The following is a 42,474-nucleotide window of genomic DNA, read 5'->3' as shown; positions in this document are numbered from 1 at the left end:
CGGTTACATTTCGAACCCGGAAGCTAAGCCTTTCAGCGCCGATGGTACTGCAGGGGGGACCCTGTGGGAGAGTAGGACACCGCCGAACAATCTTTCAAGGACCCTTGGTCCCAGCGTTCATGCTGGGACCAAGGGTCCTTTTGTTTTTCCCGAATTGCCGGTGTCGTGAGTGAGCCGGCGCTGAAGCAACTCTCATGGCGCGTCGGTTCGCCGACTGCGCGAGAATGAATGAGTTAGACCCCGAAGACAGGAGCCATCTCAATGTCCACCAACTCCTCCGACGACCGTCCGGAGCGCGAGCCGCGTCGTAGGGACGGTGGCGAGCGGGGCGGTTTCCGGCGGGACGACCGCGGGCCGCGCCGTGACGACAACCGTCGTGACGACAACCGCGGAGGCGGCGGTTACGGTCGCCGCGACGACCGTCCGTCCTTCCGTCGTGATGACCGCGATAGGGACCGTGACCGTGATGGCGGCGGCCGTGGATCCCGCGGCGGCGACGACCGCGGCGGTTACGGTCGCCGGGACGATCGCGACCGTGGTGGTCGCTTCGGTGGCGGCGGTGGTGGTGGCTTCCGCCGCGACGACCGCCCCCGTGATGACCGGCGTGATGACCGGCGTGACGATCGCCGGGATGACCGCCGTGATGGGCGAGGCGACGATCGGGGCGGCTTCCGCCGGGAGCCGCGTCGGGATGAGCGGCCCTATGAGCGTCGTGATGACCGCGGGCGTGATGACCGCCGTGATGACCGGCGGGATGACCGGGACCGCGGTGGGTTCCGCCGTGATGACAGCCGGAGTGGTGGCGGTGGCTTCCGTCGTGATGACAGCCGGGGCGGTGGCGGCGGGTTCCGTCGTGACGACAACCGCGGCGGTGGCGGCGGGTTCCGGCGGGATGACAACCGGGGCGGTGGCGGGTTCCGTCGCGATGACAACCGGGGCGGTGGCGGGTTCCGCCGGGACGACAACCGGAGTGGTGGCGGCGGTTTCCGTCGGGACGACAACCAGGGTGGCGGCGGTGGCTTCCGGCGTGACGAGCGCCGGGATGACCGCCGCGACGACCGTGGTGGCTTCCGTCGGGATGACCGGCCGTACGAGCGCCGGGACGACCGCCGGGACGACCGTCGGGACGACCGGCGGGATGACCGTCCGGGGTTCCGTCGTGATGACCGGGACCGTGGCGGCTTCCGCCGTGACGACAACCGCGGCGGTGGCGGCGGGTTCCGGCGCGGAGGCGAGCGGCCTTCGTTCCCCCGGGACGACCGGGCCCCGCGCAGGGACGACCGCCGGGATGAGCGTCCCCGTGACGACCGCCGGGATGACCGTTCGTTCGAGCGGCGCGACGACCGTCGTGACGACCGGCGGGGCGGCTTCCCGCGGGACGACCGGATGCAGCGGCGTGACGACCGCGACCGCGGTGGCTACCGGGGCCGGGACGACCGTCCGCGTGGGCCGCGTCGGGATGACCGGCGTGACGACCGGGGTGGCGGCTTCCGCCGGGACGACAACCGGGGCGGTGGCGGCGGCTTCCGCCGGGACGACCGCGACCGGGACCGGGAGCCGATCAGGCGGCTGCCCATCCCCGAGGACGTCACCGGGAACGAGATCGACCAGGATGTGCGGCAGGAGCTGCTGAGCCTGCCCAAGACATTGGCCGAGGACGTGGCGAGGAACCTCGTCATGGTGGCCCGGCTCATCGACGAGGACCCCGAGCAGGCGTACGCGTACTCGCGGATCGCGCTGCGGCTCGCCTCGCGCGTGGCCGCCGTGCGGGAGGCGGCCGGCTTCGCCGCGTACGCGACGCAGAAGTACTCCGAGGCGCTGGCCGAGTTCCGGGCGGCCCGCCGGATGACCGGCAGCGTCGAGCTGTGGCCGGTGATGGCCGACTGCGAGCGCGGTCTCGGCCGACCCGAGCGGGCGCTGGCGATGGCCGGCGAGCCCGAGGTGCAGAAGCTGGACAAGGCCGGCCAGGTCGAGATGCGGCTGGTCGCCGCCGGTGCCCGCCGGGACATGGGGCAGCTGGACGCCGCCATCGTGACCCTGCAGAGCCCGGAGCTGGCCTCCCACTCGGTCCAGTCCTGGACGGCGCGGCTGCGGTACGCGTACGCCGACGCGCTGCTGGAGGCGGACCGCGAGAGCGAGGCGCGCGAGTGGTTCGCCAAGGCGCTGGAGGCGGACAAGGACGGCTCGACCAACGCCTCCGACCGGCTGGCCGAGCTGGACGGTGTCGAGTTCCTGGACGCCGAGGACCAGAACGCCGCGGATGAGGACGTGACGGCGGATGAGGACGTGACGGACGAGGACGTCGCGGACGAGGACGCGGAGGACGGTGCCGACGACCGGGAGGCGCTGGAGGCGGCGGAGAGCGGCGCCGGGGACTCCGACGCGGTGGCTGCCGACGGCGAGCGGGTCGAAGAGCCGGACGTGGAGCAGGTCGAAGAGCAGGATGAGGATCGGCGGGACGAGGACGGCGCGGTGACCGGGACCGACCGGGCCGACCGTGACTGATCGGGCTGACCACCGGGAGTGATCTCGGGTCCGGAGTGTGAGGGGAGGGGCGGTGCCTGCGGGCGCCGCCCCTTTCTCATGCGGTGTCGAGGCTGCGCAGGACCAGGCCGGTGGCCGGCTTGGGGCCGAACGAGGTCGACTTGCGGGGCATCGTGACACCCTGGCGGGCCAGGTCGCGCACGACCTCCTCGCGTACCGGATGCATCAGCACGGCCGTACCGCCGCGCCGTTCGGCCTGTTCCACCGCGGCGGCCGCGTCGTGGATATAGGTGATGTCCTCGGGGGTGTCCGGGATCTTCCAGATGTGCTCCAGCAGCGTGGCGTGGAGCACGGTGGCGTCCAGGGCGCGCCAGGCCGGCGGGTACTCCTGCGGGACGGTGCGGGTCAGCAGTCCGGGGGCGGGGCGGTCCAGGAGGTGGAAGCGGTCGGCGCCGCCGGCGAGGAGATAGGCGTTGCCCGGTGCGGCGGCCTCGGCCAGGGCGTCCAGCGCGGCCGGGAGCGGGGCGTCGACCGTCCGGACGCGGAAGGCCCCGTCCAGGGCGGGGGCGGTCAGCGCGTCCAGGGCGTCGTCGAGGGGCAGCCGGTTCAGCAGGCGGTGGATGGCGCGGACCCGGAGGGGGTAGCGGGCGGTGTCGATGAGGAGCACCAGGCCGTAGTCCCAGGGGCTGGGGGAGGGGTGCTCGGCGCGCAGCCGGAGGTAGGTCGCCCAGCGATGGTGGCCGTCGGCGATGAGCGCCTGGTGGCGGGCCAGGTCGGTGGCGACCTCGGTGAGCTGGGCGGGGTCGGTGACCGCCCACAGGCGGTGGTCGATGCCGTCCTCGGTGGTGGTGGCGAGCAGCGGGGCGCCCCGTACCGTGCGTTCGATGACGGCGGTCGCGCCGGTGTCGGCGCCGTCGCCGCGGTAGGTGAGCAGCAGCGGGTCGAGGTTGGCGGCGGTGGTGCGCATCAGGGCGGCGCGGTCCTCGACGATCGGGGCCATCACGTCCTCGTGCGGCAGGACGACGCCCTCTTCGGGAGGGGTGAGGGCGAGCGCCCCGATGAGGCCGCGTTGCAGCAGCTCGCCGTCGCGCTGCTCGTATACATAGAGCGCGGGTCGGTCGTCGGGGGCGAGCACGCCTTCGGCGATCCAGTCGCGCAGGGTGGAGGCGGCCTGGCGGTGGCGGGCCTCGGGGGTGGCGGCCTGCGGGAGGATCAGCCGGACGATGTTGTGGGGGTCGGCGGACTGGAGATGGTGGACACCGTCGGGCCGTACGACGACGTCGTACGGGGGTGAGGTCACCGCGGCCAGGCTGCCGACCCGTTCCGGGACGTAGCGCAGTCCGCGGAAAGGCTTCAGGTTGAGCCCGCCGTTCGCCGCAAGACCTGTGGTGTTCATCCCTGCATCGTATGTGCGTGCGGGGTATGCGTGATGATCGGGGGGAGAGCATGCGGATGCGAGGAGTGACGGTTGTGACGGATGCGGCGAATGCGGCGGACGCGGCGGAAGTGAGGGGCCAGGATCGTGCGGGGCGGCGGGAGGCTCACCGGCCGCGGGGGAGCGCCACCGCGTTGAGCGAGACGTATGACACCGCGCTGCTGGATCTGGACGGGGTGGTGTACGCCGGCGGGGAGGCCATCGCGCACGCGGTGGACGCGCTGGCGGCCGCCCGGGACGGCGGGATGCACCTGGCGTATGTCACCAACAACGCGCTGCGGACGCCGGACGCGGTCGCCGGGCATCTGACGGAGCTGGGGGTGCCGGCCGCCGCCGATGATGTGATCACCTCGGCGCAGGCGGTGGCCCGGCTGGTCGCGGAGCAGGTGCCGGCCGGGGCGCGGGTGCTGGTGATCGGCGGCGAGGGGCTGCGGGTGGCACTGCGGGAGCGCGGGCTGACGCCGGTGGACTCGGCGGACGACGATCCGGCGGCGGTGGTGCAGGGGTACGGCGGGCCGGACATGCCGTGGTCGCGGCTGGCGGAAGGTTCGTACGCGGTGGCGCGGGGCGTGCCGTGGTTCGCGTCCAACACCGATCTGACCATTCCCAGCGGCCGGGGCATCGCGCCGGGCAACGGGGCGGCCGTGGAGGTCGTGCGGATCGCCACCGGCAAGGAGCCGCGGGTGGCGGGCAAGCCGCTGCCGCCGATGCACCGGGAGACCATTCTGCGGACCGGGGCGAAGCGGCCGCTGGTGGTGGGGGACCGGCTGGACACGGATATCGAGGGCGCGGTGGCCGGTGGGGTCGACTCGCTGCTGGTGCTGACCGGGGTGACCGACGCGGCCGCGCTGCTGGCGGCCGTACCGAAGCACCGGCCGACCTATGTGGACGCCGATCTGCGCGGGCTGCTGACCGGGCAGCCGGAGGTGACCGGTTCGGCGGACGAGGGGTTCGGCTGCGGGGGCTGGACCGCCCGGGCGGCCGGGGACGCGCTGGAGCTGTCGGGCGACGGGGACCGGCTGGACGGGCTGCGGGCGCTCTGCGCGGCGGCCTGGACGCAGGGCGGCGACGAGGCGTGCGCGCTGGACACGGGGAAGGCGCTGTCCCGGTGGGAGGGGTGACCCTCCTTCGCGCCTGTGCTGGGGTCGGCGCGCCTGTGCTGGGGTCGGCTGGAGGACGTGCTCGGAGGGCGGGCGCTCTGCGGTCCGTAGCGGGGCCCTGCCCCGGCCTTTCGGGCAGGGACAAAAGGTAGGCTAACCTTACCGCCGTGTTGGTCGACAGTCCCTCCAAGCGGAGCGCGGACGCCGCCGACTCCGCGACCCGGCCACGCGGGCGCCACTCGGCGCGCGCGGCCGGGCTCGTGGTGTCCCTGGGCGTCCTGCTGCTGATATGCGTCGCGAGCATCGTGGTGGGCGCCAAACCGGTGCCACTGGCCGATGTGTGGCACGGCCTCTTCCACTACTCCGGCACCGGGAACGACGTCCTCATCCAGGACCTCCGGGTGCCGCGCACCCTGCTCGGACTACTCGTCGGCATCGCGCTGGGACTCTCCGGCGCGGTGATGCAGGCGCTCACCCGCAACCCGCTGGCCGAGCCCGGGCTGATGGGGGTGAACGCCGGTGCCTCCGCGGCCGTGGTCACCGCGATCAGCTTCCTGGGCGTCACCTCGCTGAGCGGCTATGTCTGGTTCGCTCTGCTGGGGGCGGCGGTCGTCTCCGTCGTCGTGTACGTGCTCGGCGGCAGCAGGGCCGCGACCCCGGTACGGCTGGCGCTCGCCGGCACCGCCGCGACGGCCGCGCTGTACGGATACGTCAACGCCGTGCAGCTGCTGGACGCGGTGGCGCTGGACCGGCTGCGCTTCTGGATCGTCGGCTCGCTCTCCCACGCCGATATGACGACCATCCGCAGTGTGGCGCCGTTCCTCGCCGTCGGGGTCGTCCTCGCCTTGCTGATCGCCCGCCCGCTCAACGCCATGGAGATGGGCGACGACACCGCCCGGGCGCTCGGCGCCAACCTCAACCGCACCCGGCTGCTCGGCATGGTCGCGGTGACCCTGCTGTGCGGGGCGGCCACCGCCGCCTGCGGCCCGATCGTCTTCGTCGGACTGATGGTCCCCTATATGGTGCGCGCGCTGACCGGGCCCGACCTGCGCTGGATCCTGCCGTACTCGGCGGTGCTCTCCCCGGTGCTGCTGCTCGGCTCCGATGTGCTCGGCCGGCTGCTGGTGCGCCCCTCCGAGCTCCAGGTCGGTATCGTCACCGCCTTCATCGGGGGACCCGTCTTCATCCACCTCGTACGCCGCAAGAGGATGGCCCAGCTGTGATCACGCGGACCAGCAAAGCACTGCGCACCCCCGGCGGTCTGTCGATCCGCTACCAGCCGAGGGCGACCGGGGCGGTCCTGCTACTGGTCGCCGCGACCGTGGCGGCCGGGATCGTGCTCATCGGCAGCGGGGACTACCCCATCACCCCGGCCGAGGTCGTCGCCACGCTGATGGGCGACGGCACCATGGCCCAGGAGTTCGTCGTCCAGGACCTGCGGCTGCCCCGGGTGCTGGTGGCCGTCCTGGTCGGGGCGTGCCTGGCGCTCGGCGGCGCCGTCTTCCAGTCGATCTCCCGCAACCCGCTGGGCAGCCCCGATGTCATCGGCTTCGGACAGGGCTCCGCCGTCGGGGCGCTCGCGGTGATCGTGCTCTTCCACGGCAGCCAGGCGGCCGTCGCGGGCGGCGCGGTCGTCGGCGGACTGGTCACCGGGGTCGGCATCTATCTGCTCGCCTGGAAGCGCGGGGTGCACGGCTTCCGGCTGGTGCTGGTCGGCATCGGCGTCGCCGCCATGCTGACGGCGGCCACCCACTACATGATCACCAAGGCCGACCTGGTCGACGCCACCCGCGCGGTGCTGTGGATGACCGGCACCCTCGACGGCCGGGACTGGGTGCAGTTCTGGCCGCTGCTCGCCATGTGCGCGGTGCTGATCCCGCTGGTGCTGGCCTTCGGGCGCCCGCTGCGGATGCTGGAGATGGGCGACGACTCGGCGTACGCGCTGGGCGTCCGGGTCGAACGAGTACGGGTGACGCTGATGTGCGCCGCCGTGCTGCTGGTGTCGGCCGCCACCGCCGCCGCCGGGCCGATCGTCTTCGTCTCGCTGAGCGCCCCCCAGCTGGCCCGCCGGCTCACCCGAGCCCCGGGCCCCAACCTGGCGGCCTCCGCCTGTATGGGCGCCGCGCTGCTGCTGGCCGCCGACTGGACCGCCACCAACGCCTTCGGCGACCGCGAGCTGCCGGTAGGGGTGGTCACCAGCGTGGTCGGCGGGGTCTATCTGCTGTGGCTGCTGGTCACCGAACGCCGGGCGGGCCGGATTTGAGCCCCGTTCCTGAGCCCGCCCACGAGAACGCGCCCGCCGCCGGCTCCGCCGCCGCGCACCACGACAACGCCAGGAGCACGACCATGCAGCGCCAGCAGCGTCCAGACCGCAGCTCCGCCGACCAAGGCGGCCGGCAGCGGCTCAGCGCCGAGTCGGTGACCCTCGCCTACGAGCAGCGGGTCATCGCCCGCGACCTTTCGGTCGAGATACCCGACCACTCCTTCACCGTGATCGTCGGCCCCAACGCCTGCGGCAAGTCCACCCTGCTGCGGGCGCTGTCGCGGATGCTGAAGCCCACCGAGGGCCGGGTGCTGCTCGACGGGCAGGCGATCCACTCCATGCCGGCGAAGAAGGTCGCCAGGACCCTCGGGCTGCTGCCGCAGTCCTCGATCGCGCCGGACGGCATCACCGTCGCCGACCTGGTCGCCCGGGGCCGCTACCCGCACCAGAGCCTGCTGCGCCAGTGGTCGCCGGAGGACGAGGCGATCGTGCAGGAGTCGATGGAGGCCACCGGGGTCGCCGAACTGGGGGAGCGGTACGTCGACGAGCTGTCCGGGGGCCAGCGCCAGCGGGTCTGGATCGCCATGGCCCTGGCCCAGCAGACACCGCTGCTGCTGCTGGACGAGCCGACCACCTACCTCGACATCCAGCACCAGATCGATGTGCTCGACCTCTGCGCCGAACTGCACGAGCAGCAGGGCCGCACCCTGGTCGCCGTGCTGCACGACCTCAACCACGCGGCCCGGTACGCCACCCATCTGATCGCCGTACGCGGCGGGGAGATCGTCGCCGAGGGGCCGCCGAGCGAGGTGGTCACCGCGGAACTCGTGGAACGGGTCTTCGGACTGCGCTGCCAGGTGATCGAGGACCCGGAGACCGGCACCCCGCTGGTGGTGCCCGCCGCCCGCCAGGCCCGCGCCGCCGATCGCGCCTCGGCCGCGGCCCGCGCCGCCCGGATCGGCGACATCGGCGGCACTGGCGACATCGGGGGCACCGGGGGTACCGAACGGCCGGAGGCCGGTACCGGGGTGGCGCTGAAGAAGTGAGGCGGCGCGGCGGCGGGCGTGCTGCCGTGAGCCCGGCGGATCCGCCACCCGGCGGCAGCGGGACTGCTCCCCGGTGGGGCCGACGCTGCCCCAAGGGGCGGGGCCCCTTGGGGGTGTTAGAGCAGTGAGCGCAGTCGCAGCAGGTCGCGGAAGCCGGCCTCCAGCCTGACCCGGCCGGAACCCCAGGCGCGGGCGAAGTGGAGCTGCCCGTCGACCAGGGCCACCAGGTCGTCACCCGTCATGGCGAGCCGGATCTCCGCCTTCGCGGGCGGTGGTCCGGCCACCCGGTCCTCGACCAGGATCCGGCCGTTCACCAGACGGCCGGTGAAGGTGGTGTCCAGGTCGGTGAGGTGGCAGCTGAGCGTGCGGTCCATCGCGGCCGCGGAGCGCACCTCGCCATCCGCGCGCCGCAGCGAGTCGGAGAGCTTGTCCAGTGCGCTGCGGCACTCCTCGATCGTGGCCATCGGACCGACGGTACCGCAGGGCCACGCGGTAGCGTCGGGGCATGGAGGACGATCTGACGCCCCGGCCCGCCCCGGCCCAGGCCACCGGGGAGCGGCCCGTATGGCGCGAAGGGCCTGCCGGGCCCGAGGAGTCCATGGCGGCCGGGGAGGCCGAGGCGGCCGTGGAGCGGCTCGTAGGACGCCCGGCGGAGCCCGCCCCCTGGCCCCCGGCGCCTGAGGAAGGACCGGTGGCCTTCGGGGGACTCGGGGAAGGGCTGGTGGCGCCCGGGGCCGGGCCTGCGGCGCCCGAGGCCGGGCCCGAGGGGCGCGCGGAGGAGCTTGTGCCGTCGGCGGCGGAGTCCGCTGGGTCCGCCGGGTCCGCCGGGTCCGCCGGGCCCGTGGCGGCGGGGGAGGGGCCTGCGGGACGCCCGGCGGAGCCTGCCCCCCGGCTCCTGGCACCCGGGGCTGGGCCTGCGGCGCCCGGGGCCGGGTCCGAGGGGCGCGCGGAGGAGCTTGTGCCGTCGGCCGTGGAGCCCGCCGGGTCCGCTGGGCCCATGGCGGCCGGGGAGCGGCCCACGGGAACTGGCGTGTCCGGCGTGTCCGGCGAGCCCATGGCGGCCGGGGAGCGGCCTGCGGGAGCCGCCGAGCCCATGGTGGCGGGGGAGTGGCCCGCCGGAGCCGCCGAGTCCGCCGAGTCCGTGGAGTCCGTGGAGTCCGTGGAGACTGACGGGCCCGCGGTGCTCGGGGAGGGGGCCGGGGGCGGCGCGGAGGCCCTGGTGCCCGCTGCGGCCGCGCCGCTCGGGGTGGGGCGGACGCCTACCGGCCACCCCGCGGTGGACTCGGCCCTGGAGCGGCTGGCGGACGCCGACCACCTCCCCGCCGATGGGCATCTGGAGGTGTACGAGGATGTACACCGGGAACTGCGGGAAGCGCTCGCCGCGCTGGACGCCCGTCCGCCCGCGCCCCCGGCGCCGTCCGCACCGACCGGACCGCCGTCCTCTTCTTCGTACGACCACAGGAGCTGAACCGAACGTGGCAGGAGTGGCACGCCGCCGTCTCGACGCCGAGCTGGTACGCCGGAAGCTCGCCCGCTCGCGGGAGCACGCGGGCCAGCTCATCGCGGCCGGGCGGGTGACCGTCGGCGGTGCCGTCGCCGCCAAGTCCGCCACCCAGGTCGAGACCGCCGCCGCCATCGTCGTGGCGACCGACGACGCCGACCCCGACTACGTCTCCCGGGGCGGGCACAAGCTGGCCGGGGCGCTGGCCGCGTTCGTGCCGCGGGGACTGGTGGTCGAGGGGCGGCGGGCGCTGGACGCCGGGGCCTCCACCGGCGGCTTCACCGATGTGCTGCTGCGCTCCGGGGCCGCTCATGTGGTGGCCGTCGACGTCGGATACGGGCAGCTGGCCTGGTCGTTGCAGAGCGATGAACGCGTCACCGTCAAGGACCGTACGAATGTGCGTGAACTGACCCTCGACGCGATCGGCGGTGCACCGGTGGACCTGGTGGTGGGCGACCTGTCCTTCATCCCGCTCGGTCTGGTGCTGCCGGCGCTGGCCCGGGTGAGCGCCCCGGACGCCGATCTGGTGCTGATGGTGAAGCCGCAGTTCGAGGTGGGCCGGGAACGGCTCGGCAGCGGGGGCGTCGTCCGCAGCCCCGAACTGCGCGCCGAGGCCGTGCGCACCGTCGCCGGCCAGGCCTGGGGACTGGGGCTCGGCGTCCAGGGCGTCACCGCCAGTCCGCTGCCCGGCCCGTCGGGGAACGTGGAGTACTTTCTGTGGGTGCGGGCCGGGGCGCCCGCGCTCGATCCGGCCGATGTGGACCGCGCCGTGGCGGAGGGACCCCGTTGAGCTCGTCCAAAGCATTGTCGATGACCGCCGCACCCGCGCTCACCCCCGAGTCCTCGACCGCACCGCGGACCGTCTTCCTGCTCGCCCACACCGGCCGCCCGGCGGCGGTACGCAGCGCCGAACTGGTCGCGCTGGGACTGCTCCGCAGCGGCCTGGACGTGCGGGTCCTCGCCGCCGAGGCGGCCGACCTGCCGCTGCCCGACACCTCGGCCGTGCAGATCGTGCCCGAGGCCTCCTCCGACGTCCTGGACGGCTGCGAGCTGCTGATCGTGCTCGGCGGTGACGGGACGCTGCTGCGGGGCGCCGAGTTCGCCCGGGCCTCCGGGGTGCCGATGCTCGGGGTCAACCTGGGCCGGGTCGGCTTCCTCGCCGAGGCCGAGCGGGACGATCTGGACCAGGTGGTCGACCGGGTGGTCACCCGCGCCTACGAGGTCGAGGAGCGGATGACCCTCGATGTGACGGTCCACGACGACGGGGACGTCATCCACTCCGACTGGGCGCTCAACGAGGCGGCCGTGCAGAAGGTGTCGCCGGAGCGGATGCTGGAGGTGGTCGTCGCCATCGACGGGCGGCCGGTGACCGGCTTCGGCTGCGACGGGGTGATCTGCGCGACTCCGACCGGCTCCACCGCGTACGCCTTCTCGGCCGGCGGGCCGGTGGTCTGGCCGGAGGTGGAGGCGCTGCTGATGGTGCCGATCGGCGCCCACGCGCTGTTCGCCAAGCCGCTGGTGACCACCCCGGACTCGGTGCTGGCGGTGGAGGTCGAACCGCACACCCCCGACGGGGTGTTGTGGTGCGACGGGCGGCGCACCGCCGAACTGCCCGCGGGCGCGCGGGTGGAGGTGCGCCGGGGGGCCGTGCCCGTACGGCTGGCGCGGCTGCACCACGCCTCCTTCACGGACCGGCTGGTCGCGAAGTTCGCCCTGCCGGTGTCCGGTTGGCGGGGCGCGCCGCACTGAGGCAAGAGCGGAGAGGGCGGACACGGCGGCTGTGAGGGCTGCGGCTGCGGAGACGGCGGATTCGGTGAATTCGGTGGATTCGACGGGGGCTGTGGTGGGGTGATTACTCATGGTGACTAGCTTGCCCGTGGGCGCGGGCGGATTGCCATCTGGCTGCCACCCCTCTTCTCCGGGGGTTGTCCCCCCACTCCGGTGGGTGACAGGCCGTCCCGGCCGGGCGGCCGCGACCTGCCCGTTCGGCGGCGCGCGGCGGGGGCCGTCGCACAGGGGCCCCCGGACCTCGTAAGGTCTTCTCTCGTGTTGGAGGAGATGCGGATACGGTCGCTCGGAGTCATCGACGACGCGGTGGTGGAGCTGTCACCCGGGTTCACCGCGGTGACCGGCGAGACCGGCGCGGGCAAGACCATGGTGGTGACCAGCCTCGGGCTGCTGCTCGGCGGGCGGGCCGACGCCGCGCTGGTACGGATCGGGTCGCCGTCCGCCGTCGTGGAGGGCCGCGTCAGCGTGGCACCCGGCGGGGCGGCCGCCACCCGCGCCGAGGAGGCGGGCGCCGAACTCGACGACGGCGCCCTGCTCATCAGCCGTACCGTCTCCGCCGAGGGCCGCTCCCGGGCCCACCTCGGCGGCCGGTCCGTACCGGTCGGGGTCCTCGCCGAACTCGCCGACGACCTCGTCGCGGTGCACGGCCAGACCGACCAGCAGGGGCTGCTCAAGCCGGCCCGCCAGCGCGGCGCCCTGGACCGGTACGCGGGTGAGGCGGTCGCCGGGCCGCTGGGCCGGTACGCCGGCGCGTACCGCCGGCTGCGGGCGATCGCCGCGCAACTGGACGAGCTGACCACCCGGGCCCGGGAGCGGGCCCAGGAGGCCGATCTGCTGCGCTTCGGGCTCGGCGAGATCGAGGCCGTCGAACCGCGGGCCGGGGAGGACGTCGAACTGGCCGCGGAGGCGGAGCGGCTGGGCCACGCCGAGGCGCTGGCCTCCGCCGCCGCGCTCGCCCACGGGGCGCTCGCCGGGGACGTGGAGGACCCGGAGGGGGTGGACGCCACCACGCTCGTCGCGGGCGCTCAGCGCGCTCTGGAGGCCGTCCGGGCGCACGACCCGGCGCTGGCCGCGCTCGCCGACCGGACGGGCGAGATCTCCATCCTGCTCGCCGATGTCGCGGGCGAGCTCGCCGGGTACGCCGACAACCTGGACGCCGACCCGCTGCGGCTGGCGGCCGTGGAGGAGCGCCGGGCCGCGCTGACCGGGCTCACCCGTAAGTACGGCGGGCAGGGCGACGGGATCGACGCGGTCCTGGTCTGGGCGGAGGAGGGCGCGAACCGGCTCACCGAGCTGGACGGCGACGACGACCGGATCGGCGAGCTGACGGAGGAGCGCGACGTGCTGCGGGCCGAACTGTCGCAGCTTGCCCAGGAGCTCACCGACGCCCGTACGGAGGCCGCCGCGCGGTTCGCCGAAGCGGTCACCACCGAGCTGGCGTCGCTGGCCATGCCGCACGCCCGGGTCTCGTTCGCCATTCGGCAGACCGAGGACCCGGACGGGGTCGAGGTGGGCGGGCGCACGGTGGCGTACGGGCCGCATGGCGCGGACGAGGTGGAGCTGCTGCTCGCCCCGCACCCGGGCGCGCCGCCCCGGCCGATCGCCAAGGGCGCCTCGGGCGGTGAACTGTCGCGGGTGATGCTCGCGGTGGAGGTGGTGTTCGCCGGTACGGACCCGGTGCCGACATATCTCTTCGACGAGGTGGACGCGGGCGTCGGCGGCAAGGCGGCGGTGGAGATCGGCCGCCGGCTCGCCAAGCTGGCCAGGACGGCGCAGGTGGTGGTGGTCACCCATCTGCCGCAGGTGGCGGCCTTCGCCGACCGGCAGCTGCTGGTGGAGAAGACCAACGACGGCTCCGTCACCCGATCGGGTGTCACCGTGCTGGAGGGCGAGGACCGGGTGCGTGAGCTGTCCCGGATGCTCGCCGGGCAGGAGGACTCCGAGACGGCCCGGGCACACGCCGAGGAACTGCTCGCGGCGGCCCGCGCCGACGCGTAGGGCGGCTTGCGCCGCGTGGGGCGGCTTGCGCCGCCGGATGTCGGGGTCACCTGTGCTGGGGACGCCGCCCCGGGGGCAGGGGACGCGCGGGTCGGGCGAGCCCCCGGGTGGGTGTCGGGGCCGCACGGGGGCGGTGTGAACCGCATATGGGGCGAGTCCCGGGGGCTGTCGGTGCCGTGCCGGTCGGGAGCGGCGCGGGGCGTGTGCTCTGAGCGGGGCCGGGGGCTCGGGGGCCAGGTGCCGTTGGCGTCGGTGAAGAGCGGTGTGGGCGGCTCCGAGGCCGCCCTGGTGCGGCCTCGGCCTTGGCCATCGTCGCCGGGGTGCGGCGTGGCCGCTTTGGAGCGTGGCGCCGTACCCGGGGGTGGGGGGGAAGGCCTGGGGCACCGCCGTGCCCGGAGGCGCCAGGGCGTCTTGCGGTGGTGCTGGGTCTGTGGCGGCGGGGGCGCCCTGGGATGGCGCGGGGCTCCGTGGTTGCGGGGGCGTCTCGGTGGGCGCGGCGCCCCGGGTGCCGGGGCGGGGCAGTCGGCGCCCCCGTGGTGGCCGGTGTCTTCCGGTCGACCGGTGGTCGGCTTCGTGGCCGTACCGTGAGGTGACGGCTGGTTGAGCGGCGGGCGTGTCGGCGTGGGGCCATCGTGCCAGGGGGGCGTGGGGGCCGGGTGCCGGGGCGGTACGAGGCGGGGCCCGTGGGGCCGGTCGCCGGGGCGGCACGGGAGAGGGCTCGGGCCGCCGTGGGAAGGGGAGCGTCACTCGTGTGGGTGAAGCATGGTGGCAATTGGGCCGGTTCGGCAACGCGGTCGGCTTCCGGCGGTGACGCGGAGGGCTTCCGCGCTGGCATCCTTGGCGGGTGACACAGCTGCGTACGGTCCAGGTGCTCGGCGGTGGAAGCGCGGGCAGCAGCGCGCATGTCAGATCACTGGCCGCCGGGCTGGTGGCCCGGGGTGTGCGGGTGACCGTGTGCGCACCCGCCGTGCTGGACCGCGAATTCGACTTCCTGGGCGTCGGCGCGGACTTCACCGCCGTGCCGCGCCGCAGCGATCCGCTCACCCTCGCCGCTCTGCGCGCCGCCTGCGCCGACGCGGACGTGGTGCATGCCCACGGGCTGCACGCCGCCCTGCGCGCCGGGCGGGTGCTCGGTACCGCGCCCCGCGCCCCGTTGGTGGTCACCTGGCACGCCTTCGCGCCCGAGAGCGGTGCCCGGGGGCAGTGGCTCCGGTTGCGGGAGCGCCGGGCGGTACGGGACGCCGCGGTGGTGTTCGGCACCTCCTCCGTGATCGTGGACCGGGCCCGGCTGCGCGGCGCCCGGGACGCGCGGCTCGGCGCGGTCACCATCCCCGCCCCACGGCCGGGCACCGAACTCCACTCCGGCAAGGTCAGGGCCGAACTGGGCGCCATGGACCGGGCCCTGGTCGTCGCGGTCGGCGCGCTGGAGCCGCACCACGGGTACGGAACCCTGCTGGACGCCTCACGCCACTGGCTGGACCGCGACCCGCCGCCGCTCGTCGCGGTCGCGGGGGAGGGGCCCGGCCGTGCCGCGCTCCAGCGCCGTATCGACGCCGAGGGCCTGCCGGTCCGGCTGCTCGGGCGGCGCGACGATGTCACCGCGCTGCTCGCCGCGGCGGACGTGGCGGTCCTGCCGAGCCGTTGGGAGGCGCGCCCGCCGCTCGGCCAGGAGGCCCTGCGGCTCGGCGTACCGCTGGTCGCCACGGCCGCCGGCGGGGTGCCCGAACTGGTCGGCGACGCGGCCGAGCTGGTGACCCCCGGGGACGCCCCGGCGCTGGCCGCCGCGGTCACCGCGCTGCTGGACGACCCGGAGCGGCGGGCCGCGCTGGCGGCGGCGGGCCGGGTCCAGGCCGCCGGCTGGCCGACCGAGGACGACACGGTGGCACAGGTGCTGAGCGTCTACGACGAGCTGCGCGCGAGTCGCTGACGCTCCGTCAGGGGGTCCGGTACCGGCCCCGAGGCGGTCGGAGGGCTCCACCCGGGCCCGTCCGGCGGCCCCGAGCGGTCTCAGGGCCTAAGCGGGCGGTCGGACGGCCCTATCCGGGACCGGGCCGTCCGGCGAAGAAGTCGGCCAGGGCGGAGGCGAGCGCCTCCGGTGCCTCCTCGGCCATATGGTGCCCGGAGTCGATGCCATGGCCCCGGACGTCCGGCGCCCACTGCCGCCAGATCCTCAGCGGGTCCCCGTACAGGTCCTCCAGGTCGTCCCGGAGCGACCAGAGGGCCAGTGCCGGGCACCGGATCCGTACCCCGGCGGCCCGGTCGTCCTCCTCGTGCCGTCGGTCGACGGTGAGGCCGGCCCGGTAGTCCTCCAGCATCGCGCGCACCACGTCCGGGTTCCGCACGGCCGCGCGCCACTCGTCGTGGTTCTCCTGGCCCATGGTCCGCGGATCGCCGCGGTACCAGCGGTCCGGGTCGGCGGTGATGACCCGCTCGGGGATCTCCGGCTGGGCGAAGAAGAACCAGTGCCACCACTGGGTGGCGAACGTCGCCGTGATACGGGACAGATGCTCGCTGATCGGCAGGCAGTCGAGCAGCGCCACCCGCGTAACCGCGTCGGGGTGGTCGAGCACGAGACGCAGGGCCACGGCGCCCCCGCGGTCGTGCCCGGCGAGGGCGAACCGCTCGTGCCCGAGGGAGCGCATCACCTCGACCACGTCACCGGCCACGGCCCGCTTGCAGTGGGCGGTGTGGTCGGGGGTGGGCGCCGGGCCGGTGGACCGGCCGTACCCCCGTAGATCGGGGCAGACCACGGTGAAGCCGCGCCGGACGAGGAGCGGGGCGACCCGGTGCCAGGTCGCCGAGGTGCGGGGGTGGCCGTGCAGCAGCACCACGGGCGGCCCCTCCCCACCGTGGCGTACCAGGATCGACGCCCCGTCGACCTGGATTCGCTCGGTCGTGAAGCCCTCGAACAAGGACCGGACCTCCCTCCTTGACGGCCCGCCTCTCCGCCGGCGGCGGAATCCTTCTGCCCCCGGAGGAGCCGAGGACACCGCTACGGGGTGTGGCGGCGGGCGTGGAGGGCGAGGGAGAGGCCGAGGACGGTCTGCGGGTCGTCCAGGTCGGTGCCGAGCAGCTCGCCGATCCGGGCCAGCCGGTTGTAGAGGGTCTGGCGGTTGAGGTGCAGCTCGCGGGCGGTCTCCGCCTTCCGGCCGGCGTGCGCGAGATAGGTCTCCAGGGTGGGCAGGAGAGGCGGGCGGGAGGTGCGGTCGTGGTCGCGCAGCGGGCCGATCGCCCGGTCCACGAAGGCCGCCAGGTCGGGGTGGTCGCGCAGCCGCCACAGCAGCAGGTCGATGTCGAGCCGCCGGGCGTCGAACCACGGCCGCTCCGGGAGCCCCTGGGCCGCCGCCGAGGTCTCCGCGGCGTGCCGCAGCCCCGCCGAGGCCGCCGCCCAGCCGCCGCCCGCGCCCACCACGACCACCGGGGCGGGCGCGCCCAGGCGCTCCAGCCCGGCCCGGGCCGCGCCCGCGCGCAGCGCCGCCGCCACCCGGTCGGCCACCGCGGCCCGTTCGGTGTCCGCGCGCAACCCCAGCAGCAGGAGGACCCGCCCTTCCACCGGCCGTACGCCCAGCAGCACCGGCACCCCCAGGGTGCCCAGCTCCTCCGGCACCGTGCGGGCCAACACCGACCAGTTGCCGGCCGGGGCGCCCTCGGCCACCAGCCGCATCACCACGGGCAGCAGCGGGCCGTCGCCGGGCTTGAAGCCCAGGACCCGGGCCTGGGCCGGGGCCTCCTCGGGCGGGACGCGGCCCTCGGCGAGGTCGGTCAGGAAGTCGCCCCGGCCCCGGGCCGCGAGCTCCTCCTCCTGGCGGGCCTGCATCAGCACCACGGCCAGGATCCCGGCCGTCCGCTCCGCCGCCATCCGGTGCACCGGGGACAGCGCCCCCGACACCGCGAGCAGCACCAGCCGGGCCCGTACCGCCCCGGTCCCGGGGCCGCCGCCGCCCGGTACGTCCACCAGCACCGCCCCGGCCGGCGGCCCCGCCTCCCGGGCCGCCCGCTGGCCGCGCAGCCCCTCCCAGACCTGGAGCGGGTCGGCGGCGGACGTTCCGGTGCCCGTGCCGGCCGCGTAGAGCAGTCCGCCGTCCACGGTCTCCAGGAAGACCGGGTTGGCGGCGAAGTCGGCCAGGATGCGCAGCACCTGCGGCACCCCGCCGCCGCCGAGCAGCGCCTCGGTGCACCGGCGGTGCACGTCCTCGGCCTGCCGCAGCATCGCGTAGTGGCCGTTGACGATCTCGGTGTGCACCTCCTCGGTGACCGAGACGAAGGCGACCTCCCGGTGCAGCTGCACCAGCGGCAGCCCGGCCGCCCGGGCGGTCTCCACGATCACCGAGGGCAGCCGGGAGAAGCGCGGGCCCAGCTCCACCACCAGCGCGGCGATCCCGCGATCCGCCAGCCGGCGGACGAACGCCCGCTGCTCGGCCGGCCGGGTGCCCAGCCCCAGCCCGGTGGTCAGCAGCAGCTCGCCGCCCTTGAGCAGCGAGGCGATGTTGGGCACCTCCCCGGCGTGCACCCAGCGCACCGTGCGGTGCAGCCGGTCCGCCCCGGCCACCACCTCGGGCAGCCCACCGCGCAGCCCGGGCAGCTCCAGCGCCCGCCGTACCGTGATGCCGCCGCCCTGTCCGTCCATGGTGCTCATACGGTCGGACGCTACCCGGCCCGGGCGGGTGGGGGGTATGGCCGCCGTGTCCGGTGCCGGGCCGGTCTTCCGCCGACTCGTCGGGCCCGGTCCGACCGGGTGCGCCGAAGGCCCCGGGCAGGGGGAGGGCCGGTCCGACCGGGTACGGGAGAGGGCCCCGGCGCGGTTGGCGGTCGGGGCCCCTTCCGGGCGGCGTGCCCCGAGGGGCGGGTGCGGGCGGGTCAGCCGCCGTAGGCGCCCGAGGCGGTGAGCCGCAGGGCGGTGTCGATCAGCGGGACGTGGCTGAAGGCCTGCGGGAAGTTGCCCACCTGGCGCTGGTGCTTGCTGTCCCACTCCTCGGCCAGCAGGCCCAGGTCGTTGCGGAGCGCGAGCAGCTTCTCGAACAGCTTGCGGGCCTCGTCGACCCGGCCGATCATCGCCAGGTCGTCCGCCAGCCAGAACGAGCAGGCCAGGAACGCGCCCTCGTCGCCCTCCAGGCCGTCCACGCCCGCGTCCTCGCCCTCGGTGGGGTAGCGCAGGATGAAGCCGTCCTCGGTGGACAGCTCCCGCTGGATCGCCTCGATGGTGCCGATGACCCGCTTGTCGTCCGGCGGCAGGAAGCCCATCTGCGGGATCAGCAGCAGCGAGGCGTCCAGCTCCTTGGAGCCGTACGACTGGGTGAAGGTGTTGCGCTCCGGGTCGTAGCCCTTCTCGCAGACGTCCCGGTGGATGTCGTCGCGCAGCTCGCGCCAGCGCTCCAGCGGGCCGTCCGCGTCACCGGACTCGATCAGCTTGATGGTGCGGTCCACCGCCACCCAGGCCATCACCTTGGAGTGGGTGAAGTGGCGACGCGGGCCGCGCACCTCCCAGATGCCCTCGTCCGGCTCCATCCAGTGGTCCTCCAGGTACCGGATGAGCTTCAGCTGGAGGACGGAGGCATAGTCGTTGCGGGCCAGACCGGTCATATGGGCCAGGTGCAGGGCCTCGGTGACCTCGCCGTAGACGTCCAGCTGGAGCTGGGCCGCGGCGCCGTTGCCGACCCGCACCGGGGTGGAGCCCTCGTACCCCGGAAGCCAGTCCAGCTCCGCCTCTCCGAGCTCCCGCTCGCCGGCGATGCCGTACATGATCTGGAGGTTCTCCGGGTCGCCGGCCACCGCGCGCAGCAGCCACTCGCGCCAGGCGCGGGCCTCCTCGCGGTAGCCGGTGCGCAGGAGGGAGGAGAGGGTGATGGCGGCGTCCCGCAGCCAGGTGTAGCGGTAGTCCCAGTTCCGTACCCCGCCGATCTCCTCCGGCAGGGAGGTGGTCGGCGCGGCGACGATCCCGCCGGTGGGCGCGTAGGTCAGCGCCTTCAGGGTGATCAGGGAGCGGATCACCGCCTCCCGGTACGGGCCGCGGTAGGTGCACTGCTCCACCCAGTCGCGCCAGAACTCGGCGGTCGCCTCCAGGGCGCCCTCCGGGTCCGGCAGATGCGGCGGGTGGTGGTGCGAGGGCTGCCAGCTGATGGTGAACGCGATCCGCTCGCCCGCCGAGACGGTGAAGTCCGAGTAGGTGGTGAGGTCCTTGCCGTGTGTCTCGGCCTCGGTGTCCAGCCAGACCGAGTCCGGCCCGGCGACGGCGACCGTACGGCCGTCCACCTTGTGCACCCAGGGCGTGATCCGCCCGTAGGAGAACCGCATCCGCAGCGCCGAGCGCATCTTCACCCGGCCCTTGACGCCCTCCACGATCCGCACCAGCTGCGGGGCACCGTCACGGGGCGGCATGAAGTCGGTGACCCGTACGGTGCCGCGTCCCGGCTGGTCCCATTCGGACTCCAAGACCAGCGAGTCGCCGGCATAGCGGCGGCGGTCGGCGGTCGGCGGTTCGGCGCCCTCGGCGTGCGCCGGGCCGATCCGCCAGAATCCGTGCTCCTCGGTCCCGAGGAGGCCTGCGAAGACGGCGTGCGAATCGAAGCGGGGCAGGCACAGCCAGTCGACCGTGCCGTTCCGGCAGACCAGGGCGGCGGTCTGCATGTCTCCGATGAGTGCGTAGTCCTCGATGCGCCCGGCCACGTGCAATCTCCAGTCGAACGGCAACGTTCGCCCCGCGGGGCGCTTTCAGGGTTGGGGTCAAGGTCGCCGACGAGCGCGGTGGCAGTCCGCTTCGGGGTGTGCGGATGGTGCCGGTGGGGGTCGTCGCTCGCGGCGGATGTCCGAGCAGGATACGACGATGCCCCGGCCCTCTGTGTGATCGTCCCGATTCCGCTGTCCGGCCGGACGAGTGACCTCCGACACCTTGTGCGAAACCCATCAGCCGGGTGTGTTCGGCCGTGTGCCGGGTGTGTTCGGGAGGGCGCCGGAGGGCTGCCGGAGGGACCGCGGAGCCGTCGTCGGCGGCCGCCCCGGACGCGGCGGCCGGAGCGGGGGCGTCCGGGCGCTGATACCCTGGTAGCCCGTGGACCGGTTGGCGCCGCACCTCACCCGGCGGCCCCCGAACCGCAGCGACGGCACCACCCCCCGGAACCCCTGGGCCGGACGGACGCCGGTACGCACCTGACCCACCGCGACCACGGGAGCCCCCTCTTGGCCATGCCGTCGAAATCCACGACGACCAAGCACATCTTCGTCACCGGGGGCGTCGCCTCCTCCCTCGGCAAGGGGCTCACCGCCTCCAGCCTCGGCGCGCTGCTCAAGGCGCGCGGGCTGCGGGTGACGATGCAGAAGCTCGACCCGTACCTCAACGTCGACCCGGGCACCATGAACCCGTTCCAGCACGGCGAGGTGTTCGTCACCAACGACGGCGCCGAGACCGACCTGGACATCGGGCACTACGAGCGGTTCCTCGACGTCGACCTGGACGGCTCGGCCAACGTCACCACCGGTCAGGTGTACTCGCAGGTCATCGCCAAGGAGCGGCGCGGCGAGTACCTGGGCGACACGGTGCAGGTCATCCCGCACATCACCAACGAGATCAAGTCCCGCATCCGCCGGATGGCCACCGACGACGTGGACGTGGTGATCACCGAGGTCGGCGGGACCGTCGGCGACATCGAGTCGCTGCCGTTCCTGGAGACCGTCCGCCAGGTCCGCCACGAGGTCGGCCGGGACAACGTCTTCGTGGTGCACATCTCGCTGCTGCCCTACATCGGCCCGTCCGGTGAGCTGAAGACCAAGCCCACCCAGCACTCGGTGGCCGCGCTGCGCAACATCGGCATCCAGCCGGACGCCATCGTGCTGCGCGCCGACCGGGACGTGCCCACCGCCATCAAGCGCAAGATCTCGCTGATGTGCGACGTGGACGAGGCGGCCGTGGTCGCGGCCATCGACGCCAAGTCGATCTACGACATCCCCAAGGTGCTGCACACCGAGGGCCTGGACGCGTATGTGGTGCGCAAGCTGGACCTGCCGTTCCGGGACGTGGACTGGACGGTCTGGGACGACCTGCTGGACCGGGTGCACAACCCCGACCACGAGGTCACGGTCGCCCTGGTCGGCAAGTACATCGACCTGCCTGACGCCTATCTGTCGGTGACCGAGGCCATGCGGGCCGGCGGCTTCGCCAACAAGGCCCGGGTCACGGTCAAGTGGGTCACCTCCGACGACTGCAAGACCCCGGCCGGCGCCGAGAAGCAGCTCGGTGACGTGGACGCCATCCTGATCCCCGGCGGCTTCGGCGAGCGCGGCGTCAACGGCAAGGTCGGCGCGATCCGCTACGCCCGCGAGAACAAGGTGCCGCTGCTCGGCATCTGCCTGGGCCTGCAGTGCATCGTGGTCGAGGCGGCCCGCAACCTCGCCGGTATCGCCGACGCCAACTCCACCGAGTTCGACGCGGCCACCGCCCACCCGGTGATCTCCACCATGGAGGAGCAGCTCGCCTATGTGGAGGGCGCCGGGGACCTCGGCGGCACCATGCGGCTGGGCATGTACCCGGCGAAGCTGGCCGAGGGCTCCATCGTCCGCGAGGTCTACGGCGACCAGCCGTACGTGGAGGAGCGCCACCGCCACCGCTACGAGGTGAACAACGCCTACCGCGCGGAGCTGGAGAAGAAGGCCGGGATCCTGTTCTCCGGCACCTCCCCGGACAACAAGCTGGTGGAGTACGTGGAGTACCCGCGCGAGGTCCACCCCTACCTGGTCGCCACCCAGGCCCACCCGGAGCTGCGCTCCCGCCCGACCCGTCCGCACCCGCTCTTCGCCGGGCTGGTCAAGGCGGCGGTGGAGCGCAAGACCGGGAAGTGAGCGGCACGCCGGCCGGGGGTTGATCCACTGGCGTTACGGTGGACCGGGGTACGCGGCCCGTCACGGGACCGCGCGCCCCGGTCCACCGTTTTTCCGTTCACCCAGGAGGACGTCAGCCATGACCGCGATCAAGGACACTCCCGAGGAGTGGCGGGTCACCGCGACCTCCACGCCGTTCCGGGGAGCGAAGACCAGTGTCCGCACCGAGGACGTGGTCATGCCGGACGGCTCGGTGCACACCCGGGACTACCAGGTCCACCCCGGTTCGGTCGCCGTCCTGGCCCTCGGTGAGGACGACCAGGTGGTGGTGCTGCGCCAGTACCGCCACCCGGTGCGCCACAAGCTGTGGGAGATCCCGGCCGGGCTGCTCGACGTACCCGGCGAGAACCCGCTGAACGCGGCGGTGCGCGAGCTGTACGAGGAGGCGCACATCAAGGCCGACGACTGGCGGGTGCTCTCCGACGTCTACACCACGCCGGGCGGCTGCGACGAGGCCGTGCGGATCTTCCTGGCCCGGGGGCTGTCCGACGTGGAGGGCGAGAGGTTCGCCGCCGCGGAGGAGGAGGCCGACATGGAGCTGGCCCGGGTCCCGCTGGACGAGCTGGCCCGCCGGGTCCTGGCCGGCGACCTGCACAACAACTGCCTGGTGGTCGGCGTGCTGTCGGTCCTCGCCGCGCGCGCCGCCGCCGGCGGCCTGGACGCCCTGCGCCCCGGCGACGCCCCCTGGCCGGCCCGCCCCTTCGAGGCGTAGGGCCGGGACGGCGGGGACGGAGACGGGGAGGGGTACGGGACGGAGGCGGGGACGGGGCCGCGGACCTGTACGGGCCCAGGCGCCGACTGCCGGTCCCGCCCGGTCACTGCGGCCCGTCCGGGTCCCCTCTGACCCCGCCCGTACGGTCGCTGTGCTTGTGTACGGGCCCCGGGCGACTGGCCGTCCGGTCCGGTCGCTGCGGCCCGTCCGGGTCCCCTCTGACCCCCGCCCGTCTGGTCGCTGCTGGACCCGTACGGGCCCCGCTGCCCCCCCGTCCGGTCGCTGCGGCCCCGTACGGGCTTCCGGCCGACCGCCCTTCCCGGCCGGGCGCTGCTCCTCTCGGGTGACCGGTATGACGATCGGCTGATCCGATTGGGCGATGCGGGGGCCCCGCTCCGCCGGAGTGGTCCTTGTCACTGAACTACGCTCGGTGCGGGAGATCACCCGCCCGCGGAACCGCCGGCGGGATCGGCGTGTGCGCAGCGGACGGGAGCGTGGCCCGTGACGGATCAGGCGGTGGACATCGACGGGGACGGGCCGGGGCGCGAAGCCGTGCGTCCCGGTGCGCAGCCCGGGCGCCGCGCCTTCCACGGGCGGGCGCGGGAGCTGAAGGAGCTGCGGGCCGACATCGCCCGGGCGGGGCTGGACACCCTCGCCGGGCGGCCCTCGCCGCGGGCGCGGGTGCTGCTGATCGCCGGGCGCCCCGGCAGCGGGCGGACCGCGCTGGCCGAGGAGCTGGTCGGCGACCTGGCCCGGGGGTACCGGGACGGGGTGCTGCGGGCCCGGCTGACCGAGCCCGGGGGCGAGCCGGTGCCGGTCGAGCGGACCGCCCGGGACCTGCTCACGGCGGTGGGCGTGGCCGCGCCCGCGGGAGCCGGCGCCGAGGAGCTGAGCGAGCGGTTGCGCGGCGCCTTCGCCGACCGCCGGGCCCTGATGCTGCTGGACGACGCCGCCGACGCGGAGCAGGTGGACGCCCTCCTTCCGGACAACCCCGCCTGCCTGGTCGTGGCGGTGGCCAAGGGGCCGCTCACCGGGATCCCGGACGTACGGCCGTGCACGGTGGGCGGGCTGGACGCCAAATCCGCCATCGGGTTGCTGGAGGGGTACGCCGGGTCGGTGCGGATCACCGTGGATCCGCAGGCCGCCGAGACGCTGACCGAGCTGTGCGGCGGCCAGCCCGCGGCCCTGGTGCTGGCCGGCGGCTGGCTGGCCGCCCACCCCATGTCCTCCGTCGCCGACCTGGACAAGCGGCTGCGCGCGCTGCCCGACGACCCCGAACGGCCCGCCGCCGACCGGGCGCTGGCCCGCGCCTTCGCCCTCGCCTACGAGGCCCTGCCCGGCCCGGCCGCGCGCACCCTGCGGCTGCTGTCGCTCGCCCCGGTCGGGCTGGCCGACGGCCACACCGCCTCCGCGCTGGCCGGCTGCTCGGTGTCGGCCGCGGAGAGTGTCCTGGAGCGGCTCGCCGCGGCGGGCTTCCTGCACCGCGAGCGGCCCGAGAGCGACGGGCAGTACCGGGTGCCGGGGTGCCTGCTGCCGCTGCTGAGGGAGGAGCTGGAGCGGGACCGCCCGGCCGAGACCCAGCTGGCCCAGGCCCGGATGCTGGAGCGGACCGTACGGCTGCTCCAGTCCTGCCACGCGGTCACCGAGCCCGAGGGCTCCCCGGCCCGCCGCCGGCTCGCCGGACTGCCCCGGGCGCTGCGCTTCGACGGGCCCGAGGCCGCCGGGCGCTGGCTCGCCACCCGGCAGCCCGCGCTGCTGGCCGCCGCCCGGATCGCGGTCGCCGACGGGGACCTGGACACCCTCGCCCGCCGGCTGGTCGCCGCAGTGGTCAGGGCGCTCGCCGCGCACCGCGGGGCCGAGGCCGCCGCGCCCGAGCTGTACGGGCTGCACCAGCTGGTGCTGGGCGTGGCCGAGCGGCGTGGACTGCCCCGGGAGCGCGCCGCCGCCCTGCTGAACCTGGGCGATCTGGACGCCCGCACCGGCCGCACCCGGGAGGCGCTGGCCCGCTACCGGGCCGCGCTGGACGCCGGGCGGCAGGCGAACGACCCGTACGCGGTCGGCCGGGCGATGGAATCCGTAGGCGGCGCCCACCAGGAGCTGGGGGACTGGGCGCGGGCCGCCGACTGGTACGGCAGGGCGCTGGCCCAGCGGCTGGCCCGCGACGAGCGGGCGGACCAGGCGCGGCTGTACGGGCGGCTGGGCGCCGTGCACACCTACGAGGGCCGCTACGGGGAGGCGCTGCGGAACTGGCGGGCCGCCGCGGCCGGCTACCGGCGCCTGGGCGATGTCTCCGGCCACGCGCGGGCGTTGAGCGAGGCGGCCCGGGTGCAGGAGTACGCGGGGCGCCCCGAGGAGTCGCTGCGCACCTGCGAGGAGGCGGTGGAGTGCGCCCGCACCGCCAGGGACGTGCGGCTGCTGGCCGCGCTCCAGCTCCGGCTGGCCGACACCCTGGACCGGCTCGGCGACCCGGCGGCGGCCCGGTTGCACCGGGCCGCGGCTGATCGTCTGCTGGAAACGGAGGATCGTCAGGGAGGAACCCCCGCCTCCGCCTACGAAATCCGCAGTGCCTCGGCGAAAGATTAGGCATTCGCAAGGCTAGACAACCGAAGACCCTTCAATAGACTGGGTGGGCCGCAAATCAGTGCGGTCTCTCCCGGTGCGTCCAGTGCATCCGGGTATGTATTGCCTTGCCCCCCGTACCCCCCAAGCCAAGGACCGTGATCGACGTGAAGGTCGGCATCCCCCGCGAGGTCAAGAACAACGAGTTCCGGGTGGCCATCACCCCCGCCGGCGTGCACGAGCTGGTGCGCTACGGCCACCAGGTCTTCATCGAGCAGAACGCCGGCGTCGGCTCCTCGATCACGGACGCCGAGTTCGTCGCGGCCGGCGCGCAGATCCTGCCCACCGCGGACGAGGTCTGGGCCATCGCCGACCTGCTGCTCAAGGTCAAGGAGCCGATCGCGGAGGAGTACCACCGCCTCCGCAAGGACCAGACCCTCTTCACCTACCTGCACCTCGCCGCCTCCCGCGAGTGCACCGACGCGCTGCTGGCCTCCGGCACCACCGCCATCGCCTACGAGACGGTGGAGACCGCCACCCGCGCCCTGCCGCTGCTCGCCCCGATGTCCGAGGTCGCGGGCCGGCTGGCCCCGCAGGTCGGCGCCTACCACCTGATGCGCTCGGCCGGCGGCCGCGGCGTGCTCCCCGGCGGCGTCCCCGGCACCCACGCCGGTGAGGCCGTGGTCATCGGCGGCGGCGTCTCCGGCTGGAACGCCGCGCAGATCGCCATCGGCCTGGGCTTCCACGTCACCCTGCTCGACAAGGACATCAACAAGCTCCGCGAGGCCGACCGGATCTTCGGCACGAAGATCAAGACCATCGTCTCCAACACCTTCGAGCTGGAGAAGGCCGTGGTCGAGGCCGACCTGGTGGTCGGCGCCGTCCTCATCCCGGGCGCCAAGGCCCCGAAGCTGGTCACCAACGAGCTGGTCGCCCGGATGAAGCCCGGAAGTGTCCTTGTCGACATCGCCATCGACCAGGGCGGCTGCTTCGAGGACTCCCGTCCCACCACCCACGCCGAGCCGACCTTCCCGGTCCACAACTCGGTCTTCTACTGCGTGGCCAACATGCCCGGCGCGGTGCCGAACACCTCCACCTACGCGCTGACCAACGCCACGCTCCCCTACATCGTTTCGCTGGCCAACAACGGCTGGGTCGAGGCGCTGCGCCGCGACCCCGCGCTCGCCAAGGGCCTCAACACCCATGACGGCAAGGTCGTCTACCGCGAGGTCGCCGAGGCCCACAACCTGGAGCACGTCGAACTCGGCGCGCTCATCGGCTGATCCCGGCCGAACCCCCCGGCGGCCGTCAACGGCCGTCCGCCAACATCACGCGTCCGGCCGGACCTTGCTCGCCAGGGTCCGGCCGGACGCGTGCGCGTTTCCCGACCGGACGGCCGGTCCACCGGGTCCGCGACCGGCCCGTACACCGCCTGACGGGTGGTCAAGTCGCGTTGAACGTCGTACTTCAGCCGTTTCGCGCCCGCCGGAAACCATGCGGATGAGCGGCCTCACACCCTTGACAGGAAGCCGTCGCACCGCCGACACATCCGTCCGCGTCCCGCCGATTGTGTTGCTGCGGAGCGGTGACACGCCATAGAGTCGCCAACCGTCGGCATAGTGCCACGCTGACCTATCGATAAGTTTCCTGGTCCTCTCCAAGGAGGTAAGACGACTTGTGAATGAGTCGACATTTACTCCCGGAGGCGGGGCAACGGGAACGTACGTGCCGCACCAGCACATGACGACAACCCACACGACGAAGATGACGGACGGCCAACACGTGAACGCCACGGCCGGCAACGAGAGTGGCCGAGAGTCCACCCATTTCGCCGCCTACGAGGAAGCCCCCGAGGGTCACTTCTACGACCCCGACGCCGAGTACGAGCCCGATCCGGAGTACGCGGCCACCCTCGCGCCCGACGCGGCCCGCCAGCGCCGCGAGCGCATCGGCCCCACCGGGCGCCCGCTGCCGTACTTCCCGATCCCGGGCCCGCTGACCGAGCACGGCCCCGCGAAGATCATCGCGATGTGCAACCAGAAGGGCGGCGTCGGCAAGACCACGTCGACCATCAACCTCGGCGCCGCGCTCGCCGAGTACGGCCGCCGGGTGCTGCTGGTCGACTTCGACCCGCAGGGCGCCCTCTCGGTCGGCCTCGGGGTCAACCCGATGGAGCTGGACCTCACCGTCTACAACCTGCTCATGGAGCGGGGCATGTCGGCCGACGAGGTGCTGCTGAAGACCGCCGTGCCCAACATGGACCTGCTGCCCAGCAACATCGACCTGTCGGCGGCCGAGGTCCAGCTGGTCAGCGAGGTCGCCCGGGAGTCGACGCTGCAGCGCGCCCTGAAGCCGCTGCTCAACGACTACGACTACATCGTGATCGACTGTCAGCCCTCGCTCGGTCTGCTGACCGTCAACGCGCTGACCGCCGCGCACAAGGTGATAGTGCCGCTGGAGTGCGAGTTCTTCGCGCTGCGCGGGGTCGCCCTGCTCACCGAGACCATCGAGAAGGTGCAGGAGCGGCTCAACCCGGAGCTGGAGCTCGACGGCATCCTCGCCACCATGTACGACTCGCGCACCGTGCACAGCCGCGAGGTGCTGGCCCGGGTGGTGGAGGCCTTCGACGACCACGTCTACCACACCGTCATCGGCCGTACCGTGCGCTTCCCGGAGACCACGGTCGCGGGCGAGCCCATCACCACCTACGCCTCCAACTCGGTCGGTGCGGCCGCCTACCGCCAGCTCGCCAGGGAGGTGCTCGCCCGGTGTCACGCCGAGTGAGTCTGCCCGGTGCCGACGAGTTGTTCCGTACGACCGGGGGGACGGCGCTGCAGTCGCCCACCCCGCGCCGCCAGCCCGGCGGCGAGCCCCGGGTGCCCGCACCCGCGGCGGAGAGCGCCCCGGCGGCGGCCGGCAGCGCGGCCGTACCGGCCGCGGAAGGCCGGGAGGCCGGGGAGGCCCGGGACGGCCGGGGGACCCGGGAGCGGACGCAGGACGGCGAGCACACGGCCGCCGAGCCGGACGAGCCGCGCGGACGCCCCGCCGCGGCGGCCGACTCCGCGTCGGGCGGCTCCGGCGGAGACGGCAAGGACGGCGGGGCCCAGGCGCGCCGCCGAGGCCGCGCCGCCGGGCGCCGGCCCAGCGGCCGGGAGCGGCACGACGAGAAGATCACGGTCTATGTCTCCGCCGAGGAGCTGATGGACCTGGAGCACGCCCGGCTGGTGCTGCGCGGCGAGCACGGCCTCGCCGTGGACCGCGGCCGCATCGTGCGCGAGGCGGTCGCCGTGGTGCTGGCCGACCTGGAGTCCCGGGGCGACGCGAGCATCCTGGTACGGCGGCTGCGCGGGCGCTGACGGTACCCTGCGCGGGCCCGCCGTACCGTTTCCCCCCCCGCCTGGACCACGATGCCGCCCCCGCACCACCCCCGTCCCGCCTCCCGCCGCCCCCTCGGCCGCGGCCCGGGCCCGGCGACGCCCGACCCGGACGCGGCACGGGACGAGGAGGGCGCCCACCCGGGGCCGGGGACGGCCGCGACGGCGACGGACGCGCCCACGACAGACGGCCACCCCGAGCCCGTACACGGCCCGGAGCCCGAGCCCGACCCCGTACCGGCCCCCGATCCCGTACCCGACCCGGCGCCCGACCCCGTACCCGACCCCGTACCCGACCCGGCTCCCGACGCCGCCCCCGCCCCGGAAGCCGCCCCCGACCCCTCCGCGACCGGCCGGTTCACTGTCCGGCTGGCGAACTTCGAGGGGCCGTTCGACCTGCTGCTCCAGCTGATCGCCAAGCACAAGCTGGACGTCACCGAGGTGGCGCTGTCCAAGGTCACCGACGAGTTCATGGCGTACATCCGGGCCATGGGGCCGGACTGGGACCTCGACCAGACCACCGAGTTCCTGGTGGTCGCCGCGACCCTCCTGGACCTCAAGGCGGCCCGGCTGCTGCCCGTCGCCGAGGTGGAGGACGAGGCCGACCTCGCCCTGCTGGAGGCGCGCGACCTGCTCTTCGCGCGGCTGCTCCAGTACCGGGCGTACAAGCAGGTCGCGGCGATCTTCGACGGGCGGCTGGACACCGAGGGCCGGCGCTATCCGCGTACCGTCGGACTGGAACCGCACCACGCCGAGCTGCTGCCGGAGGTGGTGATCAGCATCGGGGCGGAGGGGTTCGCCCGGCTGGCCGTGAAGGCGATGCAGCCCAAGGCCAGGCCCCAGGTGTACGTGGACCACATCCACGCCCCGCTGGTCAGCGTCCGGGAGCAGGCCGAGGTGCTGGTCGCCCGGTTGCGCGCCCACGGCGAGCTGCCCTTCCGCGAGCTGGCCGCCGATGCCCCGGACACCCTCACCGTGGTGGCCCGGTTCCTGGCACTCCTGGAGCTGTACCGGGACCGGGCGGTCGCCCTGGACCAGGACGAGGCGCTCGGCGAGCTGACCGTGCGCTGGACCGGCTCGGCGGACGGGGCTCCGACGGTCACCGACGAGTTCGACCAGGTCGGGGGAGAGCAGGGAGAGGCGGAGTGAGGGAGATGGACAGCGGCGTAACGGCGGCCGCGGCGCTGGAGCTGAGGCCCGCGCTGGAGGCCGTGCTGATGGTGGTGGACGAGCCGGCCACCGAGGAGCAGCTGGCCAAGGTGCTCGGCCGCACCCCGCGCGAGGTGGCGGAGGCGTTGCGCGAGCTGGCCGACGAGTACGAGGTCCAGCGGCGCGGCTTCGAGCTGCGGCTGGTCGCCGGCGGCTGGCGGTACTACACCCGCCCCGCCTACGCCCCGGCCGTGGAGAACTTCGTCCTGGACGGCCAGCAGGCCCGGCTGACCCAGGCCGCGCTGGAGACCCTGGCCGTGGTCGCCTACCGCCAGCCGGTCAGCCGCTCCCGGGTCTCGGCGGTACGCGGGGTGAACTGCGACGGGGTGATGCGCACCCTGCTCCAGCGGGGCCTGGTGGAGGAGGCGGGCACGGAACCCGTCACAGGTGCGATCCTGTACAGGACGACGAACTACTTCCTGGAGCGGATGGGCCTGCGCGGCCTGGACGAGCTCCCGGAGCTCGCGCCCTTCCTGCCCGAGGCGGAGGCGATCGAGGCCGAGACCCAGGAAGGGGTTCTGTCGTTCGATCCGGACGCCCCGGATACCGATGACGACGACAAGACGACGGACTTTTGATGCGAAGCAGCGGCAGCGGCAGGAACAGCGGCGGCAACACCGGACGCGGTGCGAACAGCGGACGCGGCGGTAGCGGGAACACCGGCCGCGGCAACTTCCGCGGCGCCGGCAACGGCCGGGACGACCGGCAGCAGGGCGGAGCCGGAGCCGGCCGGCCCCGCAAGCCGCGCCCCGAGGAGCGCCGCTACGACGTGGGCGGCACCCAGGACGCCGGCGGCCCGGGCCCGAAGAAGGGGCGCGGCGCGGCGGCCCGCGGCGGCGCCAAGGGCGGACCCAAGCAGCCGAGCACCCCGCAGCGCGGCCGGGGCTCCCGTACCGCCCCGGGCCGTTCCCGCGAGTACGACGCCCGCGCGGAGGAGCGCAACCGCGAGCGCTACGCCGGCAAGCCGGAGATCAAGACCCCCAAGACCTTCGGCGAGCAGGAGGGCGAGCGCCTGCAGAAGGTGCTGGCCCGGGCCGGTATGGGCTCCCGGCGGGCCTGCGAGGAGCTGATCGACGCGGGCAGGGTCGAGGTCAACGGCGAGATCGTGATGGAGCAGGGCACCCGGGTCGACCCGGAGCACGACGAGATCAAGGTCGACGGACTGACCGTGGCGACCCAGTCGTACCTGTTCTTCGCGCTGAACAAGCCGGCCGGGGTGGTCTCCACCATGGAGGACCCGGACGGCCGCCAGTGCCTGGGCGACTACGTCACCAACCGGGAGACCCGGCTCTTCCACGTCGGCCGGCTGGACACCGAGACCGAGGGCATCATCCTGCTCACCAACCACGGCGAGCTGGCCCACCGCCTCACCCACCCCAAGTACGGAGTGAAGAAGACCTATCTGGCCGCCATCACCGGCCCGCTGCCCCGCGAGGTCGGCCGCATGCTCAAGGACGGCATCCAGCTGGAGGACGGCTACGCCCGCGCCGACCACTTCCGGGTGGTCGAGCAGACCGGCAAGAACTACCTGGTCGAGGTGGAGCTGCACGAGGGCCGCAAGCACATCGTGCGCCGGATGCTGGCCGAGGCCGGCTTCCCGGTGGAGAAGCTGGTGCGGACCGCGTTCGGCCCGATCCAGCTCGGCGACCAGAAGTCCGGCTGGCTGCGCCGGATGACCAACACCGAGGTCGGGATGCTGATGAAGGAGGTCGGTCTCTAGGACCGGCCCCCCTCAGAGGCCCGGTCCCTGATCGGACCGGCCCCTTCTCGAAGCCTTCGGGAGCCCGCGACCGCACCCCGGTCGCGGGCTCCCGGCGTGTGCGGCGGCGGTAAGAGGGTCGTGGCGGCGGTAAGAGGGTTGTGGCGGCCGTCCGGGGGCATTTATAGTCAGGGTGACTCTTAAGGAGGTCGGCGTGAGCCTCGCGGACATGCTCGAACCCGTACAGCGCCCGCTGTTCACCCTGCTGGACACCCCGGTCAGCCTCACCGAGGTGCTCGGCTTCGGCAGCGGCGCTCTCTGCGTCTGGCTCGTCGCCCGGCAGCACATCGCCAACTGGCCCATCGGCATCGCCAACAACCTGTTCTTCATCCTGCTGTTCACCCAGGCCGGGCTGTACGCCGACGCCGGCCTCCAGTTCGTCTTCATCGCCCTCGCCGCGTACGGCTGGTGGACCTGGACCCACGGGGGTGGCCCGGGCTCCGACACCCTGCCGGTGCGGCGCACCACCCGCACCGAGTGGCTGTGGCTGCTCGCGGCGGGGGCGGTGGGGACCACGGCGCTGACCCTGCTCCTGGACCGTGCCACCGACTCCACCGTCCCCTTCTGGGACGCGCTGACCACCGGGCTGTCCCTGATGGCCACCTACGGGCAGTGCCGCAAGCGGCTGGAGTCCTGGTGGCTGTGGATCACCGCCGACCTGGTCTACATCCCGCTCTACGCGCACAAGGAGCTGTATCTGACCTCGCTGCTGTACGCCGGGTTCCTGGCGCTGTGCGTGGCCGGGCTGCTCAACTGGCGCCGCGATCTGACGGCTTCGCGGCGGCGTAGCACGGTGGAGGCGGTGGCATGAGCCGCTACGGCCATGGGCTGGTGCTCGGCAAGTTCTATCCGCCGCACGCCGGCCACCACCATCTGGTCCGCACCGCCGCCGAGCGCTGCGAGCGGCTCACCGTGCTGGTCTGCGCCGCCTCCGTGGAGAGCGTCCCGCTGGCCGACCGGGTCGCCTGGATGCGCGAGGCGCACCCCGGGGTCCGGGTGGTCGGGGCGGTGGACGACCACCCGGTGGACCTGCTCGACCCGGCCGTCTGGGACGCCCATATGGCCGTCTTCACCGGGGCCGTCCCGGAGCCGGTGGACGCGGTGTTCAGCTCGGAGGCGTACGGGGACGAGCTGGCCCGCCGGTTCGGCGCGGCACATGTCCCGGTGGACCCGGACCGCACCGCGTACCCGGTCTCCGGCACCGCCGTCCGCAAGGACCCGGTGGGCAACTGGGCCTTCCTCTCCGCCCCGGTCCGGGCCGCGCTCACCCGCCGGGTGGTCGTGCTGGGCGCCGAGTCCACCGGCACCACCACCCTGGCCAACGCCCTGGCCGCGCACTACCGGGCCCGCGGCGGGGTGTGGGCGGACACCGGCTACGTGGCCGAGTACGGGCGCGAGTACAGCGAGCACAAGCTCGCCGAGGCGCGGGCCGCCCGCCCGGGCGCCGACTGGTCCGAGGTGGCCTTCGCCTCCGCCGAGTTCCCGGTCATCGCCCGGGAGCAGGCGGCCCGCGAACAGACCGCCGCCCGGGCCGGTTCGCCGGTGCTCTTCTGCGACACCGACGCCTTCGCCACCACCATCTGGCACGAGCGGTATATGGGCGGGGCCTACCCGGCCGAGCCCGAGCCGCGCACCCAGCACCTGTGGATCCTCACCGACCACACCGGGGTGCCCTTCGAGGACGACGGGCTGCGCGACGGCGAGCACTTGCGGCCCTGGATGACCGGGCGGTTCCGCGCCGAACTGGCCCGTACCGGACGGCGTACCGTCGAGGTGACCGGCCCGCACGAGCACCGGCTCGCCACCGCCGTCGCCGCGGTGGACGCCCTGCTCGCCGAAGGCTCCGGCCTCGCGGATCCCCTGCCGGAGCGCCGATGACCGCCCCGGATCGGCAGAGCAGCCATCCGCCCGACTACGACCCGCGCGCCTTCCCGCCGTTCGCGGTCACCGTGGACCTGGCGGTCTTCACCCTGCGCGCCGACCGGTTGCAGGTGCTGCTGGTACGGCGCGGGGAGGCCCCGTACCAGGGCGACTGGGCGCTGCCCGGGGGCTTCGTCCGGCCCCGGGAGTCGGCCGGCGGCGCCGCCCGCCGGGAGCTCGCCGAGGAGACCGGGCTGTCCGAGGCCACCGCCGCCCACCTGCATCTCGAACAGCTCGCCACCTACAGCGACCCCGACCGCGACCCCCGGATGCGGGTGGTCTCCGTCGCCTACACCGCCCTCGGCCCCGGGCTGCCCGAGCCGCGCGGCGGCGGCGACGCGGCGGACGCCCAGTGGCTCCCGTACGGGACGCAGGGCCCGCTCGCCTTCGACCACGACACCATCCTGGCCGACGCCCACCGGAGGATCGGCGCCAAGCTGGAGTACACCTGCCTGGCCACCGCCTTCTGCCCGCCCGTCTTCACCCTCGGCGAGCTGCGCGGGGTGTACGAGGCGGTCTGGGGCGTCGAGCTGGACCGGCCCAACTTCCGCCGCAAGGTCCTCTCCACGCCCGGCTTCGTCCAGGCCGTGGACGGACCGCCCAAGCTCACCGGCGGCCGGGGCAAACCGGCCGCCCTCTACCGCGCGGGCGGCGCCACCGCCCTCCACCCGCCGCTGCTGCGGCCCTGAGCATCGACAACGGGGACGACGAATGAACGGGGACAGCACATGACCACCGAGCACACCGGGGCCGCCCGGCCGCGTACCGCCGTCAAGCAGGCCGCCACCGGGGCGCTCACCGGGCTGGCGCTCGGCGACGCCCTCGGTTTCCCGACCGAGTTCAGCGACCTGCCGATGATCTTCCGCAAGGTCGGGCCGTGGCGGGAGATGGCGCTGCCCACCCCGGCCATCGTCACCGACGACACCCAGATGACCCTGGCCGTCGCCCGCGCCCTGCGCACCGCCCAGGCCCGCGGCCCGCTGGCCCCGCTGCGGTTCACCTTGCCGCTGCGCGAGGAGTACGTCGCGTGGTACCGCTCGCCCGAGAACAACCGCGCCCCCGGCCAGACCTGTATGCAGGCCTGCGACGCCCTGGCCGGCGATATGCCCTGGCAGCAGGCCAGCCGCATCCACTCCAAGGGCTGCGGCGCCAATATGCGGGTCGCCCCGGTCGGCCTGGTCCCCGGACTGAGCGAGTCCCAGCGGGCCGGCGCCGCCCAGCTCCAGTCCGCCCTCACCCACGGCCACCCCACCGCGCTCGCCGCCTCCGACCTCACCGCCCGCGCCGTGTACCTGCTGGCCCAGGGCGCCGAACCGCTCGGCCTGGTCGGGCTGCTGCGCTCCTACGCGTACGAGAACCGCTCCCGCTACCACGAGGCCTGGCTCGGCGACCTGTGGACCCACAGCCAGGACCCCACCCCCCAGCACTTCATCCAACGCGGCTGGGACGAGTGCCTGGCCATCCTGGAGAACCTGGCCACGGCCGTCCGCACCGCCAACCCCGAGGCCGACCCGTGCCTGCTCACCGGCGAGGGCTGGATCGCCGAGGAGGCCCTGGCCACCGGGCTGCTCTGCTTCCTGCTCTTCCCCGAGGAACCGGTCACCGCCATCCGCCGGGCCGCCTGCACCTCCGGCGACTCCGACTCCATCGCCTGCCTCACCGGCGCCTTCGCCGGGGCCCATCTGGGCGCCGCCGCCTGGCCCAAGGAATGGGCCGAACGGATCGAGTACCGCAGCGAGCTCCTCACCCTCGGCGCGCTCTGGGATTCTTGATCGCATGACCGCACTCGTGGACCTCCCCGACCTGGCCTCCGTCGTCGCCGAGCAGCCCGATCCGCTGCTGTTCGCCACCGTCTCCGGCGCGCATCTGTACGGTTTCCCGTCCCGCGACTCGGACGTGGACCTGCGCGGGGTGCACCTGCTGCCGGTGGAGGCGCTCACCGGGCTGCGCGAGCCCGAGGAGACCAGGTCGCGGATGTGGGACCGGGACGGCGTGGAGATGGACCTGGTCAGCCATGACCTGCGCAAGTTCGTCCGGCTGATGCTCGGCCGCAACGGCTACGTCCTGGAGCAGCTGTTCTCCCCGCTGGTCGCCCACACCACCGACGCCCACGCCGAGCTGTGCGCGCTCGCCCCCGGGGTGCTCACCTCCCACCACGCCCACCACTACCGGGGGTTCGCGGGCACCCAGTGGCGGCTGTTCGAGAAGAGCGGCGAGCTCAAGCCGCTGCTCTACACCTTCCGGGCGCTGCTCACCGGCATCCATCTGATGCGCACCGGCGAGGTGGTCGCCCATCTGCCCACCCTGCTCGGCGCGGTGCCCGCCCCGGACTACCTGGCCGAGCTGATCGCCGCCAAGGCCGACGCCGAGCACGGCCCCGCCGACGGGGTGGACCGCGAGCGGGTCCACGCCGACATCGAGGCCCTGCACACCGTGCTCGACGAGGCCGAGGCCGCCACCGCCCTGCCCGGCGCGCCCACCGCCTTCGACGCCCTGCACGACTTCGTGGTCCGGGTGCGGGTGGAGGGGCCGGGCCGGGTCGAGGCGGCGGGGGAGGACGGGGAGGACTGAGCGGGGGTACGGGGGCCAGTCCGCCCGGTGGGGTCGGGCCCCCGCCACCCCGTCACCGTGCTCTCAGGCCCCTGCCAGCCGGTCCACGCGCCGCTCGGTCCCCGCCACCGGTTCGCCGTAGGCCCCGGCCGCTGCCAGCGCCGACGCCCGGCGGACGCGGTAGAGGAAGTCCTCCACCGCCCCGGTGTCCGGGTCGGCCGGCAGCGGGGAGCCGTCGGCGGCCCGGTCGGCCTCCTCGGCCAGCCGGGCCATCCACCGCTCGACCTCGTCCCAGGCCACCTCGCCCCGCTTCACCGCCAGCAGCCGGTCCCGCCCGGCGCCCGCGTCGATCACCAGCTCCCCGGTGCGCAGCAGGTCCCGGCAGCTGCCCAGCAGCCGCAGCAGATGCATGGCGTGCTTCCAGCGGGGCTCTCCGTGCTGCCGGACGTCCGCCTCCAGCTTGCGGCGCTGCGCCACCGCGTAGCGGACGAAGCTGGCGTGCGCCCGCCGGGACAGGAACGCCCCGCGCAGCGCCAGCAGTTCGCGGCCGGTGGCGTCCGCGTACTCCACCAGCGGCGAGTGCAGGCACTCCAGGATGTTCGGGTTGGCCCGCAGCGCCAGCTCGCAGAAGCGTTCCAGCTCCCAGCTGAACTGCTCCTCCGCGGGCCCCTCCACATGGGTCGGCGGCTTGCTGAACCGCCACTGGAGCGCGGTCGGCGCCAGGAACACCCCGCGCCGGTCGGTGTCACTGCCCTCGGTCGCCAGCCCGAAGGCCCGCGACCCCATCACACAGGAGTAGACGGTGTGCTCCCGCACCAGCCGCTCCCCGGTCAGCCCGTCCTCGTACACCCTGGCGCCCCCGTCCGTCATGGGCCCCGACCCTAGCCGCCACCCCCGGGCCGCGGGACACTGGGCGGATGATCTTCCACCTCGTACCGGAGGCCGAGTGGCCGCCCGCGCCCGGCTCCGCCTACCGCCCCGCCTCCCTCTCCGCCGAGGGCTTCGTGCACTGCTCCGGCGACGAGGCCATCGCCCAGGAGGTGGCCGCCGCCCTCTACCGGGAGGTGCCCGGCACCCTGCTGCTGCTCACCGTGGACGAGAGCCGGCTGACCGCCGAGGTCCGCTGGGAGGAGGCCGACGGACGGAGCTTCCCGCATGTGTACGGGGAGATCGCGCCGGACGCCGTGGTCGCCGTCCAGGAGCTGCGCCGGGACGCCGAGGGGCAGCCGCTGGGACTCGCCCCGCGCGGCTGAGTACGGCTGCCGCCCGCCCCGACCTGACCTAGTACCGCCGAACGGGCTGCGCCCCGCCGCCCCCGGCTGACTAGGCTGAACGCCGACACCGGGGCCGCGACAAGGGCCGCCCTGCCGCACGAGACATCCGAGGAGCACGAGGTGGCGGTACGAGCGGTCCGCGGGGCCGTCCAGCTGGAGCGGGACGAGGCGGCGCATATGCGCGAGCGGGTCGGCGAGCTGCTCACCGCCGTACTCGACCGCAACGGCCTGACCGCCGAGGACCTGATCAGCGTCTGGTTCACCGCCACCCCCGACCTGCACAGCGACTTCCCGGCCGTCGCCGCGCGCGGCCTCGGCATCACCGACGTGCCCCTGATCTGCGCCCAGGAACTCGACATCGCCGGCGCCATGCCCCGGGTGGTCCGGATCCTGGCGCACATCGAGACCGAGCTGCCCAAGTCCGCCGTCGCGCACGTCTACCTCGGCGCCGCCGCCGCCCTCCGGAAGGACATCGCCCAGTGAGAACCGCCGTCGTCATCGGAACCGGGCTCATCGGCACCTCCGCGGCCCTCGCGCTCACCGCCCGCGGCATCGCCGTCCACCTGGTCGACCACGACCCCGACAGCGCCCGCACCGCGGCCGCCCGCGGCGCCGGGACCGAGGGCGCCCCGGACGGGCCCGTGGACCTGGCGATCATCGCCGTACCGCCCGCGTACGTCGCCACCGCCCTCGCCGAGGCCATGCGCCGCGGCCTGGCCCGCGGCTACCTGGACGTGGCCAGCGTCAAGGGCGGGCCCCAGCGGGAGCTGGCCGGGCTCGGCCTGGACCTCACCGCGTACATCGGCACCCACCCGATGTCCGGCAAGGAGCGCTCCGGCCCGCTCGCCGCCACCGCCGACCTCTTCGAAGGCCGCCCCTGGGTGCTCACCCCCACCGCGGACACCGACACCGAGGTGCTCAACCTCGCCCTGGAGCTGGTGGCGCTCTGCGGGGCCGTCCCGGTCGTCATGGACGCCGAGGCCCACGACCGGGCCGTGGCCCTGGTCTCGCACACCCCGCACCTGGTCTCCTCGATGGTCGCCGCCCGGCTCGCCGATGCCGACGAGACCGCGGTGCGGCTCTGCGGCCAGGGCATCCGGGACGTGACCCGGATCGCCGGCTCCGAGCCCCGGATGTGGGTGGAGATCATCGCCGCCAACCCCGGCCCGGTCGCCGATGTGCTCGCCGGGATCGCCACCGACCTGGACGACACCGTCCGCGCGCTGCGCGCCCTGCAGTCCGCCGACGAGGACAAGCGGCGCGGCGGCGCCCTCGGCGTGGAGGACGTGCTGCGGCGCGGGAAGACCGGCCGGGCCCGGGTGCCCGGCAAGCACGGCGGCGGCCCCACCGTCTACGAGACGGTCACCGTGATGATCAGCGACGAGCCCGGTGAGCTGGCCCGGATCTTCGCCGACGCCGGGCGGGCCGGGGTCAACATCGAGGACGTCCGCATCGAGCACGCCACCGGCCGGCAGTCCGGACTGGTCCAGCTGATGGTGGTGCCCACCTCCGTCCCCGCCCTGGTGGAGACCCTGCGCGAACGGGGCTGGTCGCTGCGGTTGTGACCCGCCCGGGCGGGCGGGGAGCGGGCTGGGCCGAACGGGTGTGAGACGGAGCCCCGGCAGTCGGTAACCTTGTGCGGGGCCCTCGGCAACCGCCCGCCCCACTCCCCGCGTACCAGGAAGGTGTCCGACACCGTGGAATCCGTGATCGTCGCCATCGACGGCCCCTCCGGCACGGGCAAGTCGAGCACCTCCAAGGCGGTCGCCGCCAAGCTGGGGCTCAGCTACCTGGACACCGGCGCCCAGTACCGGGCGATCACCTGGTGGATGCTGACCAACGGGGTGGACACCGAGGACCCGGCCGCCATCGCCTCCGCCGCGGGCAAGCCGGTGATCGTCTCCGGCACCGACCCCAACCACCCCACCATCACCGTGGACGGGCTGGACGCGGCCGGCCCGATCCGCACCCAGGAGGTCACCTCCCAGGTCAGCGCGGTCAGCGCGGTCCCCGAGGTGCGCACCCTGATCACCGGGCTCCAGCGCTCCATCGCCGCGGCCGCCACCGGCGGCATCGTGGTCGAGGGCCGGGACATCGGCACCACCGTGCTGCCCGACGCCGACCTCAAGGTCTTCCTCACCGCCTCCCCGGAGGCCCGCGCCGCCCGCCGCTCCGGCGAGGTCAAGGGCTCCGACGTGGCGGCCACCCGGGAGGCCCTGATCAAGCGGGACGCGGCCGACTCCAGCCGCAAGACCTCCCCGCTCGCCAAGGCCGGCGACGCCGTCGAGGTGGACACCACCGAGCTCACCCTCCAGCAGGTCATCGAGTGCGTGGTCACCCTGGTCGAGGAGAAGCGGGCCGCCGGATGACCCCACCCGGTCCTTCGACCACCGCGAGACCCTCCGCCCGGGGCGCCGCCGTCGGCCGCCGCATCGGCATCGGACTGATGTACGGGCTGTGGCGGCCGCGCGTCCTCGGCGCCTGGCGCGTCCCGGCCGCCGGCCCGGTGATCTTCGCCGTCAACCACGCGCACAACCTCGACGGACCCATGCTGATGGGCACCGCGCCCCGGCCCGTGCACTTCCTGATCAAGCGGGAGGCCTTCATCGGCCCGCTCGGCGCCTTTCTCACCGGAATCGGCCAGCTCAAGGTGGACCGCACCGCCGCCGACCGGGCCGCCATCACCAGCGCCCTCGAGGTGCTGAGCGACGGCGGCGTCCTCGGCATCTTCCCCGAGGGCACCCGCGGCACCGGCGACTTCGCCTCGCTGCGGGCCGGGCTCGCGTACTTCGCCGTACGTTCCGGCGCCCCGATCGTGCCGGTCGCGGTGCTCGGCTCCACCGACCGGCGGAGCCGGATCACCCGGGTGCTGCCGCCGGTGCGCAGCCGGGTCGACGTCGTCTTCGGGGACGCCTTCCAGGCGGGCGACGGCAGCGGGCGCCGCACCCGCACCGCCCTGGACGAGGCCACCGTCCGCATCCAGGAGCGGCTGACCGCCCACCTGGAAAACGCCAGGCGCCTCACCGGGCGCTGATCCAGACTTGAACCGCGGGCCGGCCGGTCATCCGCCGCCCCGCCGCAGACGACGAAGAACGAGGAACGGACTTCATGAACGACCAGCACGACCACGGAGCACTCGGCGACACCGAGTACACGGAGTTCATGGAGCTCGCCGCCGAGGAGGGCTTCGACGCCGAAGAGGTCGAGGGAGCCATCGAGGAGGCCGGCCACGGCCCGCTCCCCGTCCTCGCCATCGTCGGCCGGCCCAATGTCGGCAAGTCGACCCTCGTCAACCGGGTCATCGGCCGCCGCGAGGCCGTGGTCGAGGACCGCCCCGGCGTCACCCGCGACCGCGTCACCTACGAGGCCGAATGGGCCGGCCGCCGCTTCAAGGTCGTCGACACCGGCGGCTGGGAGCAGGACGTCCTGGGCATCGACGCCTCCGTCGCCGCCCAGGCCGAGTTCGCCATCGAGGCCGCCGACGCCGTGGTCTTCGTGGTGGACGCCACGGTCGGCGCCACCGACACCGACGAGGCCGTGGTCAAGCTGCTGCGCCGGGCCGGCAAGCCCGTCGTCCTCGCCGCCAACAAGGTGGACGGCCCCTCCAGCGAGGCGGACGCCGCCATGCTCTGGTCCCTCGGCCTCGGCGAACCCCACCCGGTCTCCGCCCTGCACGGCCGCGGCACCGGCGACCTGCTGGACGAGGTCCTCAAGGCCCTCCCCGAGGCGCCCGCGCAGTCCTTCGGCACCGCCGTCGGCGGCCCCCGCCGGATCGCCCTCATCGGCCGCCCCAACGTCGGCAAGTCCTCCCTGCTCAACAAGGTCGCCGGCGAGGAGCGCGTGGTGGTCGACGCCACCGCCGGCACCACCCGCGACCCGGTGGACGAGCTGATCGAGCTCGGCGGCACCACCTGGAAGTTCGTGGACACCGCCGGCATCCGCAAGCGCGTCCACCTCCAGGAGGGCGCCGACTACTACGCCTCGCTGCGCACCGCCGCCGCGGTCGAGAAGGCCGAGGTCGCGGTCGTCCTGATCGACACCTCCGAGTCGATCTCCGTCCAGGACCAGCGGATCATCACCATGGCCGTGGAGGCCGGCCGCGCCCTGGTCATCGCCTACAACAAGTGGGACTCGCTGGACGAGGAGCGGCGCTACTACCTGGAGCGCGAGATCGAGACCGAGATGCAGCAGGTCTCCTGGGCGCCCCGGGTCAACGTCTCCGCCCGTACCGGCCGCCATATGGAGAAGCTGGTCCCGGCCATCGAGGCGGCCCTCGCCGGCTGGGAGACCCGCGTCCCCACCGGCCGGCTCAACGCCTTCCTCGGCGAGCTGGTCGCCGCCCACCCCCACCCGATCCGCGGCGGCAAGCAGCCCCGCATCCTCTTCGGCACCCAGGCCGGTACCAAGCCGCCGCGCTTCGTCCTCTTCGCCTCCGGCTTCCTGGAGCACGGCTACCGCCGCTTCGTGGAGCGCCGGCTGCGCGAGGAGTTCGGCTTCGAGGGCACCCCGATCCACATCTCGGTCCGCGTCCGCGAGAAGCGCGGCCGCAAGAAGTAGGGTTTTCGGCCCGGTACGGCCGCGGGGCCGGCGTCCTCTTCCTTCTCGGAGCAGATGAAGGTGCGGTCCTCCACGCG

Annotated in this window: 37 protein-coding genes and 1 rRNA gene; 32 read left to right on the top strand and 6 right to left on the bottom strand. The window is 74.1% G+C overall.

Annotation, left to right across the window (positions count from 1 at the left end):
• From rrf to ABZ945_RS30515, 3 genes are all read left to right on the top strand, one after another.
• Positions 1 to 88 (top strand): 5S ribosomal RNA (rrf, locus tag ABZ945_RS30525); the annotation flags it as partial.
• 273 nt (positions 89 to 361) lie between these two features.
• Positions 362 to 1,633 carry a hypothetical protein gene (locus tag ABZ945_RS30520; protein ID WP_361276140.1) on the top strand — a complete coding sequence of 424 codons (1,272 nt, stop codon included), beginning with the start codon at positions 362 to 364 and terminating at the stop codon, positions 1,631 to 1,633.
• Positions 1,615 to 2,505: a hypothetical protein gene (locus ABZ945_RS30515; protein ID WP_361276137.1), complete on the top strand. Its 891-nt coding sequence runs from the start codon at positions 1,615 to 1,617 to the stop codon at positions 2,503 to 2,505. The genes ABZ945_RS30520 and ABZ945_RS30515 overlap by 19 nt, the downstream gene beginning before the upstream one ends.
• Before the next feature lie 76 nt (positions 2,506 to 2,581).
• On the opposite strand, the gene ABZ945_RS30510 is transcribed toward ABZ945_RS30515, so the two are convergent.
• Positions 2,582 to 3,880 carry a DUF1015 domain-containing protein gene (locus ABZ945_RS30510; protein WP_361276135.1) on the bottom strand — a complete coding sequence of 433 codons (1,299 nt, stop codon included), beginning with the start codon at positions 3,878 to 3,880 and terminating at the stop codon, positions 2,582 to 2,584.
• 173 nt (positions 3,881 to 4,053) lie between these two features.
• On the opposite strand from ABZ945_RS30510, the gene ABZ945_RS30505 reads away from it, so the two are divergent.
• From ABZ945_RS30505 to ABZ945_RS30490, 4 genes are all read left to right on the top strand, one after another.
• Positions 4,054 to 5,040, top strand: coding sequence for an HAD-IIA family hydrolase (locus ABZ945_RS30505; RefSeq protein WP_361276133.1), 987 nt, complete (start codon positions 4,054 to 4,056; stop codon positions 5,038 to 5,040).
• Positions 5,041 to 5,189: 149 nt separating this feature from the next.
• Positions 5,190 to 6,242, top strand: coding sequence for an iron chelate uptake ABC transporter family permease subunit (locus ABZ945_RS30500; RefSeq protein ID WP_361276152.1), 1,053 nt, complete (start codon positions 5,190 to 5,192; stop codon positions 6,240 to 6,242).
• Positions 6,242 to 7,282 carry an iron chelate uptake ABC transporter family permease subunit gene (locus ABZ945_RS30495; RefSeq protein WP_361276150.1) on the top strand — a complete coding sequence of 347 codons (1,041 nt, stop codon included), beginning with the start codon at positions 6,242 to 6,244 and terminating at the stop codon, positions 7,280 to 7,282. Before ABZ945_RS30500 ends, ABZ945_RS30495 begins: the two co-directional genes overlap by 1 nt.
• Positions 7,283 to 7,365: 83 nt before the next feature.
• The gene (locus ABZ945_RS30490) at positions 7,366 to 8,328 is read left to right on the top strand and encodes an ABC transporter ATP-binding protein (RefSeq protein WP_361276130.1); all 963 of its coding nucleotides are present in this window, start codon (positions 7,366 to 7,368) and stop codon (positions 8,326 to 8,328) included.
• A gap of 116 nt (positions 8,329 to 8,444) precedes the next feature.
• On the opposite strand, the gene ABZ945_RS30485 is transcribed toward ABZ945_RS30490, so the two are convergent.
• The gene (locus tag ABZ945_RS30485) at positions 8,445 to 8,792 is read right to left on the bottom strand and encodes an SCP2 sterol-binding domain-containing protein (RefSeq protein WP_248637059.1); all 348 of its coding nucleotides are present in this window, start codon (positions 8,790 to 8,792) and stop codon (positions 8,445 to 8,447) included.
• A gap of 566 nt (positions 8,793 to 9,358) precedes the next feature.
• Here ABZ945_RS30485 and ABZ945_RS30480 point away from each other — a divergent pair.
• From ABZ945_RS30480 to ABZ945_RS30460, 5 genes are all read left to right on the top strand, one after another.
• Complete coding sequence (locus tag ABZ945_RS30480) at positions 9,359 to 9,796, top strand: hypothetical protein (protein ID WP_361276128.1); 438 nt, start codon at positions 9,359 to 9,361, stop codon at positions 9,794 to 9,796.
• Positions 9,797 to 9,803: 7 nt separating this feature from the next.
• Complete coding sequence (locus tag ABZ945_RS30475) at positions 9,804 to 10,619, top strand: TlyA family RNA methyltransferase (RefSeq protein WP_361276126.1); 816 nt, start codon at positions 9,804 to 9,806, stop codon at positions 10,617 to 10,619.
• Between the two features lie 20 nt (positions 10,620 to 10,639).
• Entirely contained in the window at positions 10,640 to 11,578 is a 939-nt protein-coding gene (locus ABZ945_RS30470) for an NAD kinase (protein ID WP_361276122.1), read from the top strand.
• Positions 11,579 to 11,887: 309 nt separating this feature from the next.
• Positions 11,888 to 13,615 (top strand): DNA repair protein RecN, encoded by a 1,728-nt coding sequence (gene recN / locus ABZ945_RS30465; RefSeq protein WP_361276147.1) that lies wholly within the window; start codon positions 11,888 to 11,890, stop codon positions 13,613 to 13,615.
• Between the two features lie 844 nt (positions 13,616 to 14,459).
• A complete protein-coding gene (locus ABZ945_RS30460; RefSeq protein ID WP_361276119.1) occupies positions 14,460 to 15,542 on the top strand; it encodes a glycosyltransferase family 4 protein in 1,083 nt (360 codons plus the stop codon).
• Between the two features lie 109 nt (positions 15,543 to 15,651).
• On the opposite strand, the gene ABZ945_RS30455 is transcribed toward ABZ945_RS30460, so the two are convergent.
• From ABZ945_RS30455 to ABZ945_RS30445, 3 genes are all read right to left on the bottom strand, one after another.
• Positions 15,652 to 16,527: an alpha/beta hydrolase gene (locus ABZ945_RS30455; protein ID WP_361276116.1), complete on the bottom strand. Its 876-nt coding sequence runs from the start codon at positions 16,525 to 16,527 to the stop codon at positions 15,652 to 15,654.
• Between the two features lie 80 nt (positions 16,528 to 16,607).
• Complete coding sequence (locus ABZ945_RS30450; RefSeq protein ID WP_361276144.1) at positions 16,608 to 18,242, bottom strand: PucR family transcriptional regulator; 1,635 nt, start codon at positions 18,240 to 18,242, stop codon at positions 16,608 to 16,610.
• Between the two features lie 230 nt (positions 18,243 to 18,472).
• Positions 18,473 to 20,278: a glycoside hydrolase family 15 protein gene (locus tag ABZ945_RS30445; protein WP_361276113.1), complete on the bottom strand. Its 1,806-nt coding sequence runs from the start codon at positions 20,276 to 20,278 to the stop codon at positions 18,473 to 18,475.
• 516 nt (positions 20,279 to 20,794) lie between these two features.
• Between ABZ945_RS30445 and ABZ945_RS30440 the strand changes: the two genes are divergently transcribed.
• From ABZ945_RS30440 to ABZ945_RS30375, 14 genes are all read left to right on the top strand, one after another.
• Complete coding sequence (locus ABZ945_RS30440) at positions 20,795 to 22,444, top strand: CTP synthase (protein ID WP_361276110.1); 1,650 nt, start codon at positions 20,795 to 20,797, stop codon at positions 22,442 to 22,444.
• A 118-nt stretch (positions 22,445 to 22,562) separates the two neighbouring features.
• On the top strand, positions 22,563 to 23,195 hold the full coding sequence (locus ABZ945_RS30435; RefSeq protein WP_361276108.1) for an NUDIX hydrolase: 633 nt from the start codon (positions 22,563 to 22,565) through the stop codon (positions 23,193 to 23,195).
• A gap of 501 nt (positions 23,196 to 23,696) precedes the next feature.
• On the top strand, positions 23,697 to 25,778 hold the full coding sequence (locus ABZ945_RS30430; RefSeq protein WP_361276105.1) for a tetratricopeptide repeat protein: 2,082 nt from the start codon (positions 23,697 to 23,699) through the stop codon (positions 25,776 to 25,778).
• Positions 25,779 to 25,921: 143 nt separating this feature from the next.
• Positions 25,922 to 27,037 carry an alanine dehydrogenase gene (gene ald, locus ABZ945_RS30425; protein WP_361276142.1) on the top strand — a complete coding sequence of 372 codons (1,116 nt, stop codon included), beginning with the start codon at positions 25,922 to 25,924 and terminating at the stop codon, positions 27,035 to 27,037.
• Positions 27,038 to 27,494: 457 nt separating this feature from the next.
• Positions 27,495 to 28,538, top strand: a complete 1,044-nt coding sequence (locus ABZ945_RS30420) for a ParA family protein (protein WP_361276102.1) — start codon at positions 27,495 to 27,497, stop codon at positions 28,536 to 28,538.
• Positions 28,523 to 29,110: a hypothetical protein gene (locus ABZ945_RS30415; protein WP_361276100.1), complete on the top strand. Its 588-nt coding sequence runs from the start codon at positions 28,523 to 28,525 to the stop codon at positions 29,108 to 29,110. The genes ABZ945_RS30420 and ABZ945_RS30415 overlap by 16 nt, the downstream gene beginning before the upstream one ends.
• A 51-nt stretch (positions 29,111 to 29,161) precedes the next feature.
• A complete protein-coding gene (locus ABZ945_RS30410) occupies positions 29,162 to 30,277 on the top strand; it encodes a ScpA family protein (protein WP_361276097.1) in 1,116 nt (371 codons plus the stop codon).
• A gap of 5 nt (positions 30,278 to 30,282) precedes the next feature.
• Complete coding sequence (scpB, locus tag ABZ945_RS30405) at positions 30,283 to 30,915, top strand: SMC-Scp complex subunit ScpB (protein WP_361276095.1); 633 nt, start codon at positions 30,283 to 30,285, stop codon at positions 30,913 to 30,915.
• The gene (locus ABZ945_RS30400; RefSeq protein ID WP_361276092.1) at positions 30,915 to 32,057 is read left to right on the top strand and encodes a pseudouridine synthase; all 1,143 of its coding nucleotides are present in this window, start codon (positions 30,915 to 30,917) and stop codon (positions 32,055 to 32,057) included. The genes scpB and ABZ945_RS30400 overlap by 1 nt, the downstream gene beginning before the upstream one ends.
• Before the next feature lie 193 nt (positions 32,058 to 32,250).
• The gene (pnuC, locus tag ABZ945_RS30395) at positions 32,251 to 32,907 is read left to right on the top strand and encodes a nicotinamide riboside transporter PnuC (protein ID WP_361276090.1); all 657 of its coding nucleotides are present in this window, start codon (positions 32,251 to 32,253) and stop codon (positions 32,905 to 32,907) included.
• The gene (locus ABZ945_RS30390) at positions 32,904 to 33,974 is read left to right on the top strand and encodes an AAA family ATPase (protein WP_361276088.1); all 1,071 of its coding nucleotides are present in this window, start codon (positions 32,904 to 32,906) and stop codon (positions 33,972 to 33,974) included. Before pnuC ends, ABZ945_RS30390 begins: the two co-directional genes overlap by 4 nt.
• Complete coding sequence (locus tag ABZ945_RS30385; RefSeq protein ID WP_361276085.1) at positions 33,971 to 34,705, top strand: NUDIX domain-containing protein; 735 nt, start codon at positions 33,971 to 33,973, stop codon at positions 34,703 to 34,705. The genes ABZ945_RS30390 and ABZ945_RS30385 overlap by 4 nt, the downstream gene beginning before the upstream one ends.
• 39 nt (positions 34,706 to 34,744) lie before the next feature.
• Positions 34,745 to 35,788 (top strand): ADP-ribosylglycohydrolase family protein, encoded by a 1,044-nt coding sequence (locus ABZ945_RS30380; protein WP_361276083.1) that lies wholly within the window; start codon positions 34,745 to 34,747, stop codon positions 35,786 to 35,788.
• Positions 35,789 to 35,792: 4 nt separating this feature from the next.
• Positions 35,793 to 36,587, top strand: coding sequence for a nucleotidyltransferase domain-containing protein (locus ABZ945_RS30375; protein ID WP_361276080.1), 795 nt, complete (start codon positions 35,793 to 35,795; stop codon positions 36,585 to 36,587).
• A 63-nt stretch (positions 36,588 to 36,650) separates the two neighbouring features.
• On the opposite strand, the gene ABZ945_RS30370 is transcribed toward ABZ945_RS30375, so the two are convergent.
• Entirely contained in the window at positions 36,651 to 37,436 is a 786-nt protein-coding gene (locus ABZ945_RS30370) for a nucleotidyltransferase domain-containing protein (protein ID WP_361276077.1), read from the bottom strand.
• 47 nt (positions 37,437 to 37,483) lie between these two features.
• Between ABZ945_RS30370 and ABZ945_RS30365 the strand changes: the two genes are divergently transcribed.
• The 6 genes from ABZ945_RS30365 to der all read left to right on the top strand — a co-directional run bounded on the left by ABZ945_RS30365 (position 37,484) and on the right by der (position 42,397).
• Complete coding sequence (locus ABZ945_RS30365; protein WP_361276075.1) at positions 37,484 to 37,819, top strand: DUF952 domain-containing protein; 336 nt, start codon at positions 37,484 to 37,486, stop codon at positions 37,817 to 37,819.
• A 141-nt stretch (positions 37,820 to 37,960) separates the two neighbouring features.
• Positions 37,961 to 38,323 carry a chorismate mutase gene (gene aroH, locus ABZ945_RS30360; RefSeq protein WP_361276072.1) on the top strand — a complete coding sequence of 121 codons (363 nt, stop codon included), beginning with the start codon at positions 37,961 to 37,963 and terminating at the stop codon, positions 38,321 to 38,323.
• Entirely contained in the window at positions 38,320 to 39,405 is a 1,086-nt protein-coding gene (locus ABZ945_RS30355; protein ID WP_361276069.1) for a prephenate dehydrogenase, read from the top strand. The genes aroH and ABZ945_RS30355 overlap by 4 nt, the downstream gene beginning before the upstream one ends.
• A 120-nt stretch (positions 39,406 to 39,525) precedes the next feature.
• Positions 39,526 to 40,209, top strand: a complete 684-nt coding sequence (gene cmk / locus ABZ945_RS30350; RefSeq protein ID WP_361276066.1) for a (d)CMP kinase — start codon at positions 39,526 to 39,528, stop codon at positions 40,207 to 40,209.
• Complete coding sequence (locus tag ABZ945_RS30345; RefSeq protein WP_361276064.1) at positions 40,206 to 40,874, top strand: lysophospholipid acyltransferase family protein; 669 nt, start codon at positions 40,206 to 40,208, stop codon at positions 40,872 to 40,874. Before cmk ends, ABZ945_RS30345 begins: the two co-directional genes overlap by 4 nt.
• A gap of 74 nt (positions 40,875 to 40,948) precedes the next feature.
• Positions 40,949 to 42,397 carry a ribosome biogenesis GTPase Der gene (gene der / locus ABZ945_RS30340; RefSeq protein ID WP_361276061.1) on the top strand — a complete coding sequence of 483 codons (1,449 nt, stop codon included), beginning with the start codon at positions 40,949 to 40,951 and terminating at the stop codon, positions 42,395 to 42,397.
• The last annotated feature ends 77 nt before the right edge of the window (positions 42,398 to 42,474 follow it).

Origin of the sequence: Streptomyces sp. NPDC046887, assembly GCF_040644755.1 — a bacterium.
Lineage (GTDB): Bacteria > Actinomycetota > Actinomycetes > Streptomycetales > Streptomycetaceae > Streptomyces > Streptomyces lichenis.
Note: the sequence above shows the minus strand (reverse complement) of the source record. Positions and strands in the feature narration are given on the sequence as shown.

Excerpts from the sequence above, each read along its gene's own strand:
- ABZ945_RS30435 (WP_361276108.1), top strand. The coding sequence starts at position 22,563 with ATGACCGCGATCAAGGACACTCCCGAGGAGTGGCGGGTCACCGCGACC.
- ABZ945_RS30400 (WP_361276092.1), top strand. The coding sequence starts at position 30,915 with ATGCGAAGCAGCGGCAGCGGCAGGAACAGCGGCGGCAACACCGGACGC.
- scpB (WP_361276095.1), top strand. The coding sequence starts at position 30,283 with ATGGACAGCGGCGTAACGGCGGCCGCGGCGCTGGAGCTGAGGCCCGCG.
- ABZ945_RS30385 (WP_361276085.1), top strand. The coding sequence starts at position 33,971 with ATGACCGCCCCGGATCGGCAGAGCAGCCATCCGCCCGACTACGACCCG.
- ABZ945_RS30345 (WP_361276064.1), top strand. The coding sequence starts at position 40,206 with ATGACCCCACCCGGTCCTTCGACCACCGCGAGACCCTCCGCCCGGGGC.
- ABZ945_RS30410 (WP_361276097.1), top strand. The coding sequence starts at position 29,162 with ATGCCGCCCCCGCACCACCCCCGTCCCGCCTCCCGCCGCCCCCTCGGC.
- ABZ945_RS30470 (WP_361276122.1), top strand. The coding sequence starts at position 10,640 with ATGACCGCCGCACCCGCGCTCACCCCCGAGTCCTCGACCGCACCGCGG.
- ABZ945_RS30370 (WP_361276077.1), bottom strand. The coding sequence starts at position 37,436 with ATGACGGACGGGGGCGCCAGGGTGTACGAGGACGGGCTGACCGGGGAG.
- ABZ945_RS30390 (WP_361276088.1), top strand. The coding sequence starts at position 32,904 with ATGAGCCGCTACGGCCATGGGCTGGTGCTCGGCAAGTTCTATCCGCCG.
- ABZ945_RS30440 (WP_361276110.1), top strand. The coding sequence starts at position 20,795 with ATGCCGTCGAAATCCACGACGACCAAGCACATCTTCGTCACCGGGGGC.
- ABZ945_RS30490 (WP_361276130.1), top strand. The coding sequence starts at position 7,366 with ATGCAGCGCCAGCAGCGTCCAGACCGCAGCTCCGCCGACCAAGGCGGC.
- recN (WP_361276147.1), top strand. The coding sequence starts at position 11,888 with ATGCGGATACGGTCGCTCGGAGTCATCGACGACGCGGTGGTGGAGCTG.
- ABZ945_RS30485 (WP_248637059.1), bottom strand. The coding sequence starts at position 8,792 with ATGGCCACGATCGAGGAGTGCCGCAGCGCACTGGACAAGCTCTCCGAC.
- ABZ945_RS30510 (WP_361276135.1), bottom strand. The coding sequence starts at position 3,880 with ATGAACACCACAGGTCTTGCGGCGAACGGCGGGCTCAACCTGAAGCCT.
- ABZ945_RS30420 (WP_361276102.1), top strand. The coding sequence starts at position 27,495 with ATGACGACAACCCACACGACGAAGATGACGGACGGCCAACACGTGAAC.
- ABZ945_RS30380 (WP_361276083.1), top strand. The coding sequence starts at position 34,745 with ATGACCACCGAGCACACCGGGGCCGCCCGGCCGCGTACCGCCGTCAAG.
- ABZ945_RS30375 (WP_361276080.1), top strand. The coding sequence starts at position 35,793 with ATGACCGCACTCGTGGACCTCCCCGACCTGGCCTCCGTCGTCGCCGAG.
- ABZ945_RS30365 (WP_361276075.1), top strand. The coding sequence starts at position 37,484 with ATGATCTTCCACCTCGTACCGGAGGCCGAGTGGCCGCCCGCGCCCGGC.
- der (WP_361276061.1), top strand. The coding sequence starts at position 40,949 with ATGAACGACCAGCACGACCACGGAGCACTCGGCGACACCGAGTACACG.
- ABZ945_RS30450 (WP_361276144.1), bottom strand. The coding sequence starts at position 18,242 with ATGGACGGACAGGGCGGCGGCATCACGGTACGGCGGGCGCTGGAGCTG.